This is a genomic window from Nocardia sp. NPDC051321 (assembly GCF_044455225.1).
Taxonomy (GTDB): Bacteria; Actinomycetota; Actinomycetes; order Mycobacteriales; family Mycobacteriaceae; genus Nocardia.
Genome location: NZ_JBITEM010000013.1, coordinates 148,469 through 203,060, shown reverse-complemented (window position 1 = coordinate 203,060; position 54,592 = coordinate 148,469). Strand labels below are relative to the sequence as shown.

61 protein-coding genes (2 of these 61 cut by a window edge) are annotated in these 54,592 nt (G+C 67.5%); 27 read left to right on the top strand and 34 right to left on the bottom strand.

The window, feature by feature from the left end:
• From ACIA8C_RS30620 to ACIA8C_RS30595, 6 genes are all read right to left on the bottom strand, one after another.
• Nucleotides 1–763 carry the 5' end (the start) of a CocE/NonD family hydrolase gene (locus tag ACIA8C_RS30620; RefSeq protein ID WP_397140696.1) on the bottom strand. It extends 1,295 nt beyond the left edge of the window, so 763 of the gene's 2,058 nt are visible here — the first part of the coding sequence; its start codon is at nt 761–763; its stop codon lies off the left edge, out of view.
• Nucleotides 764–1,402: 639 nt separating this feature from the next.
• A complete protein-coding gene (locus ACIA8C_RS30615) occupies nt 1,403–2,140 on the bottom strand; it encodes a phosphoglyceromutase (protein WP_397140694.1) in 738 nt (245 codons plus the stop codon).
• A gap of 24 nt (nt 2,141–2,164) precedes the next feature.
• On the bottom strand, nt 2,165–3,070 hold the full coding sequence (locus ACIA8C_RS30610) for an ROK family protein (RefSeq protein ID WP_397140692.1): 906 nt from the start codon (nt 3,068–3,070) through the stop codon (nt 2,165–2,167).
• 10 nt (nt 3,071–3,080) lie between these two features.
• Nucleotides 3,081–3,611, bottom strand: a complete 531-nt coding sequence (locus ACIA8C_RS30605; RefSeq protein ID WP_397140690.1) for a YbjN domain-containing protein — start codon at nt 3,609–3,611, stop codon at nt 3,081–3,083.
• On the bottom strand, nt 3,581–5,011 hold the full coding sequence (gene mshA, locus ACIA8C_RS30600) for a D-inositol-3-phosphate glycosyltransferase (protein WP_397140688.1): 1,431 nt from the start codon (nt 5,009–5,011) through the stop codon (nt 3,581–3,583). Before mshA ends, ACIA8C_RS30605 begins: the two co-directional genes overlap by 31 nt.
• Nucleotides 5,012–5,146: 135 nt before the next feature.
• Nucleotides 5,147–5,968, bottom strand: coding sequence for an alpha/beta fold hydrolase (locus tag ACIA8C_RS30595; protein WP_397140686.1), 822 nt, complete (start codon nt 5,966–5,968; stop codon nt 5,147–5,149).
• Nucleotides 5,969–6,040: 72 nt separating this feature from the next.
• Here ACIA8C_RS30595 and ACIA8C_RS30590 point away from each other — a divergent pair, with 72 nt between their 5' ends.
• Both ACIA8C_RS30590 and mscL read left to right on the top strand, forming a co-directional pair.
• The gene (locus ACIA8C_RS30590; protein ID WP_397140684.1) at nt 6,041–6,775 is read left to right on the top strand and encodes an SDR family NAD(P)-dependent oxidoreductase; all 735 of its coding nucleotides are present in this window, start codon (nt 6,041–6,043) and stop codon (nt 6,773–6,775) included.
• A gap of 133 nt (nt 6,776–6,908) precedes the next feature.
• Nucleotides 6,909–7,364, top strand: a complete 456-nt coding sequence (gene mscL, locus ACIA8C_RS30585; protein WP_396991351.1) for a large conductance mechanosensitive channel protein MscL — start codon at nt 6,909–6,911, stop codon at nt 7,362–7,364.
• Between the two features lie 278 nt (nt 7,365–7,642).
• On the opposite strand, the gene ACIA8C_RS30580 is transcribed toward mscL, so the two are convergent.
• Together ACIA8C_RS30580 and ACIA8C_RS30575 are read right to left on the bottom strand one after the other, a co-directional pair.
• Nucleotides 7,643–8,875, bottom strand: a complete 1,233-nt coding sequence (locus ACIA8C_RS30580) for an Ig-like domain-containing protein (RefSeq protein WP_397140682.1) — start codon at nt 8,873–8,875, stop codon at nt 7,643–7,645.
• Between the two features lie 68 nt (nt 8,876–8,943).
• On the bottom strand, nt 8,944–10,038 hold the full coding sequence (locus tag ACIA8C_RS30575) for a UDP-N-acetylmuramate dehydrogenase (RefSeq protein ID WP_397140680.1): 1,095 nt from the start codon (nt 10,036–10,038) through the stop codon (nt 8,944–8,946).
• Between the two features lie 24 nt (nt 10,039–10,062).
• Here ACIA8C_RS30575 and ACIA8C_RS30570 point away from each other — a divergent pair, with 24 nt between their 5' ends.
• From ACIA8C_RS30570 to ACIA8C_RS30560, 3 genes are all read left to right on the top strand, one after another.
• Nucleotides 10,063–10,548 carry a DUF2505 domain-containing protein gene (locus ACIA8C_RS30570; RefSeq protein WP_397140678.1) on the top strand — a complete coding sequence of 162 codons (486 nt, stop codon included), beginning with the start codon at nt 10,063–10,065 and terminating at the stop codon, nt 10,546–10,548.
• A 219-nt stretch (nt 10,549–10,767) separates the two neighbouring features.
• Nucleotides 10,768–11,289: a DUF2505 domain-containing protein gene (locus tag ACIA8C_RS30565; RefSeq protein ID WP_397140676.1), complete on the top strand. Its 522-nt coding sequence runs from the start codon at nt 10,768–10,770 to the stop codon at nt 11,287–11,289.
• Nucleotides 11,259–12,077 (top strand): class I SAM-dependent methyltransferase, encoded by an 819-nt coding sequence (locus tag ACIA8C_RS30560; RefSeq protein ID WP_397140675.1) that lies wholly within the window; start codon nt 11,259–11,261, stop codon nt 12,075–12,077. The genes ACIA8C_RS30565 and ACIA8C_RS30560 overlap by 31 nt, the downstream gene beginning before the upstream one ends.
• A gap of 8 nt (nt 12,078–12,085) precedes the next feature.
• On the opposite strand, the gene ACIA8C_RS30555 is transcribed toward ACIA8C_RS30560, so the two are convergent.
• Nucleotides 12,086–12,694 (bottom strand): hypothetical protein, encoded by a 609-nt coding sequence (locus ACIA8C_RS30555; protein ID WP_397140673.1) that lies wholly within the window; start codon nt 12,692–12,694, stop codon nt 12,086–12,088.
• Between the two features lie 99 nt (nt 12,695–12,793).
• Here ACIA8C_RS30555 and ACIA8C_RS30550 point away from each other — a divergent pair, with 99 nt between their 5' ends.
• Nucleotides 12,794–13,525: a DUF2993 domain-containing protein gene (locus ACIA8C_RS30550; protein WP_397140671.1), complete on the top strand. Its 732-nt coding sequence runs from the start codon at nt 12,794–12,796 to the stop codon at nt 13,523–13,525.
• Nucleotides 13,526–13,601: 76 nt separating this feature from the next.
• Here ACIA8C_RS30550 and deoC read toward each other — a convergent pair whose 3' ends face one another.
• A complete protein-coding gene (deoC, locus tag ACIA8C_RS30545; RefSeq protein WP_397140669.1) occupies nt 13,602–14,270 on the bottom strand; it encodes a deoxyribose-phosphate aldolase in 669 nt (222 codons plus the stop codon).
• A gap of 158 nt (nt 14,271–14,428) precedes the next feature.
• On the opposite strand from deoC, the gene ACIA8C_RS30540 reads away from it, so the two are divergent.
• The gene (locus tag ACIA8C_RS30540; protein ID WP_397140668.1) at nt 14,429–14,989 is read left to right on the top strand and encodes a GNAT family N-acetyltransferase; all 561 of its coding nucleotides are present in this window, start codon (nt 14,429–14,431) and stop codon (nt 14,987–14,989) included.
• On the opposite strand, the gene ACIA8C_RS30535 is transcribed toward ACIA8C_RS30540, so the two are convergent.
• Nucleotides 14,977–15,258, bottom strand: a complete 282-nt coding sequence (locus ACIA8C_RS30535) for a hypothetical protein (protein WP_397140666.1) — start codon at nt 15,256–15,258, stop codon at nt 14,977–14,979. The two genes, ACIA8C_RS30540 and ACIA8C_RS30535, sit on opposite strands and share 13 nt — an antisense overlap.
• A gap of 112 nt (nt 15,259–15,370) precedes the next feature.
• Between ACIA8C_RS30535 and purU the strand changes: the two genes are divergently transcribed.
• A complete protein-coding gene (purU, locus tag ACIA8C_RS30530; protein WP_397140664.1) occupies nt 15,371–16,261 on the top strand; it encodes a formyltetrahydrofolate deformylase in 891 nt (296 codons plus the stop codon).
• Between the two features lie 73 nt (nt 16,262–16,334).
• On the opposite strand, the gene ACIA8C_RS30525 is transcribed toward purU, so the two are convergent.
• From ACIA8C_RS30525 to ACIA8C_RS30505, 5 genes are all read right to left on the bottom strand, one after another.
• A complete protein-coding gene (locus ACIA8C_RS30525) occupies nt 16,335–17,372 on the bottom strand; it encodes an alpha/beta fold hydrolase (protein WP_397140662.1) in 1,038 nt (345 codons plus the stop codon).
• A gap of 138 nt (nt 17,373–17,510) precedes the next feature.
• Nucleotides 17,511–17,801, bottom strand: coding sequence for a DUF2516 family protein (locus ACIA8C_RS30520; RefSeq protein ID WP_397140870.1), 291 nt, complete (start codon nt 17,799–17,801; stop codon nt 17,511–17,513).
• A gap of 129 nt (nt 17,802–17,930) precedes the next feature.
• Nucleotides 17,931–18,605, bottom strand: coding sequence for a heparin-binding hemagglutinin (locus tag ACIA8C_RS30515; protein WP_397140660.1), 675 nt, complete (start codon nt 18,603–18,605; stop codon nt 17,931–17,933).
• Nucleotides 18,602–19,105 carry a helix-turn-helix domain-containing protein gene (locus ACIA8C_RS30510; RefSeq protein ID WP_397140658.1) on the bottom strand — a complete coding sequence of 168 codons (504 nt, stop codon included), beginning with the start codon at nt 19,103–19,105 and terminating at the stop codon, nt 18,602–18,604. Before ACIA8C_RS30510 ends, ACIA8C_RS30515 begins: the two co-directional genes overlap by 4 nt.
• A 104-nt stretch (nt 19,106–19,209) precedes the next feature.
• Nucleotides 19,210–20,547 (bottom strand): DUF445 domain-containing protein, encoded by a 1,338-nt coding sequence (locus ACIA8C_RS30505; RefSeq protein ID WP_396991366.1) that lies wholly within the window; start codon nt 20,545–20,547, stop codon nt 19,210–19,212.
• A 235-nt stretch (nt 20,548–20,782) separates the two neighbouring features.
• On the opposite strand from ACIA8C_RS30505, the gene ACIA8C_RS30500 reads away from it, so the two are divergent.
• The 4 genes from ACIA8C_RS30500 to ACIA8C_RS30485 all read left to right on the top strand — a co-directional run bounded on the left by ACIA8C_RS30500 (nt 20,783) and on the right by ACIA8C_RS30485 (nt 25,040).
• The gene (locus ACIA8C_RS30500) at nt 20,783–21,466 is read left to right on the top strand and encodes a TetR/AcrR family transcriptional regulator (protein WP_397140656.1); all 684 of its coding nucleotides are present in this window, start codon (nt 20,783–20,785) and stop codon (nt 21,464–21,466) included.
• Nucleotides 21,467–21,620: 154 nt separating this feature from the next.
• A complete protein-coding gene (locus ACIA8C_RS30495) occupies nt 21,621–23,057 on the top strand; it encodes an ABC1 kinase family protein (protein WP_397140654.1) in 1,437 nt (478 codons plus the stop codon).
• Between the two features lie 19 nt (nt 23,058–23,076).
• Nucleotides 23,077–24,327 carry a saccharopine dehydrogenase family protein gene (locus tag ACIA8C_RS30490; protein ID WP_397140652.1) on the top strand — a complete coding sequence of 417 codons (1,251 nt, stop codon included), beginning with the start codon at nt 23,077–23,079 and terminating at the stop codon, nt 24,325–24,327.
• A gap of 80 nt (nt 24,328–24,407) precedes the next feature.
• Complete coding sequence (locus ACIA8C_RS30485) at nt 24,408–25,040, top strand: class I SAM-dependent methyltransferase (protein ID WP_397140650.1); 633 nt, start codon at nt 24,408–24,410, stop codon at nt 25,038–25,040.
• A gap of 25 nt (nt 25,041–25,065) precedes the next feature.
• On the opposite strand, the gene ACIA8C_RS30480 is transcribed toward ACIA8C_RS30485, so the two are convergent.
• Nucleotides 25,066–25,386, bottom strand: a complete 321-nt coding sequence (locus ACIA8C_RS30480; protein WP_397140648.1) for a hypothetical protein — start codon at nt 25,384–25,386, stop codon at nt 25,066–25,068.
• Between ACIA8C_RS30480 and ACIA8C_RS30475 the strand changes: the two genes are divergently transcribed.
• Nucleotides 25,364–25,558: a hypothetical protein gene (locus ACIA8C_RS30475; protein ID WP_397140647.1), complete on the top strand. Its 195-nt coding sequence runs from the start codon at nt 25,364–25,366 to the stop codon at nt 25,556–25,558. The genes ACIA8C_RS30480 and ACIA8C_RS30475 overlap by 23 nt on opposite strands.
• 381 nt (nt 25,559–25,939) lie before the next feature.
• Here ACIA8C_RS30475 and ACIA8C_RS30470 read toward each other — a convergent pair whose 3' ends face one another.
• The 3 genes from ACIA8C_RS30470 to ACIA8C_RS30460 form a co-directional block, all read right to left on the bottom strand.
• On the bottom strand, nt 25,940–27,184 hold the full coding sequence (locus tag ACIA8C_RS30470) for a serine hydrolase (RefSeq protein ID WP_397140646.1): 1,245 nt from the start codon (nt 27,182–27,184) through the stop codon (nt 25,940–25,942).
• Between the two features lie 98 nt (nt 27,185–27,282).
• Nucleotides 27,283–27,486 carry a hypothetical protein gene (locus ACIA8C_RS30465; protein WP_397140644.1) on the bottom strand — a complete coding sequence of 68 codons (204 nt, stop codon included), beginning with the start codon at nt 27,484–27,486 and terminating at the stop codon, nt 27,283–27,285.
• 83 nt (nt 27,487–27,569) lie between these two features.
• Nucleotides 27,570–28,304, bottom strand: a complete 735-nt coding sequence (locus tag ACIA8C_RS30460; RefSeq protein WP_397140642.1) for a GntR family transcriptional regulator — start codon at nt 28,302–28,304, stop codon at nt 27,570–27,572.
• A 168-nt stretch (nt 28,305–28,472) separates the two neighbouring features.
• Between ACIA8C_RS30460 and ACIA8C_RS30455 the strand changes: the two genes are divergently transcribed.
• From ACIA8C_RS30455 to ACIA8C_RS30440, 4 genes are read left to right on the top strand one after another with little or no spacing between them, the layout of a single operon-like run.
• Nucleotides 28,473–28,865 carry a hypothetical protein gene (locus ACIA8C_RS30455; RefSeq protein ID WP_397140639.1) on the top strand — a complete coding sequence of 131 codons (393 nt, stop codon included), beginning with the start codon at nt 28,473–28,475 and terminating at the stop codon, nt 28,863–28,865.
• 30 nt (nt 28,866–28,895) lie between these two features.
• The gene (locus tag ACIA8C_RS30450; RefSeq protein WP_397140636.1) at nt 28,896–29,534 is read left to right on the top strand and encodes a hypothetical protein; all 639 of its coding nucleotides are present in this window, start codon (nt 28,896–28,898) and stop codon (nt 29,532–29,534) included.
• Nucleotides 29,535–29,539: 5 nt separating this feature from the next.
• Nucleotides 29,540–30,259, top strand: a complete 720-nt coding sequence (locus ACIA8C_RS30445) for an ESX secretion-associated protein EspG (protein WP_397140634.1) — start codon at nt 29,540–29,542, stop codon at nt 30,257–30,259.
• 30 nt (nt 30,260–30,289) lie between these two features.
• Nucleotides 30,290–31,138 carry a polyphosphate kinase 2 family protein gene (locus tag ACIA8C_RS30440; RefSeq protein ID WP_397140632.1) on the top strand — a complete coding sequence of 283 codons (849 nt, stop codon included), beginning with the start codon at nt 30,290–30,292 and terminating at the stop codon, nt 31,136–31,138.
• 5 nt (nt 31,139–31,143) lie between these two features.
• On the opposite strand, the gene ACIA8C_RS30435 is transcribed toward ACIA8C_RS30440, so the two are convergent.
• Complete coding sequence (locus ACIA8C_RS30435; protein WP_397140630.1) at nt 31,144–32,004, bottom strand: LLM class flavin-dependent oxidoreductase; 861 nt, start codon at nt 32,002–32,004, stop codon at nt 31,144–31,146.
• Nucleotides 32,005–32,096: 92 nt separating this feature from the next.
• On the opposite strand from ACIA8C_RS30435, the gene ACIA8C_RS30430 reads away from it, so the two are divergent.
• Entirely contained in the window at nt 32,097–32,972 is an 876-nt protein-coding gene (locus ACIA8C_RS30430; protein ID WP_397140627.1) for a DsbA family protein, read from the top strand.
• Complete coding sequence (locus ACIA8C_RS30425) at nt 32,972–33,538, top strand: vitamin K epoxide reductase family protein (protein WP_397140868.1); 567 nt, start codon at nt 32,972–32,974, stop codon at nt 33,536–33,538. Before ACIA8C_RS30430 ends, ACIA8C_RS30425 begins: the two co-directional genes overlap by 1 nt.
• A 17-nt stretch (nt 33,539–33,555) precedes the next feature.
• Here ACIA8C_RS30425 and ACIA8C_RS30420 read toward each other — a convergent pair whose 3' ends face one another.
• Nucleotides 33,556–34,644, bottom strand: coding sequence for a S1C family serine protease (locus tag ACIA8C_RS30420; protein ID WP_397140625.1), 1,089 nt, complete (start codon nt 34,642–34,644; stop codon nt 33,556–33,558).
• A gap of 165 nt (nt 34,645–34,809) precedes the next feature.
• Between ACIA8C_RS30420 and ACIA8C_RS30415 the strand changes: the two genes are divergently transcribed.
• Together ACIA8C_RS30415 and ACIA8C_RS30410 are read left to right on the top strand one after the other, a co-directional pair.
• A complete protein-coding gene (locus ACIA8C_RS30415; RefSeq protein WP_397140623.1) occupies nt 34,810–35,862 on the top strand; it encodes an NAD(P)-dependent alcohol dehydrogenase in 1,053 nt (350 codons plus the stop codon).
• A gap of 235 nt (nt 35,863–36,097) precedes the next feature.
• A complete protein-coding gene (locus tag ACIA8C_RS30410; protein WP_397140620.1) occupies nt 36,098–37,276 on the top strand; it encodes an AI-2E family transporter in 1,179 nt (392 codons plus the stop codon).
• Here the strand turns inward: ACIA8C_RS30410 and ACIA8C_RS30405 are convergent.
• Nucleotides 37,245–38,570 (bottom strand): hypothetical protein, encoded by a 1,326-nt coding sequence (locus ACIA8C_RS30405; protein ID WP_397140618.1) that lies wholly within the window; start codon nt 38,568–38,570, stop codon nt 37,245–37,247. The genes ACIA8C_RS30410 and ACIA8C_RS30405 overlap by 32 nt on opposite strands.
• Nucleotides 38,571–38,665: 95 nt before the next feature.
• Here ACIA8C_RS30405 and ACIA8C_RS30400 point away from each other — a divergent pair, with 95 nt between their 5' ends.
• A complete protein-coding gene (locus ACIA8C_RS30400; protein ID WP_397140616.1) occupies nt 38,666–39,223 on the top strand; it encodes a TetR/AcrR family transcriptional regulator in 558 nt (185 codons plus the stop codon).
• 79 nt (nt 39,224–39,302) lie between these two features.
• Nucleotides 39,303–40,034, top strand: coding sequence for a ZIP family metal transporter (locus ACIA8C_RS30395; RefSeq protein ID WP_397140614.1), 732 nt, complete (start codon nt 39,303–39,305; stop codon nt 40,032–40,034).
• A 4-nt stretch (nt 40,035–40,038) separates the two neighbouring features.
• On the opposite strand, the gene ACIA8C_RS30390 is transcribed toward ACIA8C_RS30395, so the two are convergent.
• Nucleotides 40,039–40,464 carry a VOC family protein gene (locus ACIA8C_RS30390; protein ID WP_397140611.1) on the bottom strand — a complete coding sequence of 142 codons (426 nt, stop codon included), beginning with the start codon at nt 40,462–40,464 and terminating at the stop codon, nt 40,039–40,041.
• A 73-nt stretch (nt 40,465–40,537) separates the two neighbouring features.
• On the opposite strand from ACIA8C_RS30390, the gene ACIA8C_RS30385 reads away from it, so the two are divergent.
• From ACIA8C_RS30385 to ACIA8C_RS30375, 3 genes are read left to right on the top strand one after another with little or no spacing between them, the layout of a single operon-like run.
• A complete protein-coding gene (locus tag ACIA8C_RS30385; protein WP_397140609.1) occupies nt 40,538–40,768 on the top strand; it encodes a hypothetical protein in 231 nt (76 codons plus the stop codon).
• Nucleotides 40,769–40,770: 2 nt separating this feature from the next.
• Complete coding sequence (locus ACIA8C_RS30380; protein WP_397140607.1) at nt 40,771–41,247, top strand: Clp protease N-terminal domain-containing protein; 477 nt, start codon at nt 40,771–40,773, stop codon at nt 41,245–41,247.
• Entirely contained in the window at nt 41,247–42,296 is a 1,050-nt protein-coding gene (locus ACIA8C_RS30375) for a serine hydrolase domain-containing protein (protein WP_397140605.1), read from the top strand. Before ACIA8C_RS30380 ends, ACIA8C_RS30375 begins: the two co-directional genes overlap by 1 nt.
• 55 nt (nt 42,297–42,351) lie before the next feature.
• Here the strand turns inward: ACIA8C_RS30375 and ACIA8C_RS30370 are convergent, their stop codons facing one another.
• The 4 genes from ACIA8C_RS30370 to aceA form a co-directional block, all read right to left on the bottom strand.
• Nucleotides 42,352–43,980, bottom strand: coding sequence for a DEAD/DEAH box helicase (locus tag ACIA8C_RS30370; RefSeq protein WP_397140603.1), 1,629 nt, complete (start codon nt 43,978–43,980; stop codon nt 42,352–42,354).
• Between the two features lie 344 nt (nt 43,981–44,324).
• Nucleotides 44,325–46,628 carry a 5-methyltetrahydropteroyltriglutamate--homocysteine S-methyltransferase gene (gene metE, locus ACIA8C_RS30365; protein WP_397140601.1) on the bottom strand — a complete coding sequence of 768 codons (2,304 nt, stop codon included), beginning with the start codon at nt 46,626–46,628 and terminating at the stop codon, nt 44,325–44,327.
• 90 nt (nt 46,629–46,718) lie between these two features.
• Nucleotides 46,719–47,591: a 3-hydroxybutyryl-CoA dehydrogenase gene (locus ACIA8C_RS30360; RefSeq protein ID WP_396991390.1), complete on the bottom strand. Its 873-nt coding sequence runs from the start codon at nt 47,589–47,591 to the stop codon at nt 46,719–46,721.
• Nucleotides 47,592–47,785: 194 nt separating this feature from the next.
• Nucleotides 47,786–49,075 (bottom strand): isocitrate lyase, encoded by a 1,290-nt coding sequence (gene aceA / locus ACIA8C_RS30355; RefSeq protein WP_397140599.1) that lies wholly within the window; start codon nt 49,073–49,075, stop codon nt 47,786–47,788.
• A 461-nt stretch (nt 49,076–49,536) separates the two neighbouring features.
• Between aceA and ACIA8C_RS30350 the strand changes: the two genes are divergently transcribed.
• Entirely contained in the window at nt 49,537–50,670 is a 1,134-nt protein-coding gene (locus tag ACIA8C_RS30350; protein ID WP_397140597.1) for a lipase family protein, read from the top strand.
• 49 nt (nt 50,671–50,719) lie between these two features.
• Here ACIA8C_RS30350 and ACIA8C_RS30345 read toward each other — a convergent pair whose 3' ends face one another.
• The 6 genes from ACIA8C_RS30345 to ACIA8C_RS30320 all read right to left on the bottom strand — a co-directional run.
• Entirely contained in the window at nt 50,720–50,914 is a 195-nt protein-coding gene (locus ACIA8C_RS30345; RefSeq protein ID WP_397140595.1) for a hypothetical protein, read from the bottom strand.
• 124 nt (nt 50,915–51,038) lie between these two features.
• Nucleotides 51,039–51,230, bottom strand: coding sequence for a hypothetical protein (locus ACIA8C_RS30340; protein WP_397140593.1), 192 nt, complete (start codon nt 51,228–51,230; stop codon nt 51,039–51,041).
• 104 nt (nt 51,231–51,334) lie between these two features.
• Nucleotides 51,335–52,246, bottom strand: a complete 912-nt coding sequence (gene puuE, locus ACIA8C_RS30335) for an allantoinase PuuE (protein WP_397140591.1) — start codon at nt 52,244–52,246, stop codon at nt 51,335–51,337.
• Nucleotides 52,243–53,211, bottom strand: coding sequence for an allantoicase (gene alc, locus ACIA8C_RS30330; protein WP_397140589.1), 969 nt, complete (start codon nt 53,209–53,211; stop codon nt 52,243–52,245). The genes puuE and alc overlap by 4 nt, the downstream gene beginning before the upstream one ends.
• On the bottom strand, nt 53,208–54,398 hold the full coding sequence (locus ACIA8C_RS30325) for a DUF6986 family protein (protein WP_397140866.1): 1,191 nt from the start codon (nt 54,396–54,398) through the stop codon (nt 53,208–53,210). Before ACIA8C_RS30325 ends, alc begins: the two co-directional genes overlap by 4 nt.
• Nucleotides 54,399–54,590: 192 nt before the next feature.
• Nucleotides 54,591–54,592, bottom strand: partial view of a molybdopterin-dependent oxidoreductase gene (locus tag ACIA8C_RS30320; RefSeq protein WP_397140587.1) — a 2-nt sliver only. 2,971 nt of this gene lie beyond the right edge of the window; a 2-nt sliver of its 2,973-nt coding sequence is all that appears in the window; the start codon falls outside the window, past its right edge; its stop codon straddles the right edge of the window (only 2 of its three bases are visible, at nt 54,591–54,592).

Sequence of the window (54,592 nt, the reverse complement as noted above, 5' to 3'; positions counted from 1 at the left end):
AGCCGCCGCCGGGCGCGAGCACGTCATTCATCAGGTCGCTGCCCGGCACGACCGGGAAGATCGCCTGCAGCGCGGCCGGGTGCTTCTCCGCGGCCTGCACCTGATTGATGCCGGAGTACGAGATGCCGTTCATGCCGATGCGGCCGTTGGACCACGGCTGCGCGGCGGCCCAGTCGATCACCTCGACGGTGTCCTGCTGTTCGCGCTGGCGCAGCATGTCCCAGACGCCCTGGGAGAAGCCGGTGCCGCGCACGTCGACGACCACCTGCGAGTAGCCGCTCTTGATGAGCTGGCGGTCCACGGTGAAGTTGCGCAGCTCGCCGCCGGCGAAACCCTTGGTCAGGTCGGTGACGCCGGACAGCGGGGTGCCGCTCATATCGATCTGGCGGAGCAGGCCGAACAGCGCGTCGGACAGGCCGGGGATGGCCTGCGCATGGTCGGCGAGGTTCGACACCAGCTTGGTGTACGGGGTGAGGTTGACGACGGTCGGCGTCGGCGTATCGATCGCCCTGCCGGACGCGTCCGCTGGGCGATAGACGTTGCCCTTCAAGACGGTTCCGTCACTCATCGTGATCGGGACATCCCATTGGATGTTGATGTTCGGGTACTGCTGCGGACCATCCTGGGTCGCTTGCCAGGCCGCTCCCGCGGCTCCGCCGTCGGGACCGGTCGGCGCCGGTGCGGCGGAAGCGCCGCTGGTGAGGAACGGGACGAGCATCGCAGCGGCAACTGCCGCGACTGTTACGCGCAACACGTGCTTCATCAGGCGTGATCTACCTCTCGGGCTGGTCGAACGACCAAAGTGTACATACCTACCTGTCGGTAATGACAAGGGGTAACACGTATCGATTTTGAATAGGGGTTCACATACAGCAACCCGTGCGGTCAGCTCCCGCCCAAAGGCCTGGTAGCACGCGCTCCCCCGGACGACCACCACGAGAACCAGTGCTTACTGTGCAGTCGAACGAACTAGCCATCCGCCACTGGCACTCAGTCGCCACTGTGTCGGAAAACACGGCTGACCAGCGCCGATTGCAGCGCGCTGATAGGAACCCAGCAACCCGGCAGCAGACATCCGACTTCGATCCCGATCGCTCGGCGAGTGCGATCCCAGGTGGCGATCACGGTCGAGTGCACCGGATCGCTAGACCACTGCATCCCTCCCGCCGATCGGCGCCGTGCGTGGCGACTATCGACAGCGCAGTCCTCATGCGCGCATGGACGAAGCCACGAGAAATACTGGGGCACAGCAGAAGAGAGGCGACCGTTTCCTTGCCATGCAAGAACCGGGAGCAATCGAATACCGAAAGTCCGCTGATCCAAATGCTATTCAAGCGTGCAGGCCGAAATAGCAACGCGCCGCGCCCCATTCAGGGCACGGCGCGTCAGTGGTCGAGAGGTGTTATTTGCCACCCTGATTGGCGACAGCAGCGGCGCCCGCGGCGGCCGCCTCCGGATCCAGGTATTCGCGCGGACGAACCGGGCGCAAATTGTCATCGAGTTCGTACCGCAGCGGAATGCCGGTCGGAATGTTCAGCCCGGCGATGTCCTCGTCGGAGATCTGATCGAGGTGCTTGACCAGCGCGCGCAGCGAGTTACCGTGCGCGGCGACCAGCACGGTCTTGCCGGTGAGCAGGTCCTTGGAGATGGTGTCCGCCCAGTACGGGACCATCCGATTGACAACGTCGAGCAGGCACTCGGACTTCGGCACCTCGATGCCCGCGTAGCGCGGGTCGCCCTCCTGGCTGTACTCGTCGCCCGGGTCGATCGCCGGCGGCGGGGTGTCGTAGCTGCGGCGCCACAGCATGAACTGATCGTCGCCGTACTTGTCCCGCACCTGCGCCTTGTTCTTGCCCTGCAGCGCGCCGTAGTGCCGCTCGTTGAGCCGCCAGTCCCGGATCACCGGGATCCAATGCCGGTCGGCGGCGTCCAGCGCCAGGTTGGCGGTGCTGATCGCGCGGCGCAGCAGCGAGGTGTATACGACGTCGGGCAGGATGCCGTGCTCGGCCAGCAACTCCCCCGCGCGCTTGCCCTCGGCGATGCCCTTGTCGGTCAGATGCACGTCCACCCAGCCGGTGAACAGGTTCAGGGCATTCCATTCGCTCTCGCCGTGGCGCAGCAGCACGAGGGTGTAGGTCATGCGGGCCATTCTTCCATTCGGGTCTCAGCCGATGTCGTCGGCGGTGGCGTGGCCGGTGGCGAGCACACCCGCGCCGACGAGGGTGGCGCCGTTGCTGATGCGGGACTCGACGACGCGCAGTTCGCGGGTGAAGTCCAGGCGCGCGTGCTTGTCCAGCGCCGCGCGCATCGGCTTCCACAGTGGCTCACCGGATTGCGCGAAGCCGCCGCCGATGACGCAGATATCGACATCGAGCAGCGCCGCGGCCGAGGCGATCGCCTGACCGAGCGCGGTACCTGCCCGATGCAACGCCGCGAGGGCGATCTCGTCGCCGGTGTTCGCGGCCTCGGCCAGTTGTATACCGGTGGTGCCTTTCCAGCCCTGCCGCACCGCCCAGCGCACCGAGGACATGCCGCTGGCGACCGCCTCGACACAGCCGACACCGCCGCACAGGCAGGGCACGTCCCAGCCGGGCACCACGATATGCCCGATGTGGCCGGCGTTGCCGGTGCGTCCCATGACGACCCGGCCGTCCGCGATGATCCCGCCGCCGATCCCCGAGGAGACGGTCATCGCCAACCCGTTCGGTATTCCGCGCAGCGCGCCGACATGATGCTCGGCCAGCGCCAAGCAGGCCCCGTCGATGGCGAATTGAATTGCCGCCGTGGGGAACAGCTCCTGCACCGCGGCGACGATCGCGAACCCGGACTTCCATTCTGGGATGTTCAGCGGGGCGGTGATGCCGGTGCGCACGTCGACCGGTCCGGCCGAGCCGATGCCGATGGCGGTGATCGCCATGTCCCCCGCGACGTCGAGCAGCAGGCCGCGGCAGGCATCCCACACCTTCTCGGGCGGCACCTCGACCCGGCGCACGTCCTGCACCGTTGTGCCGCTTCGCACCACACCGGCCGCGAACTTGGTCGCGCCGATATCCAAGGCAATGACTGTCATCGCAGTGAATTTACGGCTTGTCGGCGGCGTCTACCAGGTGTTCGAAAGCGCGCAGATTCTTCAGCGATTCACCACGCGAGACGCGCCACTTCCATTCCTTGCGAATGGATTCGGCGAAGCCGAGCTCGAGCAGCACGTTGAAATCCGCGTCGACCGCCTCGAGAATCTGACCGAAGAGCCGGTCGAGTTCGTCGGCGGTGACGGCGTGCGTGGCGGTCTGACCGACCAGATAGATGTCGCCGACCCGGTCCAGCGTGTAGGCGACGCCGTAGAGCCTGCGGTTGCGCCGCAGCAGGAATTTGTAGACACCCTCGAAGTTTTCGTCCGGCTTGCGGCAGACGAACGACTCGATGCGGACCCCGTGCTTGCCGACGGTGAGCATCACGGTGGTCTTCAGCTTGCGCTCACCGGGCAGGATGACGACGAAGGTTTCCTCGCCGGAGCGCTCGTACTCGATCTCCCGGTCGCGCAGGGTCTCATCGATCAGCTGAGCGGTAGCCCGCACTTCATTCACCGACGTGCTCCCATCCGGCGCCGCCATAGCGCCCGCGACCTGGCCTGACTGGGTTCCAGGCTAGTGCGTTCACCGGGTACCCACTCGCGCGCGTCAGCACGCGACGCGCCGGCGACGCTACCGCTCACGGCCAGCCGACCAGCGCCGATCCGGGCCCGCTCGGCCCGGAAATCGGCGAGTGCGGCGGAGTAACTGGTGAGCAAGCCGTCGGCGGTGTGCTCCCAGGAGAAGTTGGCGGCATGCTCGATCGCGCGCCCGCTCATCCGGCGCAGGCGCTCGGGATCGGCGAGCAGATACGCGAGGGCGCCCGCCCAATCCGGCGTGCGATGACCGGGGACGAGCAAACCGGTTTCGCCGTGCCGGACGGCGGTGCCGAGCCCGCCGACATCGGCGGCGAGCACCGGGGTACCGCTGGCCTGGGCCTCGATCGCGACCAGCCCGAAGGATTCGTTGTAGCTCGGCACGGCGACCAGATCGGCGGCGCGGTAGACCAGCACCAGGCGATCCGGCGGCTGCGGCGGCAGGAAGGTGACGCGGTCGGCGATGCCGAGCGCGGCGGCCAGCTCGATCAGCGCGTCGGGGCGTTCCAGGCCGGTGCCGGACGGGCCACCGACGATGAGCACACGCAGCCGGTGGGTGGGGTCAGCACGCAGTACCTCGGCTGCGGCGCGCACCAGCACGTCGGGTGCCTTCAACGGCTGGATCCGGCCGACGAACGCGACGACCTGTTCGTCGGCCGCCAAGCCGAGCGCCGCACGGGCGGCCGCCTTGTCACCGGGCTGGTACCGGGTCAGGTCCGCGCCGGGCGGCACCACGTCGATGCGCTCGGGCTCCGCGCTGTACAGCTCGACGAGCTGGCGTGCCTCTTCGACGGTATTGGCGACCAGGCGATCGGCCTCACCGATCACCTGCTTCTCGCCGATCTCGCGGGTCAGTGGCTCCGGACAGTCACCCTCGGCGAGCGCGGCGTTTTTCACCGCGGCCAGCGTGTGCGCGGTATGCACCAGCGGCACCCGCCAGCGGTCCCTGGCCAGCCAGCCGACCTGGCCGGACAGCCAGTAGTGCGAGTGCACGAGGTCGTAGTAGCCGGGCAGATGGCGCGCCTCTTGGCGCAGCACTTCCGCGGTGAACGGACAGAGCTGAGTCGGCAGATCGTGTTTGTCGAGTCCTTCGAACGGGCCCGCTACCACGTTGCGCACCAGCACGCCGGGCCCCGCTTCTTGCACGGGCGGCAGATTGGAGGCGGTGGCCCTGGTGAAGATCTCCACCTCGGTGCCGCGGCGGGCCAGCTGGAGCGCGGTTTGCAGCACATAGACGTTCATGCCGCCCGCGTCGCCGGTGCCCGGTTGCGCCAGTGGTGAGGTATGCACCGATAGCACGGCGACACGGTTCGGCCGTAGGTCCGGGCGTTGACTCACACTATCCATAGTGCACGGTGGATTCCCGGCCTCCATACCGTCACGCCCTCAAGTGAGAGCTATCACAGGCGTTCGGTGAACCCGATCACACTGTCGCGGCACGCCGACCTGGGCGGACGCGGAATCACCGGTCGATCGAGGTATTTACAAGCTGTCGGCGAACATGCTGATCTCGGCGACGAAGCGGGCCCGATCCTCGATGAACAGACCGTGCTTGGCGCCCTCCCAGAACGACGCTCGGGCATCCGGTGCGGCCTCGAAGATGTAGCGGCCGTTGTCGATCGGCACCACCGGGTCGTCGGTGCCGTGCAGTACGAGCACCGGAATGTCCAGTGTGCGAAGGGTTTCCGTGTTGTCGACGGTTCGGTAGAACAGCGCCTTGCGTACCGAGGGCAAGGTGGCGAGGCTGGTACCGAACAGGCGCTGGGCGTCGGCACCCTTGTCCGCGCCGGGACCGGTGTTGGCGTTGCCGAAGGCACCGAACGCGCGCACCGCGCGACCCGCGCTCTCCTCGAAGACACCGGGCATCGCCTCCTGCATGGCGGCGCCCGCGCCCGCGCCGGGGACGCCGCGCCCGATATTGGCCTGTGAACTGGTGAAGACGACGCCGGCGACGGCCCCGGTGCCGTACGCGGTCAGGTAGTCGCTGAGCACGATGCCGCCGTAGGACCAGCCGAGCAGGATCGCCCCGGTGTCGATGCCCTCCGCCGCAAGCACGGCCGCGACGTCGGCGGCCCAGTTCTTGGGGTCGTCATAGCCCGCGGCCGGTGCGTCGGAATAGCCGTGGCCGCGCAGGTCGACGGCGAGGACTCGGAAGCGCGCGGCGAGGTCGTCGGCCGTCCGCCCCCAGCAGCGCAGATTCGCGGACCACCCGTGCAACAACACCAGCGGACGCGCGTCGGCGGGGCCGCTCACCCGGTAGACGATGTTCGTTCCGTCCGCGCTCACCGCGTCCCGAATAGCCATACCGATCAGGCTAACGGTGATCCCCGCAACAGCGCTCCGGTCCGCAAAGGCGCTGCACCTAGGATCGCACTCATGAGCACTCGCACCGCTGTTGTCACCGGAGCCAGCTCCGGCATCGGGGAGGCCACCGCCCGGGAATTGGCCAAACAGGGCTATCACGTCTACGTCGGCGCCCGCAGGGTCGATCGCCTGCAGCGCGTCGCCGACGAAATCGGCGGCACCGCACTGGAACTCGATGTGACCTCGAATGAATCGGTACAGGCCTTCACCGATGCGATCGAGCGCGCCGACATCCTGATCAACAACGCGGGCGGCGCGAAGGGTATGGCCTCGGTCGCCGACGCCGATCTGGATGACTGGCGCTGGATGTGGGAGACCAATGTGCTCGGCACGCTGCGCCTCACAAAGGCGTTGCTGCCCAAGCTGATCGCCTCCGGCGACGGCCTCATCGTCACCATCACCTCGGTCGCCGCGTTCGTCGCCTACGACAACGGCGCGGGCTACACCTCGGCCAAGCACGCGCAGGCCGTACTGCACCGCACGCTGCGCGGCGAGCTCCTCGGCAAGCCGGTGCGCCTCACCGAAATCGCGCCGGGCGCAGTGGAAACCGAGTTCTCGCTGGTTCGCTTCGACGGCGACGAGGAGCGGGCGGCCAAGGTCTACGAGGGCATCGACCCGCTGGTCGCGCAGGACATCGCGGAGATCGTCGGCTTCGTCGCGTCGCGGCCGTCGCACGTGAACCTCGACCAGATCATCGTCAAGCCCCGCGACCAGGCCGACGCCGGACGCTTCGCGCGTCGCAACTGAGCACTGATAGCTGAATCGAATTACTCGTTTACGGCGGCAGGTTAGCCGAGGGATTGCCGTGTCTGCACCGGCTACCTTCTGCCGTTAGCATCTGAGGCTTTGACGTCTAGCTCAGATCGGAGTTGTTCGGCTCATGTTCAAGGGCTTCAAAGAGTTCCTGATGCGCGGGAACGTCATCGATTTAGCGGTCGCGGTCGTAATGGGCACTGCGTTCACCGCGGTGGTCACCTCGGTGACGAAGGGGGTGGTCAACCCCTTGCTAGCGGTGTTCGGCAATCAGAATGAGCTCGGCCTCGGAGTCCAGTTGATCGCGGACAAACCGGCGACGTTCATCCAGATCGGCCCGATCGTCACCGCGTTCATCAACTTCTTCGTGGTCGCCGCCGTACTCTATTTCGTGCTGATGCTGCCGATGAAAACGATCAAGAACCGCTTCGGCACCACCAAGGCGGCCGAGCCCACCGAGACCGAACTACTCATCGAGATCCGCGACCTGCTCGCCGAGCGCCACGATGCCGTGCGGCACCAGCGGGCCGCGGACCGTGCCGTGGAGAACGACCCGGATTTGGACATTTCGTTGCGGCGCTGACGCCTCGTTCCCCGGATTCGTGTACCTACCGGATATGTACAGCGAAGGACGGCCCAAGGTGAGCAGCCCGGAAAGCTGAAGACCTGTCCAGGTTTTCCGTGAGTAGTGTGGTCGAGTCGTGTGCCGTACCCGGCTTTAGGTGCACGTCAGGTGCGCAGTCTCGCGTTCCAGCGTGGTCCTCTGGCTATGGTGGCGTTGTAGAGATTTTCAAGATCAAGTGAGTCAAATGGTTGCTACCAGAGATCATTTGGCGACCATTTGACTCACCTCGATGATTTCTAGCGGGGCGGGCCGGGGGCGACGGGGGTTGCGGAGACTACTGAGGTGGAGCCGTCTTCTGCTGACATGGTTTTCCAGGTGGGCCAGTCGATTGTCCAGTCGTAGAGGTCGCCGTCGGCGGCGGACATTTGGATGGAGGTGCCGGTTACTTCTACCGGGTCGCCGTAGAGGGCCGTCGGGAAGTATGCCTGGGCGTCACCTGGGGACAGGTTGATGCAGCCGTTGGTTACGTTCGAAGAGCCTTGGGCGGAAACGGATTCCGGGTTGGCGTGGATGAATTCGCCGTTGTTGGAGATGCGTACGGCCCAGCGTTCGCGAACGTTGGTGTAGAACGGCGGGTTCGACATCATGAAGTCTTCGTATTTCTCGGTGACCACGTGCAGGCCGGAGCGGGTGACGTTGCGCGGCTCGTTGCCCTCGCCGTAGCTCACCGCGAAATCGAAGACGGTCTTACCGTCCCGGACCACCTGCATGCGGTGGCTCGGCGCGTTGGCCTTCACGATCTGGCTGCGGCCGATGCGGAAATCCGTTGTCAGATCGGTGTATCCGTAGTTGCCGCCGCCGAGATCGAGGCCGTAGAGCTTGGCCGAGACGTGCACGGCGGTGCCTGGCACCCAGTAATTCTTGGGGCGCCAATGCAATCGGGAGCCGTTGTCGTCGGGGAACCAGGCCCACGCGCCCTCGGTGGGCGGGTCGGTTGTGATGGTCAGCGCCTTCTCCACCTCGGCCTTGTTCTGCACGGCGGCCTTGAACTGCAGGATGATCGGTGCGGCGATGCCGACCTCCTGGTTGTCCGCGATATTGATGGTCGCCGGGACGGTGTTCTTCGGCGCGAGCGTGCTGAACTTGCCCTCGATCGGGACCGGCTTGCGATCGGTGCCGATCGCGGTGCCCGACCAGGTGTAGGTGGCGTCGTAGCCGAGCGGCTCGGTGATCTTGTAACTGCGCTTGTCCTGCGCGAATTCGCCGGCCACCTGCTTGCCGTTGGCATTGGTCAGCGCGACCTGATCGATGGTGCCGTCGGCGACGGTGACCGAGGCGGCAGCGGTCGGATTGATCTTCTTCGCGCCGTTCTCCGGTGCCAAGGTGATCTTGGCGACGGGCCCCGCTTCGCGAGGAGAAGAGTTGCTGCCGCCGCTGCCGGAGCTGCATCCGGCCACCAAGGCGACTACGACGAACAGCACGGCCGACACGGCGGCGACCGGTCTGCGGATCCCTGGACGGTTGCTCACTTCATCGAATTTACGCGGGCAAACTCGTTTGATTGGCTAGCGAAAGGTGTGGTGTCCGTTTCATCCGGTTAGAGCGGGACATCAACCGTCACGGGTTCGGGCTCGAGCCGGATGCCGAAACGCGAGGCCACCCCATCGCGCACCGTCCTGGCCAGATCCGCCAGATCCGCCGCGGTCGCGCCGCCGCGATTCGTGAGCGCAAGGGTGTGTTTGGTGGACAATCGGGCCGGTGCGTCAGGGCCGGGAAATCCCTTGGCGAAACCGGCCCGTTCGATGAGCCACCCCGCGGAAAACTTGACCCCATCCGGTGCCGGATATGTCGGCACCGTGACATCACCCACATGTACGGCGATCGCCGCGCGCACCTCGGCCACCCGGTCCTCGGGCACCACCGGATTGGTGAAGAAGGACCCCGCGCTCCAGGTGTCGTGGTCGGCGGGATCGAGGACCATGCCCTTACCCGCCCGCAGCCGCAGCACGGCATCGCGGACCTCGGCGGCCGGGCGAGATTCGCCGTTGGCGGCGCCGAGCATGCTCGCGAGCTCGCCGAAGCGCAGCGGCGCGCTCGCACCAGTGGGATCGAGGGCGAAGTCGACGGCGAGCACCAGGGCGTCATCGCGATGCTTCAGCACACTGGTGCGATACCCGAAGCCGAGCTCGCCGGGCTCGACCCAGCGGATCGCACCGCTGCGACGATCGAACAGCCGCACCCGGCGCAACAGGTTCGCCACCTCCGCGCCGTACGCGCCGACGTTCTGCACCGGCGTCGCCCCGGCCGAACCCGGAATTCCGGACAGGCATTCGAGACCGCCGAGCCCCGCCGCGACCGTCGCCGCGACGACCGCGTCCCAGTTCGCGCCCGCCTCGGCCAGCACGCCGTCCGCGCTCAGCTCGACGCCATCGGTCAGCACCCGCACCACCACGCCGTCGAAGCCGTCATCGCTGATCAGCAGGTTGGAACCGCCCGCGATGAGCAGCACCGGAATGCCCGCCGCGTCCAGCGCGCGCACCGTCGCGACCAGCGTTTCGGTGGTCGCGCATTCGGCGACCGTGGCAGGCCCGCCGACCCGCAGCGTGGTCAGCTCGGCCAGCGGCACCGATTCGCGAATCCGGGCGCCGGTGGCGGCCAGCACATCCGACGGCACCACACGTGAAGTTCGCACAGGCAGACGGTAGCGTGTCCGACCATGGCTACACCGCTGGCGTACACGGCCCGCTACTCGCATCCCGCTGCCGCCGTGCGCGCGGCGTTCGCGAACGACCAGTATTGGAAAGACCGCGTTGCCGAGGTCGGCGGGCCCAATGCCCGGCTCGATTCGGTGAGCGTCAACGGCAATCAGATCCGGGTCCAGCTGGTGCAGGCCATCGCCGCCGAGCTGCTGCCCGCCGCGATCACCGCGGTGCGCCCCGGCGACCTGATCATCCCCCGCGTGGAGAACTGGGACGGCGATGCGGCCACCTTCTCGGCGACCGTGGACGGCGCGCCCGCCGAGGTGCGCGGCACCATCACGCTGAACGACGACGGCGCGGGCTCGTCCGCGGCCGCCAACGGCACCATCGAGGTGAAGATCCCGCTGTTCGGCGGCAAGATCGAAGCCGCGATCGCCGAGCACCTGACCGAGGTGCTGAAGAATGAGGAAGAGTTCACCAACACCTGGCTCGACACGCACTGAGCCGCGGGAATCGGTAGCGATTCGACCTGATCGATACTGGCGTCGGCGACCATAACGCGCGAGGCCATCGAGCGCCGTTCGCGGCCCGTCGCGCGTCCGAGTGGCCGAAGCGCATGGGCCGCAGGCGCGAGTCTCGGACGCTCGGACGCGCGACACCCGGGGGCCGCGAACACGCCGCGCCCGCGCGGCCAAAAATGCAGCCCAGTAATCTCTCGATTCATGGCCCGTCGACTTGATTACTCCGCGCGCTACCCGCTGCACACCACCAAAGAGCTCTACGCGGCACTGTCGGACCGCGACTATTGGGACGCGCGGATGGCCGAGATGCGGAAGTACTCGCCGGGGAACGAAGTAGCGAACTTAGAGGTGGGTGACGGCGGCATCGATGTCGAGCTGCACCATGTCCTGCCACGCGAGATGCTGCCCGAGATCGCGCAGGCCGTGATGCGCAAGGACATGATCATCACCCGCAAGGAAAGCTACGGGCCGTTCGGCGCCGAGGAAATCACCGGCAAGTACTCGGCCTCGATCCCGGCCGGGCCGGGCAGCCTGGGCGGCACCATCCGCCTGTTCCCCACCGATACCGGTTGCACCATGCGCTTCTCCTCGGAGGCCAAGGTGTTCATCCCGATGGTCGGCCCTCGGCTCGAGCAGCTGATGCTGGTGAACCTGATCGATCTGTTCCGTGCCGAAGCGGAATTCACGGTGCAGTGGCTGGACGATCATCACCCAACCAGCTGACCAAACCGGTCGGCTCCATCACCCGCGGCACCACCGGGGTCAATCGACTACGGCGTAGTGACCGCTGGCTGGTGCACGACGAACTGGTCGCCGGGCGGCTGCGGGCGGCGGCCGATCCGCTGGTCGTCGACCTCGGTTACGGGGCGAGTCCGTGGACGACACTGGAATTGGCCGGACGGCTGCGCACCGTGCGCCCCGATGTGCGCGTCGTCGGATTGGAGATCGATCCGCAACGCGTTGTGCCAGGCCGGGACGGGGTGAGCTTCGCCCGTGGCGGATTTGAATTGGCCGGTCTGCAACCAGTTCTGGTGCGCGCGTTCAATGTTCTACGCCAGTATCCGGAATCCGCTGTGCCCGAAGCCTGGTCGACCATCCTGTCCGGCCTCGCGCCGGACGGCCTGCTGGTCGACGGCACCTGCGACGAACTCGGCCGCCGCTGCGCCTGGGTGCTGCTCGATCGGTCCGGCCCGCGATCACTCACCCTGGCCTGGGACCCGTTCACCGTCGACCAACCCTCCGACATCGCCGAGCGACTGCCGAAAGCGTTGATCCACCGCAACATTCCGGGCGAGCCGATCCACGCCCTGCTCACCGCCGCCGACCGTGCCTGGGCCCGCGCCGCTCCCCTTGCCCCTTTCGGTCCCCGCATCCGCTGGCGCGCAACCGCCGAATCCCTACGGCGAGAAGGTTTCCCGCTGCGCGCCTATCGACGGCGGATGCGTGATTGTGTGCTGTCGGTGCCGTGGGACATCGTGGCCCCGAATCTCGAACCGGCACGGGCGGATTGAACCGAGCGCTACGCGCCGGTCAGTGCGCGATAGACCCTGGCCGCCCCGCGTTGGGTCAGACCGGCACCGGCGGAACGGATTTCGTCGCTGGTGCAGCGGTTGATGGCGATCGCGTCGGCGACCACCTCGTCCAGCGCGGACTGCCCGATGTCCGCCTCGGCCAGGTCGAGCACCGTGCGCAGCGGCGTGGTCACCAGGAAGGGGCCTGCCGACTCGATCTCGGTGCCGATCAGCGAACGCCGCAGCACCACCAGTCGCGGCGTCACCGGCGGACGGCCGGACCCCACCGATAGGTGCAAGAATCGGGGACGTAGTCGACCGATGCCGTGCAACTCGGCCGCGCTGTGATGGGAGACCGCCGCGGCGCCGTCGAACCAGGCTGCCCACATGGCGTATTCGTCGAGCGGGCCGGCCGGCCACTCGGCCAAGCGAAGCAGGCCGACCCCGGCCCTGGTCACCGAGCCGTCGCCGAGCGCAATGCGGACTCGTGCCTCACATCGGGTGCGCAGCACCTGCCGGGTGGTGAAGAAACCCGCGTGGCGACCGGCCAATCGGCGCAGCACCCGCCATCCGTGGTCCGCGGAACCGAATGCGCGGCCCGCCGCTTCGCCAGCCATGTGCATCAGGCTACGCTCGATTCCTGTGTCACATGTCACATTCGATCCCCACAATGCCCCCTCAGAGACGGCACAGAAAGTTGGGGAAGAATCAGCCGCATGAGTACCAAGCCACCGTCCACTATGACGATCACCCGGCGGACCCTGCTGATCGCCCTGATCGTGGTAGCGATCCTGCTCGCCACGGCCCTGGTCGGCGGCGAGGCGTACGCCAGGCACACCGTGTCCCGCTGCATCAGTACGCAATTCGAGAAGGAGATGGGGTCGAAGATCGACGTGAGCTTCGGCGCCAAGCCGATGCTGATCACCTGGATCGACGGCAAGGTGCCAACGGTGAAGGTGGACAGCGACGACACCAAGTTCGGCCCCGCGGTCGGCATGGTGGTGCACGCCGAGTTCCACGACGTCGAGGTCACCGACAACGGCCGCGGCGGCGCGGTGATCGGCAGCTCGTCGGCCGATGTCAGCTGGCACAACGACGGCATCCGGCAGACGCTCGGCGGTTTGGTCAGCGGCGTGAAATCGTCCGCGAGCTCGAACATGCTGACCCTGGACGTGCTCGGCGGACTGGCTCAGCTGCAGGTGAAGCCGGTCATCAAGGGCGGCGTCATCGAGGTGGAGACGATGTCGGCGCAGCTGCTCGGCGTCGGTCTGCCCACCGACCTGGTGCAGGGCATCGTCGAGGTGTTCACCAAGAGCCTGCAGAGCTACCCGTACAACATGCGGCCGACCGACGTGCAGGTCACCGACGAAGGCATCGCCGTCAAGCTCGCGGGCAGCCGCGCCGAGCTCCCCGCGGCCGACAACAACACCAACGCCACCTGCTCCTGACCCCGGCGCGTGGCGAATTCGCCGAGCTGCCAGGCAGCTTCGTCGCCGATCCGGGAGCCGTTGCGGCCCAACCGCCTCAGGCGGGGAACCCGTCGAGTACCTCACGCGACTTGGACAACCCGAGCCGGGTCGCGCCCGCCGCGATCAGCCCCGCCGCGGCCGCGGCGGTGCGGATACCACCGCTCGCCTTAACGCCGAGCCGTCCGCCGACGGTCGCGGCCATCAGCTCGACCGCGTGCACGCTGGCGCCGCCCGCAGGGTGAAAACCCGTGGAGGTCTTCACGAAATTCGCACCGGCGCGTTCGGCGGTCCGGCAGACCTCGACGATCGCCTCGTCCGGCAGCGCGGCCGCCTCGATGATCACCTTGAGCACCGCGCGATCGCCCATCGCCTCGCGCACCGTCACAATGTCGGCGAGCACCGCGTTGTAGTCGCCGGCGAGCGCCGCGCCGACATCGATGACCATGTCCACCTCGGCCGCGCCCTGGTCCACCGCCAGCCGCGCTTCGGCGCCCTTGACGAGCGAATGATGTTTGCCGGACGGGAATCCGGCGACCGTCGCCACCACCAGCCCCGGCGCCTGCACCGGCAGCATCGACGGCGAAACGCACACCGCAAGCACCCCCAGTTCGCGGGCTTCGTAGATCAGCGCGGCGACGTCGTCGGGGGTCGCCCCCGGCGCCAGCAGTGTGTGATCGATCATGGCGGCCACTTCGGCCCTGGTCGGAGACGCGGAACTTGCCATGAGCTGAGAGTCTGGCACACCTGTGGCGAATTCCGTTGCGCGCCTGGCGACACATCCCGCACACTCGTACCTGGTGACAGATCGCCGGTAGTGCCGCAGCGGTCGACTGATTAACGTGTGCGCCAGAGGCCCTACTCGGTTCGGGAGGAGACGACACCGTGCTGATCCGTCGCGAACGCGCCGACGACATCGCCGGGATCGCTGCCGTACATCGCAGCGCGTTCGGTCCGCACCAGGCGGATGGTGACCTGACCGAACTCACCGGCGAACCGCCGGGCGAAGACGGCGCCGATCCGCCCGAGGTCGATCTGGTCGCCCGGCTGCGCAGCGACCCCGGCTGGATGCCGACGCTCTCGATGGTGGCGGTGGAGTACCAGACGGTGATCGGCCACGTCTGCCTGACCAGAGGAGCCATCGGCCCGTTCCCGGTGCTGGCGCTCGGCCCGATCGGGATTCTCGCCGAACATCAGCGCACCGGTGTCGGCTCGGCCCTCATGCACGCCGTTCTCGGTGCCGCCGACGCCCTCGACGAGCCCCTGGTCTGTCTGCTCGGCCACCTCGACTTTTACCCGCAATTCGGCTTCGTCCCCGCCGCGCGCCTCGGCATCGCGCCCGACGACCCGGCTTGGGTATCGCACTTCCAGGTGCGCGCGCTCAGCGCCTACGACTCCAGGATCACCGGCGAATTCCGTTACCCGGAGCCGTTTTACGAGATGTGAGCGCGCACCAGGTCGTACACGTACGAGCGATCGTCCTTGCGACCCACCCAGGTCCCCTCGGGCGGCCGGTCGCCGTGCCCCGCGTCATCGAACGGCCTGCTCGACACCGCCCCCGACGCGGTGACCACGCACCAGCCGACGTCCGGTAACCGTCGGCACCACAGGTCGAGATCGACGCGTTTGAAAGACGGATAACCGTGCGCCGATCCGTCCGGCGCGAATTCGTATGTCAGCCCGTCTATCTGCCGCACAAACTTCAAACCGTCCACTAGGTCATCCTGGGACCTCGACGCCCGCAGGCGACTCCGCCACGCCGCGTGCCTTCGGCGCTCGGGCAAACCTATTCGCGGGCCACCTAGCGCGACCTGGAAGGATGAGCCCATGAGTTCCGCTCTACCCGCCCTGGACGACCGCCGCTTCGTACTGACGCTCGGCTGTCCCGACCGTCCGGGCATCATCGCCAGGATCACCTCGTTCATCGCCGACTTCGGCGGATCGATCGTGGAGGCGGGTTACCACTCCGACACCGACAGCGGCTGGTTCTTCACCCGCCAGGCGATCAAGGCCTCGACGGTGCCGTTCGGGCTCGCGGAACTGCGCGATCGATTCGCCGGGGTCGCCGCCGAGCTGGGTCCGGAGACGGAATGGCAGTTGCTCGATTCCGGCGAACGGCGCAAGGCGGTGCTGCTGGTCAGCAAGGACGGACACTGCCTGCACGATCTGCTCGGCCGCGCCGCCAGCGGCGAGCTGCCCGCGACCATCGAGGCGGTCGTCGGCAATCACCCCGACCTGGCCGAGATGACCGAGGCACACGGCGTGAAGTTCCATCATGTGCGGTTCCCGAAGGACCCGGCCGAGCGCGGCCCCGCCTTCGCGGAGGTGCGCTCGCTGGTCGACTCGCACAACCCGCACGCGGTGGTGCTCGCCCGATTCATGCAGGTGCTCCCGCCGGAGCTGTGCGCGCATTGGACCGGCCGGGCGATCAACATCCACCACAGCTTCCTGCCGTCATTCGTCGGCGCCCGCCCGTACCACCAGGCATTCGCCCGCGGCGTGAAACTGATCGGCGCCACCTGCCACTACGTCACGGCGGAACTAGACGCAGGCCCGATCATCGAGCAAGACGTGAGCCGCATCGACCACGCCGCCGACGTCCGCGACATGATCCGGCAGGGCCGCGACATCGAACGCGTCGTCCTGGCCCGCGGCCTGCGCTGGCACCTGGAAGGCCGCGTCCTCGTACACGGCCGCCGCACCGTCGTCTTCACCTGAGCTCAATCGAAGTGAGTCATACGGTCGCTAGTTGATCTTTGAAAGCGACCGTATGACTCGCCTCGATGGGGATTCAGCCTGCGATTTCGGCGCGCAGGCGGACCGATTCGAGGACGTGGCCTAGCTCCTCGTTGAACTGTTCGTAGGCTTCGATGTTGCCGAGGTGGCCAGTGGGGAGCTGCACAAAACGCGCCAGAGTGCCTGTCTCCCTGAGCATTTGGGCGATTCGCTCGGAGTGCACCACGGGCGTCATGTCGTCGAATGAGCCCGCTATCACCGTGGTGGGCACCACCAGGTTGCGCGCTGCCTCGCCGACGTTCATGTCGGCGAGCAGCCTGCCGAACCTGGCGCGGATCACGGCCGGACAGGACCGGACGATGGCCATGCTGAAGTCGAGCAGGTCGCCCGTGGCCTTGGTGGTCATGATCGAGCGCGCGAACAGCCAGCGCACCGGGGCGATGGGCGGGAAGACGAGGGGCGCGCCGAGCCCGAGGCGACCGAACAGGAAGGGCAGCGGAACCTTCAGCTTCAGCAGCCGCATCGGCCGATTCATCAGCGGCACCACGGTGGTCTCGAAGACCAGTCGATCGGGGGCGGTATTGGTCAGCAGCACGGCGAGGGCCTGCTCGGCGACCCGGTCGGGGTAGCGCCCGGCCCAGGCCTGCAAGGTCATGCCGCCGAGGCTGTGGCCGACGAGCACGGCCCGCTGCCGGGGACGCAACACCGCGCCGAGCACGGTGGCGAGGTCGTCGGCGAGCAGGTCCATGCTGAGCGGGCTGTCGCCCCGGTCGCTCTCGCCGTGGCCGCGCTGGTCGTAGGCGACCACGCGGTACTCGCCTGCGAAGGCATTGATCTGCGCGTTCCAGTATTCGATGCAGCAGCTCCAGCCGTGCACCAGCACGAGCACCGGCCGGTCGGCGGGGCCGTAGGCGTGCACCCGGAGCCGGGCGCCGTCGCGGGTGGTCACCGGGATCACCTCGGGCGCGAGCGCGGGCGGGTTGAACGCGGCGGTCGCGTAGGTACGGGAACGCAGGTTCGCGCGGTGCGCGTCGAGCGACCCCCGAAGTTGACTCGGGAAGTTCACCAACGCAGTCGGCAGCATGGCACGCATCGGACACTCCTTTGTGTTACTGCTAGATACAGTAACTCCGATGTGCGCCGCTAGCTAGTGCTAGCACTCGAAAAGTTATCGAGTATTCGTTGTCCGGTGCCTGACACCGGAGCGCGGCCGTGCCTGGCCGCGGCGCTGCTACCAGCGCGGACCGCGCTGAATCTCATCCACCTTCGGCCGCACATCAGCCAGATAGATACCGGTCGCGATGATGGCGGCGAACGAGAGCAGGCCGAGGCCGGCGGGCGAGAGCAGCAGCAGAACCACGGCGACACCGAGGATCGCCAGCCAGATCTGCTTGGTCAGCTTGTCCACCGCGGTGAACGCGTCCGAACGCTGCCGCACGGCATGGATCAGCGCGAAGATCGTCGCGCCGAGCGCGGCCAGCCACAGCACGAGCAGGATCATCCCGGTCAATCCGTGCACCATATTCACCTGTCCCATCATACGAGCAACGCCCCCGCACCTCAGAGTGTGCGGGGGCGTTGCCCGGTCTTGCGCCAATAGCCGTGCGGCCCTTGCGGATCAGTGCTCAGAGCCGGCGGCGGATCGGTCGGATCATGCCTTCTTCGGCGCGGCCTTCTTGGCGGGCGCCTTCTTGGCCGGAGCCTTCTTGGCGACGGGCGCGGCAGGCGCGACCGGCTCGACGGGCGCGCCGTTGGCCTCGGGGGCGGGGGTGGTCTCGGTGGTCACCGTGACGACCTCGGCATCGACGACCGGCGCGGCGGCCTCGTCCTCGACCTTGGCCGGACGGCCGAGCAGTCCGTTGACGCGACCGAGCACGTCTTCGGCGCGGGTCGCGGCGTCCTTGTACAGGCCCTCGACGCGCTCGAGTTGCTCCTCGACCAGGTGGTTGGCGCGCAGCCGCTCCACGGTCTCCTCGCCGCGCACGGCGAGATCGGCGTAGATGTCGAGCACCTGGTGGTAGTACTTGTCGGCCAGCGTGCGCAGTTCCTCGGGGGTGAACTTCTCGCGCAGCTCGGCGAGGTCCTCCGGCAGTTCCGAGGGCAGTCCGGCCAGCCGCTCGCGCAGCGTCTCGAACTGGGCCTGCACGTCGGCGGGCACGTTGGCGAAGCGCTCACGGGCCTCTTCGACCCGGGCGGAAACGTCGGTCGCGGCGGCGCGCTCACGCACCTGGGTGACCACATCGGTCACGGCGGCGTAGATGGCGTCGCCCGCACCGACGGTCGCGAGGATCGGCTTGGTCACGGTCGGGTTGGTCTTCTCGGTCATGGTATTTCGTTCTCCTGGCGTGGCGGAGTTTCGGTTGTTGTGCGCGGAACGACGCTGTCCCCATCCCCCCCTGGCTCGTTCCCTCCGTTTTCCCGGCGAAACGATTCATAGATTTCGAGCAGCACCTGCTTCTGCCGTTCGCTGACAGACGTATCGGCAAGCAGGGCATCCCGGACCGGGCTGTGTGGCCGCTGTTCGAGATAACCGGCCCGGACGTACAACACCTCCGACGACACCCGCAGTGCCTTGGCGATCTGCGCGAGTACCTCGGCGGATGGATTGCGCAATCCGCGCTCGATCTGGCTGAGGTACGGATTACTCACTCCCGCAAGGGTGGCGAGCTGACGCAGCGAGACTTGCGCGGCCTCTCGCTGTGCCCGGATGAAGCCTCCGATGTCGTGCGCCGCGTTTACCACGCGGGCCGCTTTTTCTCCGACGCCGGCCGATTGCTCGGCCGGACTATCGGTGTACTCGGCGGAAACCTCGGGCTGGTCTGCCATCACTCACCTTCTGGCGGTTGTACGAGTTCAATTCTAGGACAGGGTGCTAACTATTGCAAGCAGTCTGTTAGCACCCTCTGAGCAAACATCCGGCGCGCTAGCTCTCAGCCACCGAACATCAGCTGCGAAATTGTGTAAATCACCAGGCCCGCAAGCGAACCGACGACAGTTCCATTGATGCGGATGAATTGCAGATCACGCCCAACCTGCAATTCGATCTTCTTGCTTGCCTCGTCCGCATCCCACCTGGCAACCGTATCGGTCACCAGCGTGCTGATCTCCCCGGCGTAGTTCCCTACGAGATACCTTGCCCCCCGGTCGATCCAGCCGTCCACCTTCGCGCGCATATCGGCGTCGTCACGCAACCGCTCGCCGAGTTGCCGCACGTTCTCGCCGACCTTACGCCGCAACGTGCTGTTCGGATCGTCGGCCGATTCCAAGATCAATCGCTTGGCCGCCCGCCAGGTCGCCTCGGCCATCCCGGTGATTTCGTCGCGGCCCATGATCTGCGCCTTGATCCGCTCGGCCTTCTTGATCATCGCGTCGTCGTGCTGCAGGTCGTCGGCGAATTCCTCGAGAAAGCGATTCGCGGCCAGTCGCACCTCGTGCTCGGGGTTGGACCTGACCTTCCAGGTGAACTCCACCAGCTCGCGGTAGATCCGTTCGGAAAGCAAAATGTTGACGAATTTCGGGGCCCATTGCGGTGCGTCGCGCAAGACGATTCGGTCGATCGTCTCCTGCGAACCCAGTGCCCACTGGTGCGCCCGCTCGGCGAGCAGGTCGATCAGCACGAGTTGCCGGTTGTCGGCGAGCAACTCCGAAAGCACCCGGCCGATCGGCGGACCCCAGAGCGGTTCGGCGATCCGCTTCACGATCGTCTGGTCGATGATCTGCTCGACGTCCTCGTCGCGCAGCACGTCGACCGCCGCCCGCAGCAGCGTCGAACTCTCCTCGGCCACCCGGGCGGCATGACCGGGGTCGGCCATCCACTTACCCACCCGCCAGGAGATCTGCGCCGACGTGACCTTCGCCGAAACCACCTCCGGGGCAAGGAAGTTGGTGCCGACGAAGGTGCCGAGGCTCTCGCCGAGCTGGTCCTTCTTCTTGCGGATGATCGCGGTGTGCGGGATGGGCAGGCCGAGCGGGTGCCGGAACAGCGCGGTGACCGCGAACCAGTCGGCCAGCGCGCCGACCATGCCCGCCTCGGACGCGGCGCGCACGTAATCCACCCAGCCGCCGCCGCTGCCCCGCGATTCCAGCCAGCGACAGAACAGATAGATCGCCGTCGCCACCGCGAGCAGGCCGGTGGCCAGCGCCTTCATCCGCCAGAGGTCGCGTCGCTTGCTTTCCTCGTCGAGGACCGCGGCGAAGCCGAACGGCGCGGCCGCACCGGGCGCCGGGGCCGTTTCCAGGACCGCGATGTTGCCGGGAGCTTTCTCCATGTCTCCATTCTGCTGTGCCGGATGCCCGGCCCGCCGCAGGGCGGCCTCGGCATTCGCGCTCGCAAGCGCTCCGAGCGGAATATGTGCAACCCGTCGCATCCGTGCCCAAACGCGCATATCACCAGCGACCGGGACCTAAGCTGGTGGTCCGAGGAGAAACCGACGAACAAGGGAGCCCACCCTGTCCACCGATGACCTTGTCGATGTCGGCGAACTCGCCGACCGACCGGCGGCGGTGCGCACCGGCCGGCAGGATGGCCGCAAACGCCGTTGGCGCCAGCACAAGATCGACCGCCGCGAGGAACTCGTCGACGGCACCCTCGCCGCTGTCCGAGCACGCGGCTCCAATGCCGGGATGGACGAGATCGCCGCCGAGATCGGCGTCTCCAAAACCGTCCTCTACCGGTACTTCTCCGATAAGAACGACCTGGTCCACGCGACCATGCAGCGGTTCATCGAGACCACCCTGATGCCGCGGGTCTACGGCGCGATCAGCCTGGACGCGGACGAGTATCAATTGGTCCGTTCGGCGCTGGCCGAGTATGTCGGCACCGTCGACGAGGACCCCGAGGTCTACCGCTTCATCATGGGCAACGGCTCGGCCGATCAATCCTCGCTCGCCGAATTCGAGAAGCTCTTCGCCGAGGTGGTGGCCGCGGTCATCATCGACCGCGCGACGGAAAAGGGCATCCAGACCGACGGCGCGATGCTCTGGTCCTACGTGCTGGTCGGCGGCATCCAGTTGGCCACGCACTGGTGGACCACCAACAAGACCATGTCCCGCGAAGCGGTGATCGACTACCTGACCATGATGGCCTGGAGCGCGATCGACGGGATGGCGCGTGCTAACGGCTCCGCCGAGGTGTTCAACGCGCAGTCGCACGTGCTGCCCGCACCCGGCGCGAACTCGGCTAACTGATCAATCGCCCGACTCCAGGGGTGCTAGCTGGGGTGCTAGCAAAAGTGTGACGAGGGGCTCGACTTTGCCGCGAGGTTGGCTACTCTGAACCCGAGCGGTGCGCCCGGTGGGCCGCGTCACCGCCCCGCGCACTGGCACCAATGGAGGTACCTCGATGGCGAAGCAAGTACCGACCTCCCGGCTTGCTCGTGGCACCAAACTCGGTGCCGTCGCAGCCGGCTCGGTTATCCGCACGCAACGTGCGCGGCTGTCGATGCGGGGCAGATCCGAGGCCGTCCGCGCGAAAATGGCCGAGGAGTCCATGATTCGCACCACCGAGCAGGTGGTCATGGTGCTCGGCACCATGAAGGGCGTGGCCATGAAGCTCGGGCAGATGATGTCCGTGCTGGACATGGACCTGGTGCCGGAGGCCCATCGCGAACGGTTCCAGAAGCGACTCGCCGTGTTGCGCAACGCCGCACCGTCGGTGTCGTTCGAGTCGATGCGCCAGGTGATCGAGGACGATTTCGGCCAGCCGATCAGCGCGATCTTCGCCCAGTTCGAGGCCGAGCCGATCGCGGCCGCCTCCATCGGGCAGGTCTACCGCGGCACGCTGCACGACGGCAGGCAGGTCGCGGTCAAGGTGCAGTACCCGGGCATCGACGCCGCGGTACGCGCGGACCTGAAGAACCTGGCCATGTTCCGCCGGGTGCTGCAATCGGCGATGCCGTGGGTCACCCCCGCCGTGCTCGACGAGCTGCGGCTCAATATGGAGAGCGAACTCGACTACCAGGCCGAGGCCAACACCCAGCTACAGATCGCCGAGCTCTACGCCGGGCATCCGTTCATCGTGGTGCCGCGCTCGATGCCGGAGCTCAGCACCACCCGGGTGCTGGTCAGCGAATACGTGGCAGGCAAGGGATTCGAGGAAATCCGGCAGCTGCCCGACGCCGAGCGCGACCGGATCGGCGAGATCATCTACCGCTTCTACGTCGGTTCGCTGTTCACCTTCAACGAATTCTGCGGCGACCCGCATCCGGGAAACGTGTTGCTCGCCGACGACGGCAAGGTCGCCTTCCTCGACTTCGGGCTGTTCAACCGGATGGACCCGGACCACGTGCAGTTCGAGCTGACCTGCCTGCGCGCGGCCGCCGAGGATCGAGCCGAGGACCTGCGGGAGTTGATGATCCAGCGCGGCGTGATCGACTCGCCGGCGGAGATCGGCGCCGAGGAATGCCTGGAATACGTGCTCGCCGCGTCCGAATGGTGTCTGATCGACGAGGATCTGACGATCACCCCGGAGCTGGCCAGCGGCGCGTTCCTGCTCGCGGTGGACCCGAGGGCCAGCGAGTTCGCCGGGATGAAGCAGCAGAATCTGCCGCCGGAGCATCTGTTCTCCCGCCGCGCCGATTTCCTCACCTTCGGCATGCTCGGTCAGCTCGGCTGCACCGCGAACTGGCATCAGATCTCCCGCGAATGGCTCTACGACGAGCCGCCCGTCACCGAGCTCGGTAAGACACACCACGCGTGGCTGGCCGAGCACCCGCCTGTCGCGCCGAAGAAGCCGCGCACCAGGGTCAAGAAAGTCCCCAAACCAAGCCCCGATGCGTAACCGCAGAAACGGAAAGACCATGGCAGACAATCGCGAGTTCGACCTCATTCTTTTCGGCGCAACGGGTTTCGTTGGCAAGCTGACCGCGCAGTACCTGCTCACCGCCGCCCCAGAGGCGGCGCGCATCGCGCTGGCCGGGCGCTCGCTGGACAAGCTCACCAAGGTCCGCACCGAGCTCGGTCCGGCCGCAGCGGGCTGGGGGTTGGTGGTCGCCGATTCCACCGACGAGGCCGCGCTCGCCGCGTTGGCCGCGCGGACCAAGGTCGTGGTCACCACGGTCGGCCCGTACCTGCGCTACGGGTTGCCGCTGGTCGCCGCCTGTGCGAAGGCGGGCACCCACTACGCCGACCTCACCGGTGAGCCGCTGTTCATCCGGGACGCGATCGACCGGTACCACGAGCAGGCCGTCGCGACCGGCGCGAAGATCGTGAATTCCGCTGGGTACGACTCGATTCCGTCGGACCTGAGCGTGTACCAGCTGTACAAGCGTTCGCTCGAGGACAACACCGGCGAGCTGGAGGAGACCACGCTGGTCGCGTCGCTCAAGGGCGGCGTCAGCGGCGGCACCATCGACTCCGGCCGGGCGATGATGGAGGCGATCGCCGCCGACCCGAAGAAGGGATCGGTGCTCTCGCACCCGTATTCGCTGAGCCCGGACAAGACGATGGACCCCGACGTCGGCCGTCAGTCGGACCAGGCGCTGGCGCGGGCCAACACCATCGACCCGAGCCTCGACGGCTGGGTGAGCACGTTCGTCATGGCACAGCACAACACCAAGATCGTGCGCCGGACCAACGGCCTGCTCGGCTGGGTGTACGGCAAGAACTTCCGCTACCGCGAGGTGATGAGCGCGGGCAAGTCGCCCGCCGCGCCGCTGGTCGCCGCGGGTATCGCGGGCGGCATCGTCGCGGGCATGGCGACGGGTGCGGTGCTGTCCCGGGTGTCGGTCGGCCGCAAGCTGCTCGATCGGGTGCTGCCCAAGCCGGGCACCGGACCGAGCGAAAAAGCCCGCGACAGTGGCTGGTTCGCGATGAAGACGTTCACCCGTACCTCGTCGGGCGCCAAGTACGTGGCGACCTTCTCGGGCCAGGGCGACCCCGGCTACAAGGCGACCGCGGTGCTGCTCGGCGAGAGCGGTCTGTCGCTGGCCTTCGACACCGACAAGCAGCCCGAGCTGGCGGGCATCCTCACTCCCGGGGCCGCGATGGGCGACGCGCTCACCGAGCGGCTGCGGGCGGCGGGGATGACCATCGAGGTCGCGCGGGCCTGAAAGACGATGCGGCGGGCGGATTTCGGTGCGCGTTCACCGAGATCCGCCCCGCCCGCGACTGTGCACGACGAGGAGCACCGATGAACCTGGCGCGACGCACCATGAACCATCCCGCGCTGGCCGCGGTGTACGAGCGTGCTTGGCGGCCCGCACTGTTCTACCTGGCCAGCGGGCGCACGACGGAGTCCGATCGCCGCGACGCCGTCAGCACGCTGCGCCTCGGCGGTGCCAAGAAGGTGCTCGACATCGCCTGCGGGCCCGGCAATTTCACCCACCACCTGAGCACCGCGCTGACCGGTGACGGCTTCGCCATCGGCCTCGACTACTCGGAACCGATGCTGGCCCGCGCCGTCGCCGACAACACCGGCCCGCGCGTCGGCTATCTGCGCGGCGACGCCCGCGTACTCCCGTTCGCGGACGGCACCTTCGACGCGGTGTGCTGCTTCGGCGCGCTCTACCTGATCCCGGACCCGATCGGCGCCACCCGCGAAATGCTCCGGGTGCTCGCGCCGGGCGGCCGCATCGCGATCACCACCAGCTACCGCGCGGACAATCCGTTCGGCGACGTCAGCCGCGTCGTCGGCGGCTGGAGCGGCCTGCGAGTCTTCGACACCAGAACCTTCCCCGACCTCTTCGCCGCGGCGGGCCTGGTCGACATCGAACAGGACGTCCACCGCCTCCTGCAATACGTCAGCGCCACCCGCCCCGAGTAGTGCCGCCATCGGGGTCAGGGGCGGTTCAGCTGCCTGCGCTGCCGGTGGAGGGGCGGGCTCGGCGCAGGGCGCAGGCGGCTTGGTCGGCGTCCGGGCGGTCCGCACCGGAACGGGCGCAACCCTGCGAGGTGTAGCCCTCGGCGTTGTAGCCCTGCCGGTCGTAACCCCACCGGTCGTATCCGGAGTGGTTATAGCCGGATCGGTCGTAGCCCCACCTGTCGTAGCCCCATCGGTCGAAACCGAAGCGGTCATAACCGAAGGTGTCGAAGCCGTCGGGGCCGTAGCCGTCATCGGGATCTTGCGGCTTCGGGAAGGAAGGGGTCGTGACGGGTGGTTCGGTGGTCACCGGTGGCGTGGTGACCGGTGGTTCGGTGGTTACCGGCGGGGTGGTGACCGGTGGAGCGGTGGTTACCGGGGGCGCGGTGGTGATCGGCGGGGCCGTGGTTATCGGCGGGGCCGTAGTGATCGGCGGGGCCGTGGTTACCGGCGCGGCGGTGGTGGGCGCGGTGGAACTCTGATCGGGGGTGGCGAATGCCGGTATAACGAGCGTTGCGGGAGCAAGCACCAACGTTCCGGCCACGGCGGCCAGCAAAACCGACTGCCGAACCGTGCGCGGTCTTCTCCTCCATTGCGACATAGTCAAACCTCCATCGATGAACGAGTGCGCTCACCGCACCCCAGTCTCTATCGACCGAATGTCCGATTTCGATACGCAATAGTGACTTTTCCGGCCGCCCTACTTTCATGGGCTTGCCGGATCAAGCGGTCGCGACTAGGCCGCCGACGGAGTGGGCCGGTCAGCGATCGATGCGCACGAGTTGTGCTGGCGCGCAGGGAATTGCCCGCGGTTTCGGGTGCGGCAGGTCGAACAGTGCGCGGCCGGTGCGACTATCAGTGATTCACAACCAGGTCGGCTTGGCGGTGGGCGCGATGGTGTCGGAGATCTGCGCGACGAGTTGCCAGGGTCGCTGTGTGTCGGTGGTCGCCTTGCCGCTGGTCAGGATGGCTCCGGACAGGCCGCGGGCCGGGTCGGCCCAGCCGTACTGGGTGGTCAGTCCGCTGCGGCCGAAGTGTGTCTGGGTGTTGCGTCCGAACTTCGATCGGCGCCCGCCCAGTTCGAAACCGGCGCGGCTCACCCGTCCGGCGAGGCCTGGGATCCGGTTGGCCGGTTGTATCGCATCGCGCAAGGTGCTCGCCCGCATGATCCGGACGCCGTCGAGTTCCCCACCGCGCGCGAGGATTTCGTAGAAGCGCGACAGTTCGAATGCGGTGGTGACCAGATTGCCAGACGGGAGTTCGGCGGTGAGGAAGCTGCGGGTCGCGGCATCGGAGACCGCCCCGCTCATCCCGCCACCGAGCGCCTTGCGCGCCAGAAACTTCGAGATGCGTGACGGCCCGGGCCCGGTCTTCACCCCGGCGACGACCTGGTCGACATCCTCGGCCCGTACCCCGAAGTTGTTCCAGCGGAACCCCAATGGGTCGAGCACCTGCTCGGCGAGGTGCTCGCGCATTCGTTTCCCGGTCGCCCGCTGCACCAGCAGCCGTTGGATCAGCCCACTCGTCATCGCGTGATAAATCCGGAATCGTCCCGGCGGCCAACTGGGCACCAGGTCGGCCAATCCTCGCACGGCCAATTCCTCGTCGACCACCAACTCGAACCCCTTATAGGGCGGCGTGACAAACGGCACGCCCGCCGAATGCGACAGCACCTGGCCGATGGTGACGCGCTCCTTTCCATTGGCCGCGAACTCCGGAATGTACTGGCACACCGGATCATCGAGCCGGAACGCACCCTGCTCGATCAGCATGAACATCAGTGCCGCCGCAACCCCTTTCGCGGTGGAGAACCCACAGAACGGCGTCTCCGGCGTCGCGAGCACCTTCACCGCATCCGCCGCGTCCCTCGGCGCATTTCCCCATCCGTGCCCGATGGCCCGGTTCAGCACAATCTTCCCGTCGCGTCGCAGGCACACCTGAATCGCGGGCGTCGTCCCCATCCGATACCAGTCCCGCACCGACTCCCACAGTGCGTCGACGGCTCGCGCCGACAGCCCGGCCGCCGCCGGATCGTCCTCGCCGCCCACCGTCGTCACCGAGTCCACGTCCTCGACAACCGTCACCAATGTGCTCGGGAGTGTGCTCATTTGCCCAGCATATCGACCTCGATCTGAGATCAGGATGAGAGAAATGCCCGCTCGCCGTGGACTCGGTCCCGCCGAGTTGGCACTCGGCGGGCACCCGATCAGTCCGGCTCGTCCTGGCCGGGCGGGGCGGCGGCGAGGTCGACCATGCGACGAAACATCCCCGGCGCCAGCGCGAATTCGAATTCGTTTCCGCCGCTTTCGAAGACGAAAGTCAAGTAGTCGTCTCGCTGGAGGGGTGCCCGCCGAACCGAGCAGTGCTCGTCGACGATCACCCAGCCACCGATGGTCAACTGATCGAACATCACGCCTCCCACCCTCGCCCTATGCCAGTGTCGAGGCGGACTATGCCATTCGGCGCGCGTGGGTGTCAATGCCGAAAAAGTGGCTATGACCTGCTGGAATACTCCTGTTGGAACTTCCACTCGTCCGGCGGGTGCACGATCTCGTCGAGCTGGAGCACCGCGCCGTCGGCGGTGTGCAGCGTGAGCTGATAGACCAGCACCGCCGCCGGCCTGGCCAGCCCGAGCTGGCGCCGCTCGTCGGCGGTGGCGAGCCGGGCGCCGACCCGATCGCGCAGATAGGCCACCCGGCGGTCGGTCACCGATTCGAGGTAGCGCAGCGTGCCATCGGAGAGCCGCTCGGCGCGCAGCAGGCGGGGCGCGACCGCGGCGAGGTCGCCCGCGAACCAGGAGGTCGCCAGCTCGGCGACGTGAGATCCGTTGCCGATCAACCTCTTCCGCATCAGCGCCGCACTCCCCCTCGGCAGGCCGAGTAGCTCGGCGACCTGGTCGGGCGCGGTGACGACCGCGGCTTCGAGCATGGTGATCGACGCGCTCTCGGCGTAGGCCGAACCGTATTTCGGCACCCGCTCACGCATGGCCGGACCGTCGGACCGGTCGACCACGTAGGTTCCGGAGCCGCGCCGCGACTGCACAATTCCCTGCTGCCGCAACGTATTCAGCGCCTTGGCCGCGGTCGGCCTTGCCACCTTCCACTGCGCGGCGAGCTCACGTTCGGACGGCACCTCGTCACCGGGCGCGAGCTCGCCGCGCTCGATCCGATCGCGGATGTACCCCGATATCCGCAGATATTTCGGCAGCACTTCGTCGATTTCAGGCACCGGTCGCCTCTCTGCGCACACCGCCTCAGGCCTGTAGGTGAGTGTAACAATCGTGCCCCACATCACAGCGGGAGCGCACGGCCAACCAGGTTCCGGCGGGCGTTACCGCCCGGTAGAGTGCCCACCCAGTACGGCGCTACGGACTGGACCAGCAGAGGGGGTTCCCAGATGGCGGTACCGGACACCGGGCAGGGGACGGCAAGACAACTGTACGCGGCGGCCACCGGCGCAGGCCGAGGTCAACTCTTCGAGCTGGCGCCCGACGTCGCCGAAAACCTCGCTGCCGCTTGCGACAAGCTGGTCGAGGACCTACACCACGCCATGGCCACCGGACATCTCATCACCGACGTGACGGGATTCCCGAATCTGCCGAGCGGACAAGGCCTTACTCGCGGCTTCGACGACAAGGGCGGGCAATACCTGGACACCCTCGCGGCCTTCCAGGAAACCGCGCTGCTCTTCAAGGCCGCCTATCTGGCTGCGGGCAAGAGATTCGCCGACGCCGAAGCCGCGAACAAGGCCGCCATCGAGCTGGTCGCCGAGCACCTAGAGGCCCGATGACCAAGCACCGAGACGGCTGAGGGGGCCGCCATGGCCGATCCCGCGGCCCGCGCGGCCGCCGAGACCATCCGCCGCGAACTGGCCGGATTAACCACCGGCGCAACCGATCCCGCCTACGCGCCGGATCGGGAACGCTTCGGTTCGTATAGCCACCAAGAGATCTGGGACCTCGTCCACGAGGCACTGAACCCGGCCGCGCTCGGCCAGGCGTCGGCGGCCTGGCAGGCCAACGCGGACACCCTCGCCGAAGCGTTCCAAGCCTTTTCCGACGTCGCCAACCGGGAATTCGCGCACTGGTCGGGCCGCGCCGCCGACGCCGCGTTGCGGGCCACTAGGGAGTTCGTCCGCGCCGGTACCGCGGCACACGAGGTATGCCGCACCGTTGCGCGCTTGATGGAGTTGAATTGCGATGCCGCGCAAACGATCCGGGCCGCCATCCCGCCGCCGTTACCGTACCGGCCGCTGGACGACCCGGCGGCCGAGGCGGTCTACGGCGGCAAACGGCGGATGGCGCACGACAGTGCCGCGGCCGATATCGAGGCCGATGTCCGGGACACCATGACCTACGTCTACGCCCCGACCATGCCCGCCACCGGCAACCGTGTGCCGCGCTTCACCCCGCCCCCCGACGGACCGCGGCCCGCGAGCGACGGGGGCGCCGCACAGTGAAATGGGTGCTCACCCCGGACGAGTTCTCACACGTCTGGGAAAACGAAACCAGCCTCGACCGCAGGCCGTACCCAGTCAACATGGTGCCTGCCGCTACCGTGCGCACCGAATCCGAGTACGCCGCACTGCGTTTGCCGCAGCGCTTCGCCCGCCAGGCCGACCCGGATCTGGCCGCCGCGCTCATGCTGTGCGGCCGTTCCGACGCCACCACCATCACCGTTTCCGGCGACCGAGGCACGACCCCGCGCAACGGCACCGGCGCGGACACCGAACGCATCCTGGCCTTCGCCGCGGTGGTGCACAATCACGCGGGCATCCTGGTCGCCACCCCCGACAAGGTGACGGTGCTGATGTGCCATGCCAGGCAGGTCGGCGAGCGCCTGGTGCAGATCATCGGCCCGGCCCAGCCGGGCAAGCTCGGCACCATGCGCGAACCGCAGGACGCGGTGCTCGGCCCGGACCGCGACGAGCAGTTCCTCACCAACGGCCATCGCGCCGCCGCCCGCTTCCGCCAGACCCTGCGCAAGCCGGTCGACGGGCGCGGGTTCCTGACGGTCACCGTGGAGCCGGACAATCCGATGTCGCCGCCGACCCGGCACCGCACCTGGCTCGATTTCACCGGCGACGGGCGCTACCTGCTGACCACGTCGCAGGACCTCATCCTCACCCCGGTCTCCGACGACGACTTCGCGGCCCAGCTGATCAGTCTCGCGCACATCCGCTGAGCCGGGTCCCCGCTGTGGTAGTTGTGGGAGATGGCGAAGAAGCAGTGGTCCGTGCCTGCCACCGAGGCACTCCGAGCCGATGGATTGCGGATCGCCGACCTGGACACCAACGGCACGCCCGGCTTCAAGGGCGACAAGGCGGCAGGCCAGGCATTGCTTGCCGAACGCACCGAGGTGCTCTCGGCGCTGCAGGAACGGCTCTACGCCAATGGGCGGTCCGGTGATTCGCGCAGCGTGCTGCTTGTGCTGCAGGGCATGGACACCGCGGGCAAGGGCGGCATCGTCCGGCACGTCATCGGCTCGGTCGACCCGCAGGGCGTCGACCATCACGCGTTCGGCGTGCCCACCGAGGAGGAGAAGAGCCACCACTTCCTGTGGCGCATCCGCAAGGCGCTGCCGCGCGGCGGGCAACTCGGCGTGTTCGACCGCTCGCACTACGAGGACGTGCTGGTGGTGCGGGTGCACGAGCTCGTCCCCAAAAAGGAGTGGGAGCCGCGCTACGACGAGATCAACACCTTCGAGCGGGAACTCGTCGACGAGGGCACCACGGTGGTGAAGGTGGCCATGTTCGTCTCGCTCGACGAACAGAAGAAGCGGCTGATGGAACGGCTGGAACGTCCGGACAAATACTGGAAGTTCAATCCGTCCGACATCGACGAGCGCGCTTACTGGCCTGCCTATCAAGAGGCCTATCAGGCCATGCTGGACCGCACCAACACCGATTACGCACCGTGGTACGTGATTCCGACCGACCGCAAGTGGTTCGCCCGCCTCGCGATCACCGAACTGCTCATCGACGCGCTGGACCGACTCGACCTCCAATGGCCCGAGGCGAAATTCGACGTCGAAGAGCAGAAGCGCCGCCTCGCCGACGCCTGACGCCGTTACACCAGCGGCCGCACCTCCTCGGCGACAAAGCGGATGAAGGCTTCGGGGTCCGGCTCGTCCGCGGTCGGCTGGATGATGACGGTAGCCGCGCCTGCTTCGGCCAATCGCTGGACGGCGGCAGCCACCGCGTGCGCGTCCCCGGCGACGCCCGCCCCCGGCGCATGGTCGGGCGTCCGTTCGGCGGCGAGCCTGGCCTCGGCGCCGGGACCCGTCACCGCGAGCAGACTCGCGACGAGCACGTGCTCGTCGGTGCGCCCCGCCGCGGCGCGTCCCTCGTCGATCAGCACCCGCGCGGCACGGACTCCGTCGGCGTCGGTGATCGAATCCAGCAGCGTCCCATCGGCATGCGACCCACACAGGCGAATCGACCGCGGACCCCGCGCACCGGCATAGATCCGCGGCGGCGCGAGCGGCGGCCAATCGAGCGCCACCTCGTCGAGCCGCACATAGCGACCGGAGGTGGTGACTCGTTTGCCCGCGAGCAACGCGCGCAACGCGTCCAGGTATTCGCCGAGCAACGTGACTGGGGAATCGACCCGCGCGCCGACCTGCCCCATCCAGTCCTGCACGCCATGGCCGACACCGAGCAGCAGCCGCTCAGGGAACAGCCGGTCGAGAGTGGCGGCTTCCATCGCCGTCAGCGCCACATTCCGCAGCGGCACCGGCAACAGTCCGATACCAACCCGCAGCCGCTCGGTCCAGGCCAGAACCGCTGCGGCACTGGCTATTCCACTCTCCAGGAAGCAGTCCTCCCAGAGCCACAGCTGGTCGAGCCCGGCCGCCTCCGCGGTACGGGCCACGGCGCGCAGCCGCTCGGGCGGATTCTGTGGACGAAATACGGCGCCGAGGACAGTCACCCGACCATTCCTACCCGGTAGGTACGACATCCGGGCGATACCCACGGCCACGTCGGCGCCCGATATTTCGGAATCTCTCAGGTTCACCCACGATGATGTCGCCGTGGCCCGACAACGCGGGGATCAGTTTCCAGCTCTACGATCGTGGCGGCAGGTACCGGCAGGCGAGCGAAAGGCGTGGTGAACGCACGGTGAGCAAGAATCCGGGTGGGAAGAAGAACCCGCTGCTGGCGGCGGATCGCAGCGAGCGCAACCGCAAGATCTTCATTCAGGTGGCGGTGGCCGCCGTATTGATCGCGCTGATCGCGGCGATCGGCATCGGCGTCGCGGTGAAGAAGGCCCGCAAGGACGACCCCGGCGCCAGCCCGGCGATTCCGGCGGCCGTGAACCAGAACGCCGCGGGCATTACCGGCACGATCACCGACAACGGTTCGATCCGCATCGGCAAGCCCGACGCGAAGGTGACCGTCCGGGTCGTCGCCGACCTGCAGTGCCCCGCGTGCAAGGGGTTCGAGGCCGCCAACTCCCAGGTGCTCGACGAGAACGTGAAGAACGGCACCGTCGCGGTCGAGTACAACGTGATCGCGTTCCTGGACAAGGCGTCGACCACCCGCTACTCGACCCGCGCGGCGAACGCCTCGTACTGCGTCGCCGAGGCGGACCCGACCAAGTACATGGCCTGGCTTACCTCGATGTTCGCCCAGCAGCCCGCCGAGGGTGGCGCGGGCCTGCCCAACGACAAGCTGGTCCAGATCGCCAAGGACGCGGGCTACCCGGATTCGGTGGCGAGCTGCATCACGGATGTGAAGTACGACAAGTACATCCAGGCTCGCACCGATGACGTGCTCAAGAACGGCATCAAGTCGACCCCGTCGGTCTTCGTCAACGGCAAGCAGATCCAGTCGAGCCAGGAGCTTATGGGCCCCGGCGGCCTCGCACCGGTGATCGCCGCCGCCACGGCGCAGTGATCAAGGCCGTCCCGCCCCGGGCCGCCTGGATACTGCTCCTTGGCGGGCTGGCGGGCTGGCTGGCCGCGGTGGCGCTGACCATCGAACGGTTCAAGCTGTTCACCGATCCGGGCTATACCCCCTCGTGCAGCATCAATCCGATCCTGTCCTGCGGGTCGGTGATGGTGACCGACCAGGCTGCGGTCTTCGGGTTCCCGAACCCGCTCATCGGCATCGTCGGCTTCTCCGTGCTGGTCACCCTCGCGGTGCTGTCGGTGGCCGGGGTGGGGTTGCCGCGCTGGATCTGGGGCGGGCTGTGGCTCGGGCTGCTGCTCGGTGTCGGGTTCATCGGCTGGCTGATCTTCCAGAGCCTGTACCGGATCAACGCGCTGTGCCCGTACTGCATGGTGGTGTGGGCGATCATCACCCCGCTGCTCGCCGTGGTCACCGAGCAGCTCTGGGGCGGGTCACGCGGCCCGCTGCGCATCCTCGCGGAGTGGCGGTGGACCCTCGTCGCGCTGTTCTACGCGGTGGTGCTGCTGCTGATCTTCCTGCGGTTCCAGGATTACTGGCTGTCGCTGGTCTGAGTTCGGTGCGCCGAGCGCTAGTTCGGCGTGCCGAGCGCGAGCACGACGGTGACCGTGCGCCGGGCGCCCGCGGGATCGAGGATTTCGAGTCGGATCGTGTCGTCGGGCTTGTGCACGTTGATCGCCGCGTGCAGCGCGCGGGCCGAGCCGATCGGGTGCCCGTCCACCGAGGTGATCACCTCGCCGTTGGTCAGCCCGGCCGCGTAGGCCGGTAGCCCGTAGACCGCCATATCGATCCGTGCCCCACTGGTTTTCGCGTCGGTGGTCAACACGCCGAGGGTCGCGGTCGGCCCGATGTGCACGGTCTCGGTGGGTGTCCCGGAACGGATCTGCTGGACCACCCGCATAGCGGTGTCGATCGGCACCGCGTAACCGTTCGGCGGCCTGCTCACCGCGCGCGCCGCATCGCCCGACGCCGCGGCGATCACCCCGATCACCGCGCCCTCGCGATCGGCGAGCGCCCCACCGGATTGCCCGGAGGTGACCGCCGCGGCTACCTCGAGCATCCCGCTGAGCGGCTTGCGGGACAGGTCGGCGGAATTGAGCGCGACGATGGTGCTGTCCAGATCGGTCAGCGTGCCCTGGATCGCGGTCGGGGTGCCGCCGACCCCGCCCGCGTTGCCGATCGCCAGCACCTCGTCCCGCACCCGTGCGCCGGCCGAGCTGCCGATTCGAGCGGTCGGCAGGCCGGCCGCACCGGACAGCGCGAGCAGCGCGATATCGGCGTCGGAGTCGTAACCGAGCACGATGGCGTCGTAGTCACGCCCGTTGCCGACATCGGTGACGGTCACCGTGTCCGCGCCCTTGACCACGTGATGGCTGGTCAGCACCTGGCCGTCCGCGGTGAGCACGATGCCGGAACCGGCGGCGCCGAGCCCGAACGGCTTGGCCGAGGCGCTGATATCCACCAGCGCCGGGTCGACGGCGGCGGCGACGGCCACCGGATCGAGCGGCGGCGGTGCCTGCTCGACGATCGGCGCGGCGACCTCGCTCGCCCCGCTCGGCCATCCGGGCAACTCACCTCGATAACCGAGAAATCCGGCCACGGCAAGCAGCGCGGCGACGATCAACGCCAGCGCGCGGCCCCCAACCCGTTGCTCATTCATCGTTCTCCGCCTCGGTGCCTGCGAATTCCATTGTGGCCGGAGATCTTCACCGTAGATCACAAAACGGTCCGCTTCGCGCCGAAATACCCGCGCATCGGAAATTCAGGCATGTCCGTTATGCGTCATGTTTGGCAACTGACCGCATGCGGCGGTAGGCATGTATGCATGACAACTGCTGCCGCGTACGCCCTATCCGCTTCCGATGGCGCATTCGAGAAGGTGACGATCGAGCGCAGGGACCTCGGTCCGCGCGATGTGTTGATCGACGTCAAATACGCGGGCATCTGCCATTCCGATATTCACACCGCCCGCGACGAGTGGGGTGGCACCAAATACCCCGTTGTGCCCGGTCACGAGATCGCGGGTCTGGTCGCCGCGGTCGGATCCGAAGTGCGCAAATATCAGGTCGGCGACCGCGTCGGCGTCGGCTGCATGGTGAATTCCTGCGGTAAATGCGGGCCGTGTCTGGCCAATGAGGAGCAGTACTGCACCCGCGGCGCCACCATGACCTATAACACCCCGGTGGATCCGGCGGTCCAATCCAACGGTTACACGATGGGCGGCTACTCCACCCAGATCGTGGTGACCGAGAACTTCGTCGTCGGCATCCCCGAGGGTATCGGGCTCGACCAGGCCGCGCCGCTGCTGTGCGCGGGGGTCACCCTGTTCTCGCCGCTGCGGCACTGGAACGCCGGGCCGGGCAAGAAGGTCGCCATCATCGGCATGGGCGGGCTCGGGCACGTCGGGGTAAAGATCGCGGCCGCGCTCGGCGCCGAGGTCACCGTGCTCAGCCACTCGCTGAGCAAGCAGGAGGACGGCAAGCGGTTCGGCGCGAGCCACTACTACGCGACCAGCGACCGGCAGACCTTCCGCGACCTGCGCGGCAAGTTCGACCTCATCCTCAACACCGTCTCGGCCGATCTGCCGATCGATCACTACATGAAGCTGCTGAATCTCGACGGCACCCTGGTGATCCTCGGGCTTCCGGAAAACCCGATAAGCGTCAAGCCGTTCACCCTCGCGGGCTTCCGGCGCTCGCTGGCCGGTTCATCGATCGGCGGCATCGCGCAAACCCAGGAGATGCTGAACTTCTGCGCGGAGCACGGCATCGGCGCGGAGATCGAGGTGATCTCGGCCGACGAGATCGACGGCGCCTATGACCGCGTGGTGGCCAGCGACGTCCGCTACCGCTTCGTCATCGACGTCTCCACTATGTAAACTCCCCCGCCTCTCCGGGTATTCAGGCCAGATTTAGGTGCCGCGGCGGTGGCGTTGGCGACCGGCGGTGTGAGGGGGGATCGGGTTAGCCGGTGCCCGACGAGTTACCCATGTGCGATAGAAATCAGTTGTTGCGTAGGTCCTCCGGATGTGGGGCATATTCGGGGTCGCCGGGTACGTTGACGTGGTGCCTGCGGATGAAGATGACAACGCGACACGGCCTACGGATGCACCGGTGGCGCCCTCCGGCGAGGCCGTTGTCACCGCGGAGATGACTACCAGTCCGCCGCCGTGGCTGTTGCGGGCGTTCCTGCTCGCCGCTGCCACGGTGGCCGGGCTGTTCGCGGGGTTCTGGGCGCTGACCCGGCTGCAGGGTTTGCTGACGATTTTGCTGGTTTCGCTGTTCCTGGCGTTCGCCATCGAGCCAGCGGTGAACGCGCTCGCGCGGCGCGGGATGAAGCGCGGACTCGCCACGGGGGTGGTCTTTCTCGTCCTGGCCACCGTCGTCGTCGGCTTCTTCTGGGCGCTCGGCTCCTTGCTGATCGATCAGGTCACCACCCTGGTCAACAACGCGCCGCAGTACGCCGACCAAGGCATCGACTGGATCAACCGCACCTTCAAGACGAACCTGTCCGGCACCGATATCGAGAAATACACCAGCGGCTGGAGCAAGTACCTCGAGGGCGCGGCCGGAAACGCCTGGGATATCGGCACGCGCACGGTCGGTGTGGTCTTCCAGTCGCTCGGCGTGCTGCTGTTCACCTACTACTTCGCCGCCGACGGCCCGCGTTTCCGCAACGCCGTGTGTTCGCTGCTGCCGCCGCGCAGGCAACGACATGTGTTGCGCGCCTGGGATATCGCGGTGGAGAAGACCGGCGGCTACATCTACTCGCGTGGATTGCTCGCGCTCGCGTCGACCATCGCGCACTATGTCGCGTTGCGGGTGCTCGATGTGCCGTCGGCCTTCGCGCTCGCGCTGTGGGTCGGTGTCGTCTCGCAGTTCATCCCGACGGTCGGCACCTACCTGGCCGGCGCGCTGCCGGTCATCGTCGCGCTGGTGCACAGCCCCTCCGACGCGCTGTGGATCCTCGGTTTCATCGTGGTGTACCAGCAGTTCGAAAACTATGTGCTGCAACCGAGAATCACCGCGACCACGCTGGACATGCACCCGGCGGTCGCCTTCGGCGCGGTGCTGGCGGGCGCGGCCCTACTCGGCGCGACCGGTGCCCTGCTTGCCATTCCGGTCACCGCGACCGTGCAGGCCTTCGCCGGGGCCTACATCCGGCGCTATGAGGTGCAGACCGATGTCGACCACGACGCGCCGCTGCCGCCGCCACCGCCGAAGCCCCATCGAAAGTGGGCCCGCCAGTTGACCATTCGGTTCACCGGCGCAGATCGGCCGACGGGCGAGTAGCCGCGCACCGGCGCAGCCGCTCGATCAGCGCCAGCGTGACCCTGCCCAGCTGCGCGCGACTGTGCTGCGCGGTGTCGTGCTCGACCTGGATGGTGAGCCGATCACCGACGGTGAAGACGGTGAGCTTCGGCGGCATGCCCGGACCCATCGCGTAGACGTCGTCGCGCACGTGCCGGACACCCGCCGGTGTCGAATGTGCGGGTAGGCGACCGATATTGGATATGGCCAGCGTGGGTGGAGCCGCGAACACCGCGGCTGTCGCCGGATCTGTGACGCGCTGTGCGGCCAGCAGGAATCGGCCCGCGTCGTGCCGTGCCGCGGCGGCCCGCATGCCCGCGGCCACCAGCAGACCAAGGCCGATCGGGCTCTGGTCCGGCCCGACCTCCGCCGAGGTGCCGACACCCGACGCGAAATTCACCATCGTGTGCGCGGGCACCGGCGGCGACAGCTCGTCGCGGACGTCCACCGCGTGCCCGCAGATCATCGGCAGCGCACCGGTGGCCGGGTCGAGCTCCGTCCGGAAAGCGGCCAGCGCGGCGCCGGCGAGCAAGCTGTTGACCGAGATGCCTTGCGCACGAGCGGAATCGACCAGCTCGCCGGTTTCGCCTGCGTCCAACTCGATGCGCCGCACCGCGAAGCGGCCGAGCGGATCGGCGCCGATGCCGTCCCCGTCGCCGGGCAACTGACGTGGGGCCGCCGCGGGGTCGATCATCGTCACGCCCGCGCGGGCGAGCTCCAGGAACTCGGCCACTTCGGCATCGGAAAATACCTCGGCCAGCCGGGTATCCATGGCCGCGGGCAACGACTGGTCCGAATCATCAACCGGCAGTATCCTTCCCGTGCTGTGTGCGGTGTAACGCCGCCACAGCTCCGCGAGCAGCGCGAAAGCCGATCGGCCATCGGCAATTCCGTGATGGATGATCAGCACGAGCTGCTGGCGCTCGCCCGCGCGGAACAACTCGGCGCGGAACAACCCGTCGGTCCAGTCGCGCGGACCGTTCACCAGCCGCAGATAGTCGGCTTCGTCGCCGTCCGCGATGTTCAGGCGCGGGCGATAGTCGTCGTCACGGCGGAAGTGCATCGTGCCGTCGGCCTCGGTCACCACCTTGCTGCGCAGCAACGGATGGCCGGCGGCCAGTTCGCCGAGCACCCGGCGCAGCACTTCGGGATCCAGCGCACCGTGCACGGTCGAGCCGATGTACAGCGGCATGCCACCGGTCGGCACGCTGCCGAGCTTGGTATCGGTACCGAAGAAGGTGGATTCGAAGGGGGAAATAGGTCGCTGTGCGGTCATGCCTCGACCATACGCACGTTTCAAACAACTGTCACAAACAATTGTTTGAAACGTATGTCACAAACACACGTATGCCTGGCTGCTATCGTGCGGAGGTGGGAACCCGAGACGACCTCCTCGCCGCGGCCAAACAGTGCCTGGCCGAACGCGGCTACGCGCGCACCACCGTGCGCGACATCGTGGCCGCCTCCGGGACCAATCTGGCCGCGATCAACTACCACTTCGGCACCCGCGACAAGCTGCTCACCCAGGCCATGATGGAGTCGAGCGCGACCGCGGTGCAGGCAATCCTCGACTCGCTGCCCGCCGACGACACCGCGGACCCGGCCGCCCGCCTGCGCGCCTTCCTCCGGCAGCTGATCGCGTCGTTCACCGAGGAACGGCTGCTCTGGTCCGCCAATATCGAGAGTTTCGTGCAGGCGCTGCACTCCCCCGAGCTGCGCACCGAACTCGGTACCGCGCAAGGCCAAGCGCGCGAAGCGCTTTCGCATGTCTTCGCCAGCGCGACACCCGATCCCGCGGTCGGCGCGGTGTTGCAGACCATGATCGGCGGTCTGCTCATCCAGTGGCTCATCGATCCCGCCAACGCGCCCTCCGCCGAGACCATCGCCGCGGGTCTGCGCGCGCTGGCCGAGGGGCTCGCGGCGGCCTGACCGGTACCGGGCGACCGCCGGGCGAACCCGTCGGCCCGTGCTAACGTTCCCGCCCGTGCCGATCACCCATGCTGGAACGATGGCGATTCTGCTGGCGCTGGTGTCGATGTGCGCCACGCTGGTCGGTGGCTTCGTCGCGGTCCGCATCGGCGACCGCAAACACCTGGTGCTCGGCCTGGCCGCCGGGGTGATGCTCGGCGTGGTCTTCTTCGACCTGCTGCCCGAGGCGCTGGAACAGTCCAGTCAACACGTGCTCGGGGTGCCCGCCGCGTTGATCACCGCGGTGGTCGGGTTTCTCACCATCCACGTCATCGAGCGCGCGGTCGCCATCCATACCGGGCACGAGCAGGAATTCGGCACGCACACACACGGTTTCGAATCCGTCGGCCTACTTGCCGCGGCGGGCTTGATCTTTCACAGCCTGCTGGACGGCTTCGGCATCGGCCTCGGCTACCAGGCCGGCGCCACCGTCGGCGCCGCGGTGGCCATCGCGGTCATCTCGCACGACTTCGCCGATGGCTTCAACACTTTCACCATCTCCACCCTCTACGGCAACGCACGCAAGCGGGCGCTGACGCTGCTCGCGCTCGACGCGATCGCTCCCGTCGTCGGCGCGGTACTCGGCACCCTGATCCACGTCCCGCAAAGTGTGGTCGGCCTCTACCTCGGCTACTTCGCGGGCTTCCTGCTCTACCTGGCCACCGCCGACATCCTGCCCGAGGCGCACGCCGTGCACCCGTCCCGACTCACCCTGGCCTGCACCGTGGCGGGTGCGGCGCTCATGCTCGGCGTCGCCGCCCTCAATCACTGAGCGGTCAGAACACCGGCCGCGGCATCAAGACCACCCGCCAGCCGTCCGGGTCGGGAAAGGTCAAGCCGCCGTTGGCAGTCCAGTACGGATTTTCCGCATCGACCGGCTCGATACCGGCCTCGGTGAGCCGCCGCGCGACGTCGGACATCCGCGCGGCATCGGCGAAGTACAACACCAGCAGGTTCTCCGCACTCGGCGCGGCACCAGGACTCCCGTCGACATGAGTCGTGAACTCCAGGTGATAGCCGGTCCCTGGCAGCCCGACCATCACCCCGCGGTAGCCATCGTGGCCGTCGAATCGGAACAGCTCAGATAGCCCGAGAACATCCACATAAAACCGCACCACCGCGTCGAGCTGGTCTGTCGGCCGAGCGATCCGAACCTGCGCTACCGGCAGTGAATCGGGCCATTGGTCGTTGTCTGCTCCCACCACTCGACAGTACGACCCAGTCGTTAGCAACCAAGGTTGACTATCTTCGATTTAGTCAACTAAAGTTGCTTGCATGCCCACCCCCGAAATCCCTGACTCCGGCGGCCCCGCCGACCGGCTCGCGGCCGTTGTCGCGTTGCGGCGCTTGGCCGATCAGCTGGAGGACACCGCCGTCGAAGAGGCCATGCGGACGGGCTGGAGCTGGCCGCAGGTCGCCGAGGCGCTCGGCGTCACCCGGCAAGCGGTGCACAAGAAGCACGCCAAGCGGCTCATCGCGGCCGGCGTCAGCCTGAGGAGGCGCTGATCATGACCCCATTCGACGAATACCTGCACGCGGTCATCACCGAGGGCAGCAGCGAGGCACAGCGAGACGGGTCGGCGACCGTCGAGGCGCAACACGTGCTGCTGGCGATCGCCACCCAGGAGGGCACCGCGCCGCAGCGCGTGCTTGCCTCGGTCGGGCTCGACGCTCAGGCGCTCCGCGACGCGTTGCACCGCGAGTTCGAACACAGCCTGAGCGCGGCGGGAGTTTCGCTCGCCGACCTGAATGTCCCCCGCCCGCGGGCCTATCGCAAGAGCGCACCAACGGTCGGCGCCTCGACCAAACTCGCACTGGAGCGCGGCTTCAATTCCGTTCCCCGCAAACGAGATCTGCGCCCGGCGCACGTGCTCCTCGGGATACTTCGCGCCGACGTCGGGACCGTGCCGCGCGCGCTCACCCTGGCCGGTGTGGATCGGGCCGATCTGCAAGCACGGGTTCTGCACACCATCGAGAACGTGTGATGACGGAACATCCCGAGGTCCAGCACCTGCTGGACGAGGCGGTGCGCGAACGCGGCCTGCCGGGCATCGTCTGCGAGATCCGCGACGAGCATGGTCGCTGGTTCGGCGCCGCGGGCGCGGCCGACACCACGACCGGCCGTCCGCGCGACGCCCGCGAACACTTCCGAATCGGCAGCGCCACAAAGGCATTCACGGCCACCGTCGTGCTGCAATTGGCGGCGGAGGGCAGACTGAACCTGGACGACACGGTGGACAGCTGGCTGCCAGGACTGCTCGCGGGCGACGACGGCACCGCGGTCACCATCCGTCAGCTGCTGAACCACACCAGTGGCCTGTTCACCCACACCGACGACGAGCAGGTGCGATCCGGCTCCGGCTGGCGGCCCGAGCAGCTCGTGCGTATCGCCATGACCCACCCGCCGTACTTCGCGCCCGGCGCGGGCTTCCGGTACTCGAACACCAATTACGTGGTCGCCGGAATGCTCATCGAGCGAATCACGGAAAACCCACTCGCCCAGGAGGTCTCGCGCCGCATCAGCGAACCGCTCGGGCTGACCGCGACATACTCGGCGGGCGCCGAAACAGCGATGCCGGAACCACGTCCACAGCACTACTCGACCCTGTTCGATCCCGCCCCCGATGCCGAGGTCTACGACCTCACCGAGGGTGATCAAACCTGGTCGGGCGCTGCCGGGGACATGATCTCGACCACCGGAGACCTGCAGGTCTTCCTGCACGCGCTGCTGACCGGGCGGTTGCTGCCACCCGCCCAGCAGCGCGAGATGTGGACCACCGTCTCGACCGAGGGTGCGGAGTGGGTCGCGGATACCCGGTACGGCCTAGGCGTGTTCGAGCAGAAATTATCAGGCGGCACAACGGTTTACGGCTTGGCCGGGGCCACCATGGGCTCGTGGACCTGGGCGATGGGCAGCCGCGACGGCGAGCGCGTCGTGGTGACCCACACGAACGGCGACTGGAACGACCCACTGGAGGTCTTCCTCGCCGTACTGCGAACACAATTCGACTCGACCGTGCCGACACACCACTGATCGACAAAGGCCGCCTTCCCGTAATGGGAAGACGGCCTTGATCTTTCAGCTAAGACTACCGTCCGGCGCGAACGGCAGGAGCCTGCTCACGGGTCGCGACGGTACGAGTGCGCGGGGCTCCGCTACGGGCGGAACGGGTCGCGGGCCGGCCCGCGGCATCGAAGCCATGGGCCGCGGCACCGTTGCCGCCACGACCATTACGGCTGCGCGGCTGGCCACCGGCGGCGAACGGTGCGCCGTCACCGGCACCACGCCCACCGCGACCACGCGACTGACCACCGGCGGCACCGCGCGACGCGACGTCATCGGTGCCACGCGCGGTGCGGGTACGCGGCTGGCCACCGGCAACAGCACCATCACGCGCACCACGCTCGCCACGACCGCGGGCCTGTCCGGCAGGCGCGCTGTAGCGGCGATCGCCACCACCACGACGGTTCCGGTTGCCCTGGGTATCGGCGTTCGACGTCACGGGCACCGCGCTCGGCGCTACCCGCGGCGCGACGGTGCCGACCAGCGCCGTCACCGGCGCCGAATCAGCGGTCACCCGCTGCGAAGAAACGTTGATGTTCGCCTTGCGCAGCAGCGTCGCGACGTCGCGGCGCTGCTCAGGCAGCACCACGGTGACGACGTCACCGGAGCTGCCCGCGCGCGCGGTACGCCCGGAGCGATGCAGGTACGCCTTGTGCTCGGCCGGCGGATCGACGTGCACAACCAGCTCGACGTCGTCGACGTGCACGCCGCGCGCCGCGATATCGGTCGCGACGAGCACCCGGGCCGAGCCGTTGGTGAAGGCGGCCAGGTTGCGGTCGCGGGCGACCTGCGACAGGTTGCCATGCAGGTCCGTCGCGGGAATGCCCACCATGCTCAGCTGCTTGGCGAGCTTGCGCGCCTGGTGCTTGGTGCGCATGAACAGGATCCGGCGCCCGGATCCGCCAGCGAGGGTCTCCACCAGGATCCGCTTGGCATCGGCGCCGCCGACCTCGAAGACGTGGTGGGTCATCGCGGGCACCGGCGAGTCCGCCGTGTCGACGGAGTGGTTGGCCGGGTTGCGCATGAACTGCTTGACCAGCTTGTTGACGCCGTTGTCCAGCGTCGCGGAGAACAGCAGCCGCTGCCCACCGCTCGGCGTGGCCGCGAGAATGCGGGTCACCGCGGGCAGGAAGCCGAGGTCGGCCATGTGGTCGGCCTCGTCGAGCACGGTGATCTGCACGTCCTGCAGCGAGACGAGCCGCTGACGCATCAGGTCCTCGAGCCGTCCGGGGCAGGCGACGACGATATCGACACCGGCCGAGAACGCCTTGGCCTGCCGGTGCTGGGAAACGCCACCCATGATGGTGGTCACCTTCAGCCCGGCGGCGGTGGCCATCGGCTCGAGCGCGGCGGCGATCTGGGTCGCCAGCTCGCGGGTCGGGGCGAGGATCAGGCCACGGGGACGACGGCCTGGCTTGCGGTCGCCGCCGGCCAGGCGGTCGACCATGGGGATGGAGAAGGCGAGCGTCTTGCCGCTGCCCGTCTTGCCGCGGGCGAGCACGTCGCGACCGGCCAGGGTGTCGGGCAGCGTGGCCGTCTGGATCGGGAAGGGAGCGGTGATGCCGCTCGCCGTGAGGGCGCCGACCAGCTTCGCGCCGACTCCGAGAGCGGCGAACGACGTGGTGGCGGCAGGGTTCGAAGCAGGGGTTGTCATATGTGGTGGGTGTGCCTTCCAGGCATCGGGGTGTACCCCAGCGCTGCGCGGGACAATCGTCCATGCGTTCGGTGTTTTGACACCCAGCTGAGGCGCCGACGCGAAAGGTAAGACATCCACGACGGATCGAGAGGGAGCGTGAAGATCAACGCTTGCCTTTGGTAACTCTACCGCAACCTCGAGTATTCCTCGCCTCCGGACCGCGAGGTCGGTAGTGGGTTACGTCACGACACGTCACACAAGGCATAACCGCTGATGTCGCACGGTCCGCACCCGTCGATCGGGAAACAGGCTCGAACGAAAACCGCCCCCTGCGAAAACAGGGGGCGGCCAACGTAGTTCGCCTATTCGCTCGCCAGCGCGCGCCTGCGCACCCGGCGCGCCGCGGCGACCAGATTGCGCAACGACGGCTCCAACTGCCAGTAGTGCCGCGTCTTCAACCCACCGTCCGGATTCGCCCATAGTCGATCCGGCGTGATGGCTTCCGCTGCGGCGGTGAGCAATTCGTCCAGCTCGTCGATGTCCGGGATGCGCGCCGAGCGGCTCTCGTACACACCGGGACCGACGCCGTGGGTGAGTCCGTGATCGGTGCCACTGTCCGCCTCGAGCGCCTTCACCACCCATTCGATCGAGCGGGTCGCCACGATCGCGGTGACGTCGCAGTCGAGCTCCTCGATCGCCTCGACCACCTCGGCCCGGCCGGAATACCCGATGTGCGTGTGGATCTGGGTTTCCGGCTTGACCCCGGAGGTGGCCAGCCGGAATGCGCCGACCGCCCAGCGCAGGTACTCCGCCCGGCCCTGCGGCCGCAGCGGCAGCATCTCGCGCAGCGCGGGCTCGTCGACCTGGATGATCGCGATGCCCGCCTTCTCCAGGTCCACCACCTCGTCGCGAATGGCAAGGGCCACCTGGTCCGCGGTCTCGTGCAGCGGCTGGTCCTGCCGGACGAACGAGCGGGCGAGCATGGTGACCGGCCCGGTGACCATGCCCTTGACCGGCTTGTCGGTCAACGACTGGGCGTAGCTGATCCAGTCCACCGACATCGGCGCGGGCCGCGACACGTCGCCGTAGAGGATCGGCGGTCGCACGCACCGGGATCCGTACACCTGCACCCAGCCGAAGTGGGTGGTCACGAAGCCGTCCAGCAGTTCGGCGAAGTACTGGATCATGTCGTTGCGCTCGTGCTCGCCGTGCACGAGCACGTCGAGGCCGATGTCCTCCTGCAGCCGGATCGTCGCCTCGATCTCGGCTTCGATCCGCTTCTTGTACTCGTCGAAGGACAGCCGACCCTGGCCGAGCTCGTAGCGGGCCTGCCGAATCTTGTTGGTCTGCGGGAACGAACCGAGCGTGGTGGCTGGCACCGGCGGCAGGTTCAGCTTGGCCTGCTGGGCCGTTCGGCGCACCGCGTAGGGCTCACGCGTCCGCATATCCGGCGTGACCGCGTAAACCCGTTGCCGCACAGCGTGCTTCTGCTTGAAGTGCACCTCGGTCGGCCGCTTGCGCCAGCTCTCCGACGGGCCGTCGGTGAGCGCCTTGGCGAGCGAAACCACCTCGCCGACCTTCTGTTTCGCGAAGGCGAGCCGGTCGGCCACATTGCCGAGGATGTCGTACTCGATGAGCAGGTCGTACGGCACGTGCAGCAGCGTGGTCCCGGTCGAGACGACCAGGTCCGGGCACACCTGCGCGAGCCGGTTCAGGTACTCGAGCGTGACGTACCGGTCGGCCCGCCAGACGTTCTGCCCGCTGATCACACCGGCGTACAGGCGCTTACGGCGAATGCCGGGGATCTCCGCGAGGTCCTCCGGGGTGATGCGGTAGCTGGACAGGTCGAGGCCGATGGCCTCAACATTGCTGGCCGCGAGGATCCGCAGTGCCTCACCGAAATCGCCGTACTGCCCGGTGACGAGCATGCGCGGGCGCAGCGGCGCCTTCGAAAGTCGTTGGTAGGCAGCCTCGAACGCGGCGAGCTCGGCGGGTGTGCGCTCGCTGGTGAACGCGGGCTCGTCCAGCTGCACACAGGTCGAGCCGCGCTTGGCCAGGATCTCGAACAGCTGCTCGTACGCCGGGAGCAGCTTGTCCAGCAGCTTCAGCGTGTCGAACTCGTCCTGACCGGGCACCTGGCCCGCCTTGGAGAGCAACAGCAGCGACAGCGGGCCGAGCACCACCGGCCGCAGCTCGATACCGCGTTCCTTGGCCCGGTCGAATTCGTCGAGCAGCGCCTCGGGGTGCAGCGAGAATTCGGTGTCGGCATCCAATTCCGGCTGCCGGTAGTGATAGTTGGTGCCGAAGAACCGCACCAGCTCCAGTGGCGGCACATCCGGATTGCCGCGCGCCATCAGGAAATAGAAGTCCAGCGGGTCCAGCTCGTCCCGATATTGCGCGAACCGCTTGGGCACGGCACCGAACAGCAGGGCGTTGTCCAGCACGTGGTCGTAAAAGGAGAAGGTATTGCCGGGGACCTGGGTCAACCCGGTGGCGGCGAGTTCGTTGAACTGCCGTTCCTGAATGTCGCGGCCAACCGCGAGCAATTCGTCGCGCGGGATCGCACCGCGCCAATAGGCCTCTAGTGCCCGCTTGAGTTCTCGATGCGGCCCGATTCGCGGATAGCCGAGGATGCTCGATCCGTAGCCGTCGGTCACGTTCACCATGAGCGCGCTGCTCCCTTCGATGGCTGTGCGGCGCCCGGGAGGAACATCGGACGCCGCACGCTAAAGCGCCTGGGTTGAATCGAAACGAGCTCAGGCCCGGTTGTACTGGTAGAAACCCGCGCCGGTCTTCTTACCGAGCAACCCGGCTTCGACCATACGCATGAGCAGCGGCGGAGCGGAGTACAGCGGCTCCTTGAATTCCTGGTACATCGAGTCGGCGATCGACTTGACGGTGTCCAGGCCGACCAGGTCGGTCAGTGCCAGCGGACCCATCGGGTGCGCGCAACCGAGCACCATCGCCTTGTCGACGTCGTCCTTGGTGGCGAAGCCGGACTCGACCATCCGGATGGCCGAGAGCAGGTACGGCACCAGCAGCGCGTTCACCACGAAACCGGACCGGTCGGCCGAACGGACGACCTGCTTGTCCAGCACATCACCGGCGAACGCCTCGGCGCGCTTGGACACGTCCTCGCTGGTCTTCAGCGTGGTGACCAGCTCGACCAGCGGCAGCACCGGCACCGGGTTGAAGAAGTGCATGCCCACCACGCGCTCGGGCTGGGTGGTGGCCACCGCGATCTTCATGATCGGGATGGAGGAGGTGTTGGAGGCGAGCACGGCGGCCGGGTCGGTGACGACCTTGTCCAGCTCGGCGAAGATGGCGGTCTTCACCTTCTCGTCCTCGAGCACCGCCTCGACCACCAGCTGGCGGTCGGCGAAGTCGCTGAGATCGGAGGTGAAACGCAGTCGCCACGCGGCCTGTTCGCGCTCCCGCTCGGTGATCTTGCCGCTGCTGACGCCGCGGTCGAGGGAGCGAAGAATGCGTGAGCGGCCGGCTGCGGCCAGCTCCCTGGTCTGCTCGAAAACAAGCACGTCGACGTGCGCCCTCGCACACACCTCCGCGATTCCGGCACCCATCTGTCCGGCACCGATGATGCCGACGCGTTGAATCTTCTCGCTGCTCACGTCCCGCTCCTGCTGTTGGTCTGGCTAGTCGGTGGCTGGAGGGGTGTGCTCTTGTGTGAGCGGCCCCTCGATGGTCCAAGGTATAGGGATGCCCTCCCCGCTGGGGCTGTTCAGCGGGGAGGGCGGTACACCCCTACAGGGGGCTATCGGTATTCACGTCGGGAACCTCATTCCCTAGGCGAATCACGGGTGGCTCAGTGGAACTGGCCCTCTTCGGTCGAACCCTTCAGCGCCGCGGTGGAGGTGTTCGGGTCCACGGTGGTCGCGATGGTGTCGAAGTAGCCGGCACCGACCTCACGCTGGTGCTTGATGGCGGTGAAGCCACGCTCGGTGGCGGCCTTGAACTCGCGCTCCTGCAGGTCGACGAAGGCGGTCATGCCCTCGCGAGCGTAGCCGTAGGCCAGGTCGAACATGCCGTAGTTGAGCGAGTGGAAGCCGGCCAGGGTGATGAACTGGAACTTGAAGCCCATCGCACCGAGCTCACGCTGGAACTTCGCGATGGTCGCGTCGTCCAGGTGGGCCTTCCAGTTGAAGGACGGCGAGCAGTTGTAGGCCAGCAGCTGGTCCGGGAACTCGCCGCGGACCGACTCGGCGAACTTGCGGGCGACCTCGAGGTCCGGCACGCCGGTTTCCATCCAGATGAGGTCGGCGTACGGCGCGTAGGCCTTGGCGCGGGCGATGCAGGGCTCGATGCCGTTCTTCACACCGAAGAAGCCCTCGGCGGTACGGGTGCCGTCCAGGAACTCACGGTCGCGCTCGTCCACGTCCGAGGTGATCAGGGTGGCGGCCTCGGCGTCGGTGCGGGCGATGATCACCGACGGCACGTCGGCGACATCGGACGCGAGACGCGCGGAGGTCAGCGTGCGGATGTGCTGCTGGGTGGGGATCAGCACCTTGCCACCGAGGTGACCACACTTCTTCTCCGAGGCGAGCTGGTCTTCCCAGTGCACGCCTGCGGCGCCGGCCTGGATCATGGCCTTCTGCAGCTCGTAGGCGTTCAGCGCGCCACCGAAGCCGGCCTCGGCGTCGGCGACGATCGGGGCGAGCCAGTTCTTGACGGTGTCGTCGCCTTCGACCTTGGCGATCTCGTCGGCACGCAGCAGCGCGTTGTTGATGCGACGCACCACGGCCGGGACCGAGTTGGCCGGGTAGAGGCTCTGGTCCGGGTAGGTGTGGCCGGACAGGTTCGCGTCACCGGCGACCTGCCAACCGGACAGGTAGATGGCCTTCAGGCCGGCGCGGACCTGCTGGACCGCCTGGTTGCCGGTGAGGGCGCCAAGCGAGTTGATGTAGTCCTCGTTGTTCACGAGATCCCAGAGGATCTCCGAACCGCGACGAGCGAGAGTTGCCTCTTCGACGACGGTGCCCTGGAGCTTCGACACCTGCTCGGCGGTGTAGTTACGGGTGACGCCCTTCCAGCGGGGGTTGGTGTCCCAGTCCTGCTGGATTTCCGCAGCGGTCTTCGGGGTGCCGGCGTTCGACATCTCTGACTCCACTTCCTCGTTTTAAGTCGATTGCCCCACGGCCGAGCGGTGAAACAGCTCGAACTGCTGGAGCGGCAATTTGCAGGCTTGCTAGGCCCATGGGGTGTACTTCCACACGATTGCACAATGCGAAATGGCCGTCTACCTGTTGCTAATGTGAATCTAAGCTAGGTTTCGATCCCGGTTTGCTAACTCTGCGAAATTTGCGGGCAAATTGCAAAGATGCAACCTACCGGCAAGTAGCCCTGACATGCGGTTTTAGCGTAACGCCCGTACTGTTAGAGATCGACGGGGAATCAACCAGCCGTGCGGCCAGCCATTCCGGGTTGTGAGGACGTTCACAAGTACGGGCAGGTGCCGCCCGTGTGGCCCACGCCACCCGCGCGTGACCGCCGGTCGCCGGTTCGGGCAGACTTTCCCGAGATGCCACAGCACCCACGTGCATCCGGACAGGAGCCCCCATGCGGACATCGGTCATCGCCGCCGCGTTCACCCTCGCCTGCACCGCAGGCCTGCTGAATCTGCCCGTCGCCACCGCGGCGCCCGTCGGCACGGTCGAATCGGTCGCCCCGCTGGCACCGGCCGCCACCCCGCCGGGCGCGGTGAATTCGACCCGCATGCTGTACCGCTCGACCACGGCCAACGACGTGCCGACCACCGCGAGCGCGGCGGTCTACTTTCCGCCGGGCGCACCGCCGCCGGGCGGCTGGCCGGTCATCGCGTGGGCGCACGGCACCGTCGGACTCGGCGACGACTGCGCGTACAGCATCGCCGGGCCGGGCGCGGTCGAGCGCGACTGGGCTTACCTCGGCACCTGGCTACAGCAGGGTTACGCGATCGTGGCCGCCGACTACGCCGGGCTCGGCACGCCGGGTGAGCATCCCTATCTCAATGGCGTCGTCGAAGCGCACAACGTCGTGGACGCGGTGCGGGCGGCGACCGAGCAGTATTCGTCGCTGGCGAAGAAATGGGTGGTGGTCGGCCAGTCCCAAGGTGGCGGCGCCGCAGTCTATACCGCGCGCTACGCCACCGAATTCGGTGGTCCGGAACTCGACTACCGCGGTGCGGTAGGCACCGGCGTACCGGCCTATATCGAGGACATCCTGCAGCCGCTCGGCCCGAATGTGCCGCCTGTGAAGCTCAGCCCGCACACCACGGGCTATGTGCTCTACATCCTCAACGGGCTGCGCACCACCTACCCGGAATTGAACATCGAGTCCTATCTCACCGACGCGGGCCGCTCCTGGCTGGCCAAGGCGCGCGAGGAGTGCCTCGTTCCGCTCGGCGACGAGCTCGCCGCAGGCGGTGTCGTGGTCGGAAACTTGTTCAGCAAGCCGCTGGCGCAGATCCCCGACCTGCACGGACTGCTCACCCGCTATCTCGGGCTGCCCGAATCCGGCTACGACAAGCCGCTGTTCATGGGCCAGGGGCTACGCGACACCGACGTCATCATGCCGGAGACGCTGCGGTTCGCCGCGGTATTGCGGGCGAACGGGCAGCCGGTGCAGTTGCACACCTACCCCGAGGACCACAGTGCGACGGTGAACGCGTCGCTGCCGGACTCACTGCCGTTCGTGCGCAACCTGTTCGGCTGATCCCCCGGCGTGCGCGGCCGGCCCTCACGGACCGGCCGCGCGGTGCCGGCTAGCCGGACAGGCTGCTGAGCGTGCAGACCAATTGGCCGATGGGGTGGATCACCCCGGTGCAATCTTTGGCAACCGACTCGGCGGCCGGGGCGGCCGGCTCGAGCTGGAGCGTGGCCGCGCCTGCCGCGCCCGCGCCGATCAGGGTTGCGGCGCCGATGACGGCGCCGACGACGATTCCACGCAGTACTGACATCAAGAAACTCCCTATGTTGGGTGTGCGACGGTTGGTGAACTGTGTTGCGCCGGACATGACTTCCCCTGCCCTGGGCGCGTCCGGTCCCCGAAAACCGGCCGCGTGCTGTCGATCGGCGCGGGGACTACGAGAGCGAACTGAGGATGCAAGACGGCAGATTGATCGGCCGCCCGTAGTCGCAGCCTGAATCCTGGACGGGCTCGACCACCGGGGTGGCCGGTTCGAGCCGAATCGTGTCTGCCATGGCGGCACCTCCGCCGACCAGGACGGCAGCGCCGACCAAGGTGGCGACGACCATTCCACGTACTGCGAACATTCAAGAACTCCTCATGCATCGGGTAGACGGCCGAACATAGTCTCCGAGCGCTCGCGATGCATGCCCCGAATTATGTTGTCTCAGAATCGAGTCCACGCAGTGCGTCAGTTGCCCCGCGGCGGATGGACCTTGCGCCAGTGTTCGGCGATGTCGATGCGGCGGGTTATCCACACCTGGTCGTGGGATTGGACATGGTCCAGGAAGCGTTCCAGGGCGGCGATTCTGGCCGGGCGGCCGACGATGCGGCAGTGCAGGCCGATCGACAGCATCTTCGGGCTGCCTTCGGCGCCTTCGCGATACAGCACGTCGAAGGCGTCGCGCAGGTGGGCGAAGAACTGCTCGCCGGTGGGGAATCCGGCGGGCGAGGCGAAACGCATGTCGTTGGTGTCCAGGGTGTAAGGCACCACCAGGTGGTCGTTGCCCCGCACAGTGACCCAATAGGGCAGGTCATCGGCATAGGAGTCGGAGTCGTAGACGAAGCCGCCGTGCTCGACCACCAGCTCACGGGTGTTCGGCGAGTCGCGGCCGGTGTACCAGCCCAGCGGTGCGGCACCGGTGAGTTCGGTGAGCAGGCGCACCGCCTCGGCCAGGTCCGCGCGTTCGGTGTCGCGGTCGGTCAGCTGGTAGGACTTCCAGCGCAGGCCGTGGCTGGCGATCTCGTGACCGAGCTCGCGAAAAGCGGCTACCGCCTCGGGGTTTCGCTGCATGGCGCGCGCAACGGCGAAGATGGTGAGCGGCAGGTCGCGGCGCTCGAAAGCGCGTAGTACCCGCCACAGTCCGGCACGGGAACCGTACTCGTAGAGCGACTCCATGCTCATGTGACGGTTCGGAAAGGCTTGCGCCGGAGTCATTTCCGAGAGAAAGGTCTCCGAAGCCGGATCGCCGTCGAGGACGTTGCTCTCGCCGCCCTCCTCATAGTTCAGCACGAACTGCACGGCGATCCGCGCGCCACCGGGCCACCGCGGGTCGGGCGGGTGCTGGCCATAGCCGATGAATTCGCGCGTGGACTCGCTCATCCGCCGAGCTCTCCGTAGAGCCGCAACCGGGCCAGGCCACCGTCGGGGTAGATGTCCAAGCGCACCTCCTCCACCGAGGCCGCCATCGGCGCGATCGCGAACTGATGCCTGGTGTCGGGCAAAAGCTCGGTGCGCGGCAGCAATTCGAGCTCGGTGCCGTCGTTGGTGCGGCCGGTGAGCCGGGCGGCGCCCGGGCTGTTGCCGAGAAAGTATGAGGTGTCGATCTCGGCGAGCCGGATCAGGCCGGGTCCGGCGAGCCGGATCCGCACCCAATCGTTGCCGTCGTCGCGGCGCCGGGCGGTCTCCCAGCCGTCGCCCATCTTCCTGGCCAGCCCGGGATACAGCAGCTGATTCGGCGAGCTGTAGAAGCGGTTGGAGCAATCCAGCACCAGCGCACCGTTTTCCAGCGCGGCCAGGTCGAGCGGGCCGAGGCCGAGCAGGCGCGGATCGGGGCTACCCTCGCCGTGTACTCGAAGCCGAGCCACCCCGCCATCGGGGTGCATGGTGAGTTTGACGTGGGTCCACCGACGTTCGCTCGCGACGGCGAACGGGTTGCGGCTGTCCCCGGCGACCGGCGCGTGATCGATCAGGGTCTCCCAATCATCGCGGGCGGCAATGCTTTCCGCCGTCGGATAGTCCACCACCTCCAGCGCGGCCACCGAGACCGCGGGCGGGTAGTTGCCCTTGAACCAGGCGGTATCGACCACGATGCCGCGGATCACGCCGGGCACGCCGAGCCGCACGATGGCGGAGTCGTCGCCGGGCTTGCCACGGTGCCTTCGGGTTTCCCAGCCGTCGTAGACCTGGCCCTTGTGCCCGAAGGTCGAGGGCTGATATTCGGCCGGGCCCGGGTTGACCAAATTCTCCTTCTCCGCGAAGAATTCGTCGTCGGCCCAGATCACCGAGCCGCCGAGCGGACGAACCGCGAGGTCGGGAAGCAGCGTGAACTCCGGCTGGTCGGTCACGACCGCACTTCCTGCGGAATCGGCGAGCGGGTGACCAGCGCACGCAACACCGCCGGTGACAATTCCGGCGCTCGGGCAGCGAGGTCTTCGGCGGTGCGCGCGCCGCACTCCACGCCGCGTAAAACGGTGGACGCCAGAGCTTCCGCGGTGGCCGGTTCGTCCATCACGCCGCCCGATCGGCGGTCCAGGTAGGCCTGCAGTCGCGGCACGGCCACGTCGATCGCCTGCCGGAAGAAGTCATAGGTCGCCAGCCAGCGGGTTACCAGATGGCCGGGGTGCATGTCCCACCCCTGGTAGTACCCGCGTCGCAGCGAGCGGCTCACCAGGCGGTGGTGGTTGCGCAGCGCCGCTTCGGGCTCGGTGTCGGGCACGATCTGGGTTGAGCCGTCGCACACCCAGACGCCGGTCTGCGCCGCGGCGACCTGCATGACCGCCTTCGCGTAATCCGCGGCCGGGTGATCGAGGGCCTGGTCCGGCGCGGCGACACCGCACGCGGCGGTGTAGTCGTAGGTGCCGAAATGCAATGCGCTGCAGCGCCCGTCGGCCAGCCCGAGCATCCGCGCGATCGGCGCGGTGCCGTCGGCGGCGATGATCGCCTGCGGGCTCTCGATCTGCAGCTCGAAGCGCAGCGTGCCCGCGGCGAGGCCGTAGCCGCTCTCCAGCCCCTCACACAGCGCGACCAGCGCTGGAACCTGCTCCGCCGCACGGATCTTGGGGACGGTGAAGACGAATCCGGCAGGCACGTCGACCATGGCCGCCAGCACCAGTTCGAGGGTGCGCAGGGTGCGGTTGCGCTCGCCGATCGCCAGGCCCTTCGTCCTGATGCCATAGCTCTGCGGGCGATACGGCGTGTATGCCCAGGTGGCCAGCACGGCACCGGCCGCGCTGGCCGCCGCGTCCTCCTCCGAGTCGGTGCGAAACCCGTAGCCGTCCTCGAAGTCGATGCGCAGATCTTGAATCGGGTCGTGCTCCAGACGCTTGCGCACATCGGGCAGCGATCCGGTCGAATCCAACTCGGACAGCAGGTCGACATGACGGTCCAGCAGCTCGACGGCCGCGGCGCCCCACGCGGGCGGGGTGTCCTCGCGAATACGGTCGGCCGAGACATACGCCGTGTGGATCGGCTGTGCTCGCCCGTCCGGTCCCGGGTAGCGCGTGCGCAGCTCGGCATCGACGGTATCCAGCATCGCGTCGATCCTGACCCGGACATGCTCCGGCAGCTGCGTCCGAGCGGCGTCGTTCGCGGGGCCTCCGTGGTTACGCAAGTTGCCTCCTCCGGCCCTGAGGCACGACTCCGCCTCGCTGCCGCTCGGCTCCGTCATGCCTCCAGACGCACTGTGTCCTCGGTTCGCTCGCTGACGCTCGCTCACGACGCTGGGTC

What these genes read in the sequence shown, in the direction of transcription:
- ACIA8C_RS30615 (WP_397140694.1), bottom strand. Translation starts at nt 2,140, where the DNA reads ATGACCTACACCCTCGTGCTGCTGCGCCACGGCGAGAGCGAATGGAAT.
- ACIA8C_RS30610 (WP_397140692.1), bottom strand. Translation starts at nt 3,070, where the DNA reads ATGACAGTCATTGCCTTGGATATCGGCGCGACCAAGTTCGCGGCCGGT.
- ACIA8C_RS30605 (WP_397140690.1), bottom strand. Translation starts at nt 3,611, where the DNA reads ATGGCGGCGCCGGATGGGAGCACGTCGGTGAATGAAGTGCGGGCTACC.
- mshA (WP_397140688.1), bottom strand. Translation starts at nt 5,011, where the DNA reads ATGGATAGTGTGAGTCAACGCCCGGACCTACGGCCGAACCGTGTCGCC.
- ACIA8C_RS30595 (WP_397140686.1), bottom strand. Translation starts at nt 5,968, where the DNA reads ATGGCTATTCGGGACGCGGTGAGCGCGGACGGAACGAACATCGTCTAC.
- ACIA8C_RS30590 (WP_397140684.1), top strand. Translation starts at nt 6,041, where the DNA reads ATGAGCACTCGCACCGCTGTTGTCACCGGAGCCAGCTCCGGCATCGGG.
- mscL (WP_396991351.1), top strand. Translation starts at nt 6,909, where the DNA reads ATGTTCAAGGGCTTCAAAGAGTTCCTGATGCGCGGGAACGTCATCGAT.
- ACIA8C_RS30570 (WP_397140678.1), top strand. Translation starts at nt 10,063, where the DNA reads ATGGCTACACCGCTGGCGTACACGGCCCGCTACTCGCATCCCGCTGCC.
- ACIA8C_RS30565 (WP_397140676.1), top strand. Translation starts at nt 10,768, where the DNA reads ATGGCCCGTCGACTTGATTACTCCGCGCGCTACCCGCTGCACACCACC.
- ACIA8C_RS30555 (WP_397140673.1), bottom strand. Translation starts at nt 12,694, where the DNA reads ATGGCTGGCGAAGCGGCGGGCCGCGCATTCGGTTCCGCGGACCACGGA.
- ACIA8C_RS30550 (WP_397140671.1), top strand. Translation starts at nt 12,794, where the DNA reads ATGAGTACCAAGCCACCGTCCACTATGACGATCACCCGGCGGACCCTG.
- deoC (WP_397140669.1), bottom strand. Translation starts at nt 14,270, where the DNA reads ATGGCAAGTTCCGCGTCTCCGACCAGGGCCGAAGTGGCCGCCATGATC.
- purU (WP_397140664.1), top strand. Translation starts at nt 15,371, where the DNA reads ATGAGTTCCGCTCTACCCGCCCTGGACGACCGCCGCTTCGTACTGACG.
- ACIA8C_RS30525 (WP_397140662.1), bottom strand. Translation starts at nt 17,372, where the DNA reads ATGCGTGCCATGCTGCCGACTGCGTTGGTGAACTTCCCGAGTCAACTT.
- ACIA8C_RS30520 (WP_397140870.1), bottom strand. Translation starts at nt 17,801, where the DNA reads ATGGTGCACGGATTGACCGGGATGATCCTGCTCGTGCTGTGGCTGGCC.
- ACIA8C_RS30515 (WP_397140660.1), bottom strand. Translation starts at nt 18,605, where the DNA reads ATGACCGAGAAGACCAACCCGACCGTGACCAAGCCGATCCTCGCGACC.
- ACIA8C_RS30510 (WP_397140658.1), bottom strand. Translation starts at nt 19,105, where the DNA reads ATGGCAGACCAGCCCGAGGTTTCCGCCGAGTACACCGATAGTCCGGCC.
- ACIA8C_RS30505 (WP_396991366.1), bottom strand. Translation starts at nt 20,547, where the DNA reads ATGGAGAAAGCTCCCGGCAACATCGCGGTCCTGGAAACGGCCCCGGCG.
- ACIA8C_RS30495 (WP_397140654.1), top strand. Translation starts at nt 21,621, where the DNA reads ATGGCGAAGCAAGTACCGACCTCCCGGCTTGCTCGTGGCACCAAACTC.
- ACIA8C_RS30490 (WP_397140652.1), top strand. Translation starts at nt 23,077, where the DNA reads ATGGCAGACAATCGCGAGTTCGACCTCATTCTTTTCGGCGCAACGGGT.
- ACIA8C_RS30485 (WP_397140650.1), top strand. Translation starts at nt 24,408, where the DNA reads ATGAACCTGGCGCGACGCACCATGAACCATCCCGCGCTGGCCGCGGTG.
- ACIA8C_RS30470 (WP_397140646.1), bottom strand. Translation starts at nt 27,184, where the DNA reads ATGAGCACACTCCCGAGCACATTGGTGACGGTTGTCGAGGACGTGGAC.
- ACIA8C_RS30465 (WP_397140644.1), bottom strand. Translation starts at nt 27,486, where the DNA reads ATGTTCGATCAGTTGACCATCGGTGGCTGGGTGATCGTCGACGAGCAC.
- ACIA8C_RS30455 (WP_397140639.1), top strand. Translation starts at nt 28,473, where the DNA reads ATGGCGGTACCGGACACCGGGCAGGGGACGGCAAGACAACTGTACGCG.
- ACIA8C_RS30450 (WP_397140636.1), top strand. Translation starts at nt 28,896, where the DNA reads ATGGCCGATCCCGCGGCCCGCGCGGCCGCCGAGACCATCCGCCGCGAA.
- ACIA8C_RS30440 (WP_397140632.1), top strand. Translation starts at nt 30,290, where the DNA reads ATGGCGAAGAAGCAGTGGTCCGTGCCTGCCACCGAGGCACTCCGAGCC.
- ACIA8C_RS30430 (WP_397140627.1), top strand. Translation starts at nt 32,097, where the DNA reads ATGATGTCGCCGTGGCCCGACAACGCGGGGATCAGTTTCCAGCTCTAC.
- ACIA8C_RS30420 (WP_397140625.1), bottom strand. Translation starts at nt 34,644, where the DNA reads ATGAATGAGCAACGGGTTGGGGGCCGCGCGCTGGCGTTGATCGTCGCC.
- ACIA8C_RS30415 (WP_397140623.1), top strand. Translation starts at nt 34,810, where the DNA reads ATGACAACTGCTGCCGCGTACGCCCTATCCGCTTCCGATGGCGCATTC.
- ACIA8C_RS30405 (WP_397140618.1), bottom strand. Translation starts at nt 38,570, where the DNA reads ATGACCGCACAGCGACCTATTTCCCCCTTCGAATCCACCTTCTTCGGT.
- ACIA8C_RS30395 (WP_397140614.1), top strand. Translation starts at nt 39,303, where the DNA reads ATGGCGATTCTGCTGGCGCTGGTGTCGATGTGCGCCACGCTGGTCGGT.
- ACIA8C_RS30385 (WP_397140609.1), top strand. Translation starts at nt 40,538, where the DNA reads ATGCCCACCCCCGAAATCCCTGACTCCGGCGGCCCCGCCGACCGGCTC.
- ACIA8C_RS30380 (WP_397140607.1), top strand. Translation starts at nt 40,771, where the DNA reads ATGACCCCATTCGACGAATACCTGCACGCGGTCATCACCGAGGGCAGC.
- ACIA8C_RS30375 (WP_397140605.1), top strand. Translation starts at nt 41,247, where the DNA reads ATGACGGAACATCCCGAGGTCCAGCACCTGCTGGACGAGGCGGTGCGC.
- ACIA8C_RS30370 (WP_397140603.1), bottom strand. Translation starts at nt 43,980, where the DNA reads ATGACAACCCCTGCTTCGAACCCTGCCGCCACCACGTCGTTCGCCGCT.
- metE (WP_397140601.1), bottom strand. Translation starts at nt 46,628, where the DNA reads ATGGTGAACGTGACCGACGGCTACGGATCGAGCATCCTCGGCTATCCG.
- aceA (WP_397140599.1), bottom strand. Translation starts at nt 49,075, where the DNA reads ATGTCGAACGCCGGCACCCCGAAGACCGCTGCGGAAATCCAGCAGGAC.
- ACIA8C_RS30350 (WP_397140597.1), top strand. Translation starts at nt 49,537, where the DNA reads ATGCGGACATCGGTCATCGCCGCCGCGTTCACCCTCGCCTGCACCGCA.
- ACIA8C_RS30345 (WP_397140595.1), bottom strand. Translation starts at nt 50,914, where the DNA reads ATGTCAGTACTGCGTGGAATCGTCGTCGGCGCCGTCATCGGCGCCGCA.
- ACIA8C_RS30340 (WP_397140593.1), bottom strand. Translation starts at nt 51,230, where the DNA reads ATGTTCGCAGTACGTGGAATGGTCGTCGCCACCTTGGTCGGCGCTGCC.
- puuE (WP_397140591.1), bottom strand. Translation starts at nt 52,246, where the DNA reads ATGAGCGAGTCCACGCGCGAATTCATCGGCTATGGCCAGCACCCGCCC.
- ACIA8C_RS30325 (WP_397140866.1), bottom strand. Translation starts at nt 54,398, where the DNA reads ATGCTGGATACCGTCGATGCCGAGCTGCGCACGCGCTACCCGGGACCG.